Origin of the sequence: Idiomarina solivarensis, from assembly GCF_033052755.1 — a bacterium.
In the GTDB taxonomy this organism is placed as follows: domain Bacteria; phylum Pseudomonadota; class Gammaproteobacteria; order Enterobacterales; family Alteromonadaceae; genus Idiomarina.
The window spans coordinates 228616-286286 of the sequence record NZ_JAVFHZ010000005.1; the positions used below are offsets into that span (position 1 = coordinate 228616).

53 protein-coding genes and 2 tRNA genes (2 of these 55 only partly in view) are annotated in these 57671 nt (G+C 47.0%); 32 read left to right on the forward strand and 23 right to left on the reverse strand.

Going from position 1 to position 57671, the window contains the following annotated elements; translation table 11 throughout:
* A protein-coding gene (trhO, locus tag RBK99_RS10195) for an oxygen-dependent tRNA uridine(34) hydroxylase TrhO (RefSeq protein ID WP_317504500.1) crosses the window boundary here: on the reverse strand, positions 1-585 show its 5' portion. Its footprint begins 339 nt before the window's first position; 585 of the gene's 924 nt are visible here — the first part of the coding sequence; the start codon lies at positions 583-585; its stop codon lies beyond the left edge, outside the window.
* A gap of 128 nt (positions 586-713) precedes the next feature.
* On the opposite strand from trhO, the gene RBK99_RS10200 reads away from it, so the two are divergent.
* The gene (locus RBK99_RS10200; protein WP_317504501.1) at positions 714-1472 is read left to right on the forward strand and encodes a sulfite exporter TauE/SafE family protein; all 759 of its coding nucleotides are present in this window, start codon (positions 714-716) and stop codon (positions 1470-1472) included.
* On the opposite strand, the gene RBK99_RS10205 is transcribed toward RBK99_RS10200, so the two are convergent.
* Entirely contained in the window at positions 1389-2435 is a 1047-nt protein-coding gene (locus RBK99_RS10205) for a CNNM domain-containing protein (protein ID WP_317504502.1), read from the reverse strand. The two genes, RBK99_RS10200 and RBK99_RS10205, sit on opposite strands and share 84 nt — an antisense overlap.
* Before the next feature lie 15 nt (positions 2436-2450).
* Positions 2451-3035 (reverse strand): YqaA family protein, encoded by a 585-nt coding sequence (locus RBK99_RS10210; protein ID WP_317504503.1) that lies wholly within the window; start codon positions 3033-3035, stop codon positions 2451-2453.
* Positions 3036-3170: 135 nt separating this feature from the next.
* Between RBK99_RS10210 and hemH the strand changes: the two genes are divergently transcribed.
* Complete coding sequence (gene hemH, locus RBK99_RS10215) at positions 3171-4265, forward strand: ferrochelatase (RefSeq protein WP_317504504.1); 1095 nt, start codon at positions 3171-3173, stop codon at positions 4263-4265.
* A gap of 11 nt (positions 4266-4276) precedes the next feature.
* A complete protein-coding gene (locus RBK99_RS10220; RefSeq protein ID WP_317504505.1) occupies positions 4277-4780 on the forward strand; it encodes a retropepsin-like aspartic protease family protein in 504 nt (167 codons plus the stop codon).
* Between the two features lie 74 nt (positions 4781-4854).
* On the opposite strand, the gene RBK99_RS10225 is transcribed toward RBK99_RS10220, so the two are convergent.
* Entirely contained in the window at positions 4855-5484 is a 630-nt protein-coding gene (locus RBK99_RS10225; protein WP_317504506.1) for a peroxiredoxin, read from the reverse strand.
* 128 nt (positions 5485-5612) lie between these two features.
* Between RBK99_RS10225 and RBK99_RS10230 the strand changes: the two genes are divergently transcribed.
* From RBK99_RS10230 to RBK99_RS10245, 4 genes are all read left to right on the forward strand, one after another.
* The gene (locus RBK99_RS10230; RefSeq protein WP_317504507.1) at positions 5613-6056 is read left to right on the forward strand and encodes a YaiI/YqxD family protein; all 444 of its coding nucleotides are present in this window, start codon (positions 5613-5615) and stop codon (positions 6054-6056) included.
* Between the two features lie 2 nt (positions 6057-6058).
* Positions 6059-7258 carry a GGDEF domain-containing protein gene (locus RBK99_RS10235; RefSeq protein WP_317504508.1) on the forward strand — a complete coding sequence of 400 codons (1200 nt, stop codon included), beginning with the start codon at positions 6059-6061 and terminating at the stop codon, positions 7256-7258.
* Positions 7259-7317: 59 nt separating this feature from the next.
* Positions 7318-8670 (forward strand): NADP-specific glutamate dehydrogenase, encoded by a 1353-nt coding sequence (gene gdhA / locus RBK99_RS10240; protein WP_317504509.1) that lies wholly within the window; start codon positions 7318-7320, stop codon positions 8668-8670.
* Positions 8671-8795: 125 nt separating this feature from the next.
* On the forward strand, positions 8796-10490 hold the full coding sequence (locus RBK99_RS10245) for a M1 family metallopeptidase (RefSeq protein ID WP_317504510.1): 1695 nt from the start codon (positions 8796-8798) through the stop codon (positions 10488-10490).
* Positions 10491-10549: 59 nt separating this feature from the next.
* Here RBK99_RS10245 and RBK99_RS10250 read toward each other — a convergent pair whose 3' ends face one another.
* Together RBK99_RS10250 and RBK99_RS10255 are read right to left on the reverse strand one after the other, a co-directional pair.
* On the reverse strand, positions 10550-12166 hold the full coding sequence (locus RBK99_RS10250; protein ID WP_317504511.1) for a serine hydrolase domain-containing protein: 1617 nt from the start codon (positions 12164-12166) through the stop codon (positions 10550-10552).
* Between the two features lie 20 nt (positions 12167-12186).
* Positions 12187-15072 carry an insulinase family protein gene (locus RBK99_RS10255; RefSeq protein WP_317504512.1) on the reverse strand — a complete coding sequence of 962 codons (2886 nt, stop codon included), beginning with the start codon at positions 15070-15072 and terminating at the stop codon, positions 12187-12189.
* A 143-nt stretch (positions 15073-15215) separates the two neighbouring features.
* On the opposite strand from RBK99_RS10255, the gene RBK99_RS10260 reads away from it, so the two are divergent.
* Both RBK99_RS10260 and RBK99_RS10265 read left to right on the forward strand, forming a co-directional pair.
* Positions 15216-15890, forward strand: a complete 675-nt coding sequence (locus RBK99_RS10260) for a hypothetical protein (RefSeq protein WP_317504513.1) — start codon at positions 15216-15218, stop codon at positions 15888-15890.
* 23 nt (positions 15891-15913) lie between these two features.
* Positions 15914-16252: a YnfA family protein gene (locus tag RBK99_RS10265; RefSeq protein ID WP_317504514.1), complete on the forward strand. Its 339-nt coding sequence runs from the start codon at positions 15914-15916 to the stop codon at positions 16250-16252.
* Positions 16253-16316: 64 nt separating this feature from the next.
* On the opposite strand, the gene RBK99_RS10270 is transcribed toward RBK99_RS10265, so the two are convergent.
* From RBK99_RS10270 to RBK99_RS10280, 3 genes are all read right to left on the reverse strand, one after another.
* Positions 16317-16955, reverse strand: a complete 639-nt coding sequence (locus RBK99_RS10270; protein WP_317504515.1) for a DUF5666 domain-containing protein — start codon at positions 16953-16955, stop codon at positions 16317-16319.
* Positions 16956-17284: 329 nt separating this feature from the next.
* Entirely contained in the window at positions 17285-18637 is a 1353-nt protein-coding gene (gorA, locus tag RBK99_RS10275) for a glutathione-disulfide reductase (RefSeq protein ID WP_317504516.1), read from the reverse strand.
* Between the two features lie 125 nt (positions 18638-18762).
* The gene (locus RBK99_RS10280; RefSeq protein WP_317504517.1) at positions 18763-21075 is read right to left on the reverse strand and encodes a S9 family peptidase; all 2313 of its coding nucleotides are present in this window, start codon (positions 21073-21075) and stop codon (positions 18763-18765) included.
* A gap of 134 nt (positions 21076-21209) precedes the next feature.
* Between RBK99_RS10280 and prlC the strand changes: the two genes are divergently transcribed.
* Complete coding sequence (prlC, locus tag RBK99_RS10285) at positions 21210-23252, forward strand: oligopeptidase A (RefSeq protein WP_317504518.1); 2043 nt, start codon at positions 21210-21212, stop codon at positions 23250-23252.
* A gap of 56 nt (positions 23253-23308) precedes the next feature.
* On the opposite strand, the gene RBK99_RS10290 is transcribed toward prlC, so the two are convergent.
* Positions 23309-23530 carry a DUF2970 domain-containing protein gene (locus tag RBK99_RS10290; protein ID WP_317504519.1) on the reverse strand — a complete coding sequence of 74 codons (222 nt, stop codon included), beginning with the start codon at positions 23528-23530 and terminating at the stop codon, positions 23309-23311.
* Positions 23530-23832 (reverse strand): hypothetical protein, encoded by a 303-nt coding sequence (locus RBK99_RS10295; RefSeq protein WP_317504520.1) that lies wholly within the window; start codon positions 23830-23832, stop codon positions 23530-23532. Before RBK99_RS10295 ends, RBK99_RS10290 begins: the two co-directional genes overlap by 1 nt.
* A gap of 133 nt (positions 23833-23965) precedes the next feature.
* Here RBK99_RS10295 and rpe point away from each other — a divergent pair, with 133 nt between their 5' ends.
* The 5 genes from rpe to RBK99_RS10320 all read left to right on the forward strand — a co-directional run bounded on the left by rpe (position 23966) and on the right by RBK99_RS10320 (position 29533).
* Complete coding sequence (rpe, locus tag RBK99_RS10300; protein ID WP_317504521.1) at positions 23966-24640, forward strand: ribulose-phosphate 3-epimerase; 675 nt, start codon at positions 23966-23968, stop codon at positions 24638-24640.
* Between the two features lie 10 nt (positions 24641-24650).
* Positions 24651-25658 (forward strand): tryptophan--tRNA ligase, encoded by a 1008-nt coding sequence (gene trpS / locus RBK99_RS10305; protein ID WP_317504522.1) that lies wholly within the window; start codon positions 24651-24653, stop codon positions 25656-25658.
* Positions 25659-25666: 8 nt separating this feature from the next.
* Complete coding sequence (locus RBK99_RS10310) at positions 25667-27715, forward strand: putative bifunctional diguanylate cyclase/phosphodiesterase (RefSeq protein WP_317504523.1); 2049 nt, start codon at positions 25667-25669, stop codon at positions 27713-27715.
* A gap of 1 nt (position 27716) precedes the next feature.
* The gene (locus RBK99_RS10315) at positions 27717-28298 is read left to right on the forward strand and encodes an anthranilate synthase component II (RefSeq protein ID WP_317504524.1); all 582 of its coding nucleotides are present in this window, start codon (positions 27717-27719) and stop codon (positions 28296-28298) included.
* Between the two features lie 68 nt (positions 28299-28366).
* Positions 28367-29533, forward strand: coding sequence for an HDOD domain-containing protein (locus tag RBK99_RS10320; RefSeq protein WP_317504525.1), 1167 nt, complete (start codon positions 28367-28369; stop codon positions 29531-29533).
* Between the two features lie 2 nt (positions 29534-29535).
* Here RBK99_RS10320 and RBK99_RS10325 read toward each other — a convergent pair whose 3' ends face one another.
* Positions 29536-30243, reverse strand: a complete 708-nt coding sequence (locus RBK99_RS10325; protein ID WP_317504526.1) for a flagellar brake domain-containing protein — start codon at positions 30241-30243, stop codon at positions 29536-29538.
* A gap of 329 nt (positions 30244-30572) precedes the next feature.
* On the opposite strand from RBK99_RS10325, the gene RBK99_RS10330 reads away from it, so the two are divergent.
* The 6 genes from RBK99_RS10330 (at position 30573) to RBK99_RS10355 (ending at position 36052) form a co-directional block, all read left to right on the forward strand.
* Positions 30573-31790: an aspartate aminotransferase family protein gene (locus RBK99_RS10330; protein ID WP_317504527.1), complete on the forward strand. Its 1218-nt coding sequence runs from the start codon at positions 30573-30575 to the stop codon at positions 31788-31790.
* A 13-nt stretch (positions 31791-31803) separates the two neighbouring features.
* Positions 31804-32826 carry an arginine N-succinyltransferase gene (gene astA, locus RBK99_RS10335; protein WP_317504528.1) on the forward strand — a complete coding sequence of 341 codons (1023 nt, stop codon included), beginning with the start codon at positions 31804-31806 and terminating at the stop codon, positions 32824-32826.
* A 14-nt stretch (positions 32827-32840) separates the two neighbouring features.
* Positions 32841-34310 carry a succinylglutamate-semialdehyde dehydrogenase gene (gene astD / locus RBK99_RS10340; protein ID WP_317504529.1) on the forward strand — a complete coding sequence of 490 codons (1470 nt, stop codon included), beginning with the start codon at positions 32841-32843 and terminating at the stop codon, positions 34308-34310.
* A 71-nt stretch (positions 34311-34381) separates the two neighbouring features.
* Positions 34382-34732 (forward strand): DUF3802 family protein, encoded by a 351-nt coding sequence (locus tag RBK99_RS10345; RefSeq protein WP_317504530.1) that lies wholly within the window; start codon positions 34382-34384, stop codon positions 34730-34732.
* Between the two features lie 33 nt (positions 34733-34765).
* A complete protein-coding gene (locus tag RBK99_RS10350; protein ID WP_411161977.1) occupies positions 34766-35197 on the forward strand; it encodes an OsmC family protein in 432 nt (143 codons plus the stop codon).
* A gap of 3 nt (positions 35198-35200) precedes the next feature.
* On the forward strand, positions 35201-36052 hold the full coding sequence (locus RBK99_RS10355) for a 23S rRNA (adenine(2030)-N(6))-methyltransferase RlmJ (RefSeq protein ID WP_317504531.1): 852 nt from the start codon (positions 35201-35203) through the stop codon (positions 36050-36052).
* Here RBK99_RS10355 and RBK99_RS10360 read toward each other — a convergent pair whose 3' ends face one another.
* From RBK99_RS10360 to RBK99_RS10370, 3 genes are all read right to left on the reverse strand, one after another.
* Positions 36053-36952 (reverse strand): phosphoribulokinase, encoded by a 900-nt coding sequence (locus RBK99_RS10360; RefSeq protein ID WP_317504532.1) that lies wholly within the window; start codon positions 36950-36952, stop codon positions 36053-36055.
* A 75-nt stretch (positions 36953-37027) separates the two neighbouring features.
* Positions 37028-37252, reverse strand: coding sequence for a SlyX family protein (locus RBK99_RS10365; protein ID WP_317504533.1), 225 nt, complete (start codon positions 37250-37252; stop codon positions 37028-37030).
* Complete coding sequence (locus RBK99_RS10370) at positions 37249-38244, reverse strand: WD40 repeat domain-containing protein (RefSeq protein WP_317504534.1); 996 nt, start codon at positions 38242-38244, stop codon at positions 37249-37251. Before RBK99_RS10370 ends, RBK99_RS10365 begins: the two co-directional genes overlap by 4 nt.
* Before the next feature lie 94 nt (positions 38245-38338).
* Here RBK99_RS10370 and fkpA point away from each other — a divergent pair, with 94 nt between their 5' ends.
* The gene (fkpA, locus tag RBK99_RS10375) at positions 38339-39121 is read left to right on the forward strand and encodes an FKBP-type peptidyl-prolyl cis-trans isomerase (protein WP_317504535.1); all 783 of its coding nucleotides are present in this window, start codon (positions 38339-38341) and stop codon (positions 39119-39121) included.
* Between the two features lie 58 nt (positions 39122-39179).
* On the opposite strand, the gene rsd is transcribed toward fkpA, so the two are convergent.
* Positions 39180-39656 (reverse strand): sigma D regulator, encoded by a 477-nt coding sequence (rsd, locus tag RBK99_RS10380; RefSeq protein ID WP_317504536.1) that lies wholly within the window; start codon positions 39654-39656, stop codon positions 39180-39182.
* 102 nt (positions 39657-39758) lie between these two features.
* On the opposite strand from rsd, the gene nudC reads away from it, so the two are divergent.
* From nudC to RBK99_RS10400, 4 genes are all read left to right on the forward strand, one after another.
* The gene (gene nudC / locus RBK99_RS10385; protein WP_317504537.1) at positions 39759-40556 is read left to right on the forward strand and encodes an NAD(+) diphosphatase; all 798 of its coding nucleotides are present in this window, start codon (positions 39759-39761) and stop codon (positions 40554-40556) included.
* A 78-nt stretch (positions 40557-40634) separates the two neighbouring features.
* Positions 40635-41711 (forward strand): uroporphyrinogen decarboxylase, encoded by a 1077-nt coding sequence (gene hemE, locus RBK99_RS10390; protein WP_317504538.1) that lies wholly within the window; start codon positions 40635-40637, stop codon positions 41709-41711.
* A gap of 107 nt (positions 41712-41818) precedes the next feature.
* On the forward strand, positions 41819-42874 hold the full coding sequence (locus RBK99_RS10395; RefSeq protein WP_317504539.1) for an efflux RND transporter periplasmic adaptor subunit: 1056 nt from the start codon (positions 41819-41821) through the stop codon (positions 42872-42874).
* A 2-nt stretch (positions 42875-42876) separates the two neighbouring features.
* Positions 42877-45975: an efflux RND transporter permease subunit gene (locus tag RBK99_RS10400; protein ID WP_317504540.1), complete on the forward strand. Its 3099-nt coding sequence runs from the start codon at positions 42877-42879 to the stop codon at positions 45973-45975.
* Between the two features lie 12 nt (positions 45976-45987).
* Here the strand turns inward: RBK99_RS10400 and RBK99_RS10405 are convergent, their stop codons facing one another.
* The 3 genes from RBK99_RS10405 to rsgA are packed head-to-tail and all read right to left on the reverse strand — an operon-like array spanning position 45988 to position 48637.
* The gene (locus tag RBK99_RS10405) at positions 45988-46716 is read right to left on the reverse strand and encodes a glycerophosphodiester phosphodiesterase (RefSeq protein WP_317504541.1); all 729 of its coding nucleotides are present in this window, start codon (positions 46714-46716) and stop codon (positions 45988-45990) included.
* Positions 46713-47591, reverse strand: a complete 879-nt coding sequence (asd, locus tag RBK99_RS10410) for an archaetidylserine decarboxylase (protein ID WP_317504542.1) — start codon at positions 47589-47591, stop codon at positions 46713-46715. The genes RBK99_RS10405 and asd overlap by 4 nt, the downstream gene beginning before the upstream one ends.
* Before the next feature lie 2 nt (positions 47592-47593).
* Positions 47594-48637 carry a small ribosomal subunit biogenesis GTPase RsgA gene (gene rsgA / locus RBK99_RS10415; RefSeq protein ID WP_317504543.1) on the reverse strand — a complete coding sequence of 348 codons (1044 nt, stop codon included), beginning with the start codon at positions 48635-48637 and terminating at the stop codon, positions 47594-47596.
* A gap of 69 nt (positions 48638-48706) precedes the next feature.
* Between rsgA and orn the strand changes: the two genes are divergently transcribed.
* From orn to RBK99_RS10430, 3 genes are all read left to right on the forward strand, one after another.
* Positions 48707-49258: an oligoribonuclease gene (gene orn, locus RBK99_RS10420; protein WP_317504544.1), complete on the forward strand. Its 552-nt coding sequence runs from the start codon at positions 48707-48709 to the stop codon at positions 49256-49258.
* Between the two features lie 68 nt (positions 49259-49326).
* A tRNA-Gly gene (locus RBK99_RS10425) sits at positions 49327-49401 on the forward strand.
* A 30-nt stretch (positions 49402-49431) separates the two neighbouring features.
* Positions 49432-49506 (forward strand) — tRNA-Gly (locus RBK99_RS10430).
* Between the two features lie 4 nt (positions 49507-49510).
* Here the strand turns inward: RBK99_RS10430 and RBK99_RS10435 are convergent.
* On the reverse strand, positions 49511-50428 hold the full coding sequence (locus RBK99_RS10435; RefSeq protein WP_317504545.1) for a histone deacetylase family protein: 918 nt from the start codon (positions 50426-50428) through the stop codon (positions 49511-49513).
* 3 nt (positions 50429-50431) lie between these two features.
* A complete protein-coding gene (locus RBK99_RS10440) occupies positions 50432-52291 on the reverse strand; it encodes a GNAT family N-acetyltransferase (protein WP_491015853.1) in 1860 nt (619 codons plus the stop codon).
* 73 nt (positions 52292-52364) lie between these two features.
* Between RBK99_RS10440 and RBK99_RS10445 the strand changes: the two genes are divergently transcribed.
* Together RBK99_RS10445 and RBK99_RS10450 are read left to right on the forward strand one after the other, a co-directional pair.
* On the forward strand, positions 52365-54464 hold the full coding sequence (locus RBK99_RS10445; protein WP_317504547.1) for a tetratricopeptide repeat-containing diguanylate cyclase: 2100 nt from the start codon (positions 52365-52367) through the stop codon (positions 54462-54464).
* A gap of 2 nt (positions 54465-54466) precedes the next feature.
* Positions 54467-55690 carry an Nramp family divalent metal transporter gene (locus RBK99_RS10450; protein WP_317504548.1) on the forward strand — a complete coding sequence of 408 codons (1224 nt, stop codon included), beginning with the start codon at positions 54467-54469 and terminating at the stop codon, positions 55688-55690.
* Between the two features lie 40 nt (positions 55691-55730).
* Here RBK99_RS10450 and RBK99_RS10455 read toward each other — a convergent pair whose 3' ends face one another.
* On the reverse strand, positions 55731-56726 hold the full coding sequence (locus tag RBK99_RS10455) for a DUF4382 domain-containing protein (RefSeq protein ID WP_317504549.1): 996 nt from the start codon (positions 56724-56726) through the stop codon (positions 55731-55733).
* A 209-nt stretch (positions 56727-56935) separates the two neighbouring features.
* Here RBK99_RS10455 and RBK99_RS10460 point away from each other — a divergent pair, with 209 nt between their 5' ends.
* Positions 56936-57301, forward strand: coding sequence for a MaoP family protein (locus RBK99_RS10460; protein ID WP_317504550.1), 366 nt, complete (start codon positions 56936-56938; stop codon positions 57299-57301).
* On the opposite strand, the gene RBK99_RS10465 is transcribed toward RBK99_RS10460, so the two are convergent.
* A protein-coding gene (locus RBK99_RS10465; protein ID WP_317504551.1) for a bifunctional diguanylate cyclase/phosphodiesterase crosses the window boundary here: on the reverse strand, positions 57285-57671 show its 3' end. 1386 nt of this gene lie beyond the right edge of the window; 387 of the gene's 1773 nt are visible here — the last part of the coding sequence; the start codon falls outside the window, past its right edge; the stop codon is at positions 57285-57287. The two genes, RBK99_RS10460 and RBK99_RS10465, sit on opposite strands and share 17 nt — an antisense overlap.

Genomic DNA, 57671 nt, shown 5'->3' on the forward strand with positions numbered 1-57671 from the left:
CTCATCGAAGCCTTGCTCCTTTAAGTAAGCCGTTGATTTTTCACAGCGGATACCGCCAGTACAGAACATAGCGACTTTTTTATGCTTGTCCGGATTCAGGTGCTGTTTTACGTATTCTGGAAATTCACGGAAAGTATCGGTTTTGGGGTTTACCGCACCTTCAAAAGTGCCTACGGCGTATTCGTATTCATTGCGGGTATCAATCACCAAAACCTCAGGGTCGGCAATAAGGTCGTTCCACTTATCCGGATCGACGTAGGTTCCGGCGGAACTTTTCGGGTCAACCCAGTCGACGCCTAACGTAACGATTTCTTTCTTCAGCTTCACCTTGGTACGGTAAAAGGCTTGTTCATCACTAGGGGATTCTTTGTGGTCGATGTCGGCGAAACGCTCATCAGAGCGCAGGTAATCAAGCACGTTATCAATGGCTTCTCGGGTACCGCAGACAGTGCCGTTAATGCCTTCACGAGCTAACAACAAAGTCCCTTTCACGTCGTTTGCAATGAGTGTTTGGTATAATGGCTCACGCAGTTCTTTATAGTCATTGAGCTCAACAAACTTGTACAATGCCGCACAAATATACATATCATGTTACCTTTTTCAGCGGTCCGGAACGTAAATCCGGAGCCTTTATTTAAAATCGTGGGTCAGTAAATCGCGCGGATTATACCGTTTTGATCCCAACAAGCGCAAATCACGGAGCAGTAACAAGCATGGTCAGCGACGCTTTATTTTTCGGTCTGGTACTTTTATCAGCCGCCACGTCTTTATTAACGGCGGTGGCTGGCGCCGGCGGTGGCGCTGTACTGATTGGCATGATGGCACTCGTTTTACCGGGGAGTGCGGTTATTCCTGTACATGGTCTGGTGCAAATGGGCTCTAACATTGGTCGAACCGGACTGTCCTGGAGCCATATTCATTGGCCAACGGTTGCCTGGTTTGTGCCCTTTGGTTTGTTGGGCACCTTTATTGGTAGCTTGTTGCTGGTTCAGCTGCCGACTCACTTCCTGCAAGTGACCATTGCGTTGTTCTTAGTTTGGCTAACCTGGGGACCTAGGTTGCCACCAAGCTTTCGCGGTCGGGCCGGGCTAGTCGGCGGCGGTTTATTAACTGGGTTTATTTCCTTGTTTGTGGGCGCTTCAGGGCCCCTGGTGGCCGCCTTTGTGAAAGCGCGCTTCAGTGAGAGGCTGCAAACTGTGGCGACATTTTCTGCAGTAATGACCATGCAGCATGCACCGAAAGCACTGGTGTTTGGCATGGCCGGGTTTGTATTCCATGACTGGTTACCTTTGGTGCTGGCAATGATTGCAGCCGGCTTCGTCGGTACTTGGATAGGTTTGCGTTGGCTGAAAAAAATTACTAACCAACGCTTTGACCAATTGTTCCGCCTAATTATTACCTTGCTGGCTTTGCGCTTGCTTTGGGTCGCGCTTGAGCCGTTTATCCCAGCGTTGTCGAGCATAACGTCTTAGGCTGGGGATATTATCGGTTTCATCCATAATGGGTGTGCCCAGTATGGTTTCGATAATATCCTCCAGGGTAATGAGACCCAGCCAGCTGCCGTGCTCATCGTAAACCAGAGCCATATGCTGACGCTCTTTTATTAGGTAGCTCATTAAAGCTTCGACGCTGACGGTTTCAGTCACAACTTCAACGGGTCGCACAATGTCTTTCAGTAAGTCCGTTTCACTGGCATCGAGCACGTCGCTGCGAAAAACAATGCCCTGAGGTTCTTCATCGTTATCAATAACCGGATAGCGCGAGAAAGGCATCTTCCTAATTCTCTCGCTAACCTCGGTCATACTTAAATCGGGTCGTATAGATTCGCATACGGTTCGCGGTGTCATTACTTCCCGTACGCGAATTTCATGTAAATCGAGAATATTCAGAATCACCCGACGCTCATCGTCATCTAATGCTTTTTCTTCGTGACCAATGGTCGCCATCGCTTTAATTTCAGAGCGCACATCAATGTCGGCTTCTTCATTACCAATACGTTTAGTGATTTGATCGGAAAGCCAAATAAAGGGCTTAAGCGATAAAATCATAAAGTTCAATATCGGCGGCAGCATAGGAGCTATAGGGCGCCAAAACTTAGCTCCAATGGTTTTAGGGATAATTTCCGAAAGGATCAGAATAAGCAATGTCATGACAGCTGACGCAACCCCCAGGTAACCGTCACCGAAAACAATTCCGACCTGGGCTCCTACGCCGGCTGCACCTGCCGTATGGGCTATGGTGTTGAGTGTGAGTATGGCCGCCAGCGGTTTGTCGATAGAATCTTTTAATCGGCGTAATTGTTGATGAGTTTTAGGGTGTGACTCTTTTAAATGTGCGATGTAGCTGGGTGTTACCGACAAAAGAGCGGCTTCTAAGACGGAGCAAATGAACGAAACACCAATGGCGATAACGGCAAAAACAATAAGCAGGAGCATGAATACCTTAAGGAGCTACAAAAATTGCATTAGTAATAACATACTTCCGGCCAGAATTAGAATTGACCAACCAACTGGGCCTGCGTATTTACCCCATAACCTTTCAGTATAAGGGCCTAACCAGATTACGATGAGTGCTAACACGTAATAGCGCAGAGCCCGGGCGATGCCAGCAGCGAACAGAAACAGAGACAACGGGTAGTCGCCGGCTCCTGCTGCTAACATAGCGACTTGAAACGGAACTGGGGTTACGCCTACTAAGAAAATGGCTGTGAAACCATCTTGTTTTAGCGTTTGCTGAAATTCCTGATAATAGTCCTGAAGCGAAAGGTAATTTATAAACCACTGACCCGCCGTATCAAACAGTGCAGAGCCAATATAATAGCCTGCAACGGAACCCACTAAAAAACCAGCCAATGCAACGGTCGAAATCAGCCATATCCGGTTACGCTCAAGCACCATGTAGGGTATTAAAATTAATTCCAGCGCAATAGGAAGCACGGTGGCCTCTAAAGCGGATAGAAAAAATAAAAGGATCAGTGCATGCGGTGAGCTGGCAAGTTTCTGATACCATTGTTGTGTCTTGGTGTTTTCTTTCATTGGCGCGTCAACACAGTATTTTCGATAGCATTTATCGGCTCAGTGTAGCGTGATTTTTTTGCAAATAGGGATCGAAGCCGTTAAAACTTACGTAAACTTTGCACTTAAACCGTTACTGTTAAAAGGTTATTCAGAATGAAATATAACGGAAGCCCGACGTTTTCACACGGGCAGGCAGAAAAAATTGGCGTGTTGGTTACTAATTTAGGCACCCCGCAAGCGCCGACAAAAAAGGCGCTAAAGCCCTATCTAAAAGAGTTTCTGTCTGACCCCAGAGTGGTTGAAGTACCGAGGTTACTTTGGTTCTTGATATTGAACGGTGTGATTCTTCGGTTTCGTCCAAAGCGTTCGGCTCAGGCCTACGAAACGGTCTGGACGGAGCGCGGCTCTCCTCTTTTATTTCATACTCAGGACCAGGCTTCTGCTATTGAGAAAAAGCTAAAAGAAACCTGGGGCAATAATATTGTGGTTAATTTTGCTATGCGTTACGGCAGCCCCGCGTTGGGTGATACGGTCGAAAAAATGATGCAGCAAGGCGTTCGTAAACTGTTGGTGCTTCCTTTGTATCCGCAGTATTCAGCCTCAACAACCGCTTCTACTTTTGATGCGCTGGCGAAAGATTTTACTCAGCGTCGCTGGTTACCTGAGTTACGCTTTATTACTCATTACCATGACTTCCCTCCCTTTATTGAAGCGGCAGCGAAGCGCATAGAGAGGCATTGGGAACAACAGGGGCGAGCCGATAAGTTGTTGTTTTCTTATCACGGTATTCCGTTACGCTACTTAAAAAATGGTGACCCATATCATTGTGAGTGCTACAAAACCTCTCGTTTATTGGCTGAGCGCCTGGGGCTTGGAAAGGACGAGTATTTGACCACATTCCAGTCACGTTTTGGACGTGAAGAATGGTTGCAGCCATACACCGATATGACTATGAAAGCGTTACCAGGAAAAGGCGTGAAGTCTGTTCAGGTATTCTGTCCAGGTTTTTCTTCTGACTGTTTAGAAACGGTTGAAGAAATTGGCGAAGAAAATCGCGAGTACTTTATGGAAAGTGGTGGTGAACGGTACGAATATATATCTGCACTGAATGCAGAAGAAGAACACATTAGTGCGCTGACGCAACTGATTGAGAATAACTTACAAGGCTGGTCGGTTGAGGACGTATCGGAGCTGCGGCAGCAACGAGCGGATGAGGTTAAAAATCAGAGCTTACCTTATGATCACTGAAGGAGACCGCTTTGGCACGTAGAAACTCTTTTGGTAAGCCCTTCATGTTTATTGCATGGGGGCTTGCTCTTGCTATGCTGGTTTGGTTTTTCGAAGACAAACTACAGCAACAGTTTAATCCGAATGCGCAGGTCCAAAGTCGTATCGATAATGGGCGAGTTACAGTGATGCTTGAGCAAAATCGCATGGGTCACTACGTTGCTCGCGGTCAGGTTAATGGGCAACCGGTTACGTTTCTACTTGATACGGGAGCAACTTTGGTCGCTGTTCCCGAAGATTTGGCTCAAAAGCTGGGGTTGCGTAAAGGCAGGCAGGGTATGTCCCAAACTGCGAATGGCCGCGTCATAACCTATCGGACAGAAATTGACCGGTTAGAGCTGGGTGAAATTGAGCTGAATGACGTTGCTGCTTCTATTACACCGGGGATGGACGGTGAGGTGATACTGTTGGGTATGAGTGCCCTGAAAGAGTTTGAGTTAATCCAAAAAGGGGATACCCTTACTCTGCGTTATTAAGAAAAGCCGAAGCCACTGAGCGAACCGCTTGAATGGGCAGCTCGCCAGCAGGCTTGCGAGAATGACAGGTGACGTTATTTGATATCGGTAAGCCTCAGGTAAGGGCGTAACGTTTTCCAGCCTTGTGGAAACTTCTGTTTGGCATCTTCGTCACTGACGGTGGGGCGAATAATAACCGAGTCACCGGGCATCCAGTCTGCCGGGCAGGCAACTTCTTCACGGTCTGTTGTTTGCAGAGCGTCGATAACACGTAAGATTTCATTAAAGTTACGACCTACTGTCATAGGATAGGTCATGATCAGCCGGATTTTTTGATTCGGATCGATAATAAAGACTGAACGGACGGTCGCTGTAGCACTTTCGTTCGGATGAATCATGTTGTAAAGCTCAGCAACTTTTAGCTCTTTATCGGCAACGATAGGAAACTCCAGCACCGTATTTTGCGTCTCGTTAACATCGTTGATCCAGCCTTTGTGCGCATCAACCGTATCAGTCGACAGGCCCAAAGGTTTTACATTGCGCTTTTCGAACTCTGGTGCAAGTTGTGCCGTTCTGCCCATTTCTGTTGTGCAAACGGGTGTGTAGTCAGCGGGATGGCTGAAAAAGAATACCCATGACCCTTTTGCCCAGTCGTGAAATTTTATCGAACCCTGAGTCGTATCAATGGTAAAGTCTGGTGCAGTATCGCCAATACGTAATGTCATAAAAGTGGCTCCTAAAATAGTGGTTGATAACTGTTGTTTGTCTCATTTAAATAATAGCTTACTGGTGACATTACAAGGCAATAAGATTAGAACCTTTTACTCTAATATAGATTGATGGATTATTAGTAATGACCTTATTTATTGACGCTGATGCCTGCCCGGTGGCGATTCGGGAAATTCTTTTTCGTGCGGCACAGCGAAAGCAACTGCACCTGTACCTAGTGGCAAATCAGCGTATCCAAACCCCAGCGTCAAAGTTTATTCATATGGTGCAGGTGGGTAGTGGTTTTGACGTTGCTGATCATGAAATTGTCCGTCGTTGTGAAGCAAATGATTTAGTGATAACCAGTGATATTCCTTTGGCTTCTGAAGTAATAGATAAGGGCGCTAAGGCGTTGAGTCCCCGTGGCGAATTATTTACTCCTGACAATATCCGTCAACGACTGAATATTAGAGATTTCATGGATACTATGCGCAGTAGCGGCATTCAATCCGGAGGGCCGCCGCCATTATCTAACGTCGACCGAAAAAACTTTGCCGATCATTTAGATCGCTTATTAGCGGGGAGTTGAGTGTGGCCTTTTTTTCAGTACTGCCCGCTCTTCTCTGGATAACACTGATTTGGCTGTTCCCGGAATGGCTAACAGCGATACCCCTACCCGTTCCTGGTGCAGTGTCGGTTGCGTTAGGTATTGTCTTTTTGATTGCTGCTTTTTTCCGCCAATGGCATTGGTTTTACTGGTGTGCCTGGATTGGCGGCATTTACGCAACCATTCAGCTTGGTTTGCAACAGCCGCTGGCTGATAAAGAAGTGACCCGGCTGTATGATGCCCTTCCCGTATGGCTTTCGGTCAGTGCGTTGTTCTTAGCTTTTGTGAAAAAGCCGCTGTTGCTGAGCGGAAAAGGCGTAGTGACCGTTATTGTGATTGCAGGCGTATCGTTAACGTTGCTGATGCCGCCAGTGGCGCAGTTTTTTGCTTTATTAAGTCCGGTCGATGTTTTGACTTTGCCGGGTTGGGATGAGAGGTCATTTGCTATTGGTTTATTGCTCTGGACTGTTGCCATGGGAGGCATCTGGGCAACCTACCTACTTTATAAATCGGCTTCTGCCTATGCCTGGAGCCAGTGGGCTGCCTGGCTTGCATTTATGGTGTTTTTACTCTTAGTAGAGCAACCGCAGGCTTCGACTTGGGCAGCGCTGGCGGCGGCAATGGGATTATTGCTGGCACTGGCTGATCAAATGCTGCAGTTGGCTTATATTGATGAGTTAACTGGGCTTCCGCAGCGAAGAGCGCTTGTGGGTCAACTGCAGCACCTGCGCAAACGCAGTGCTGTTTGTATGCTCGATGTCGACCACTTTAAAAAGTTTAATGACCGTTATGGGCATGAGGTGGGCGATCAGGTGCTTCGATTATTAGGGCGTATTCTGAAAAGCCATGGAGGCTTTAGAGCGTACCGTTATGGTGGCGAAGAGTTTACTCTCGTGTTTTCGCACAATGACGAGGCGAAACTGAAAAGTGCGCTAGAAAGCGTGCGCAGTGAGGTGGCTAATTACCCGTTAAAACTACGTGAGCCCTCACGGCCGGCAAGCCAAAGTAAAGGAAAAGAGAAGCGGGGCAAAAAGGATGAAGGCAAAGCGGTTAAGGTCACGATAAGTTTAGGGGCGACATTAAAAGCGTTTGATGACACAGCGGACAGCATTCTGAAACGAGCGGATGAAAATCTTTACGCGGCAAAGAAAGCGGGGCGTAACCGGCTTGTTCTTAAGCCGTAGCGATCTAAAATAAAAAATCTACGTTAATAATGATGTTGTTTTAAATCATAAGGGCGCTAATGACTTACATTAAAGAAACCATCGAAAAATTAAAACAAACCAGTCCTGCTCAGGTCGAGTTTTATCAAGCGGTAGAAGATGTACTCGAGTCGATAGAGCCATTATTGGAAGAACGACCTAAATACCGGGAGCACGCCATTATTGAGCGATTAGTTGAGCCCGAGCGACAAATTATGTTTCGCGTTCCCTGGATGGACGACGATGGCAATATTCAGGTGAATAAAGGCTACCGGGTAGAGTTCAACTCTGCGCTAGGTCCCTACAAAGGTGGTTTACGTTTTCATCCGAGCGTGAATGCCGGGATTGTTAAGTTTCTCGGTTTTGAACAAATTTTTAAGAACGCCCTGACCGGTTTGCCAATTGGTGGCGGTAAAGGTGGCGCTAACTTTGATCCTAAAGGAAAGTCTGACGCGGAGATCATGCGTTTTTGCCAGTCATTTATGAGTGAATTGTATCGTCACATTGGACCAAATACGGACGTACCGGCTGGCGACATCGGTGTTGGTTCACGAGAAATTGGTTACTTGTTTGGTCAATATAAACGTCTGGCAAACCGTTTTGACGGCGTGCTGACTGGCAAAAGCGTACTTTGGGGCGGCTCACATGCGCGCAAAGAAGCGACGGGGTATGGCGCCGTCTATTTTGCGCAGTGCATGATGGATGATAAAGGCGACTCACTGGAAGGTAAGCGTTGTTTAGTTTCCGGTTCCGGCAATGTCGCTATTTACGCTATGGAGAAGCTGTATGACCTGGGAGCCAAGCCTGTTTGCTGTACTGACTCCAGCGGAACCATTTACCATGAACAGGGAATTGACCTGGATTTGGTTAAGCGCATTAAAGAACAACAGCAAGGCCGCTTGAAGGAATACCTCGAAACCCACAGTAACGCAGAATATACTTCCAGAGATGATTACCCAAAAGATGGTCATACAGTGTGGCGTTACAAAGCCGATTTAGCTTTCCCGTGTGCAACGCAAAATGAATTGACTGAGAAAGACGCACAGTCGCTTTTAGAAAATGGCTGTAAATGCATTGTGGAAGGGGCGAATATGCCGTCAACACAGGCTGCGGTCGATCTTTTCATTGAAAGCGGTGTTGCTTACGGACCAGGCAAAGCAGCTAATGCAGGTGGTGTTGCGACCAGTCAGCTGGAAATGGTGCAAAACGCTAGTATGCTGCGTTGGGACTTTGAAGAAGTGGATGAAAAGCTCAAAGCCATTATGCGCAATATTTACCATGATGCGAAACGTACTGCTGAAGATTTCGGGCATCCTTCGAATTTAGTTCTTGGTGCCAATATTGCCGGCTTCCGAAAAGTGGCTGATGCAATGATAGAGCAGGGCATAGTGTGACGTGTGAGGCCTGACTATTTAGGCCTTTACCTGCAAACGCCTAAAATAGCCCGTTAGTCGCAAAAGTGCTTTAGTGCCGACCATAATCAAGGCATGCTCAGTGATAAATAACTGGGGGATAAAGCATGAGAAAATTATTTCTGACGGGCGTTGCTGTGCCTTTAATTTTGGCAGGTTGCGCCAACGTTGAAACAACGCCAACGCTGGCAGAAACTTTGGAGACTGGTGGTGCGCTAAAACCTGAGCAACAACACCTTAACCTTGAAAAAGCCAATCTGTTTTTTGATATACGTCCTGAAAACCGTGAGGTAAAAGGAAAAACAGAGCTGGTGCTGTCAGTAAGTGAAAAACAGTCAAACTTCCTGCTCAACTTCGACAATAACTATCAAATTTCAGAATTCTCCATAAATAACCATGAAACAACAAATTATACTCACAGAAATGGAGAAATCCGTTTTACGCTTGAGCAACCATTAACTGTTGGTGAAGAACTAAAAGTCGCGATTGAATATAAAGGGCAGCCGCACGTTGCGGTGAACCCACCGTGGGATGGCGGCTATGTATGGGATGAGACCGAAACTGGAAAGCCGTGGATTGCGACTGCGGTTCAGGGGGAAGGTTGTGATTTAATCTGGCCTTGTATTGACCATCCAAAATTTGAAGCCGGGCAAACCGATATTGTCGTCCGGGTGCCTAAAGGGTTGGTTGCCGCCAGTAACGGCCGGTTGGTTGAAAGCAGCGAAGGTGACGACTGGTCACAGTACCACTGGCGCAGTGAGCAGCCACAAAACAATTATGGTATTGCGTTAAATGTTGGTCCGTACGAAGTTCTGAGAGATACCTACCACAGCCGTTATGGTCACGAATACCCTTTGGTTTTTTACTATTTGGAAGGAAAGAAAGACAAAGCGAAAAAGCTATTTGATGAGTTTTCGAAGCAACTCGATTTCTATGAAGACGTCATTGGCCCATACCCTTTTTACAAGGAGAAAATGGGCGTGGTCGAAACACCGCATCTTGGCATGGAGCATCAAACCATCAATGCCTATGGGCAGGAGTATAAAGCAGGGAAGTATAATTTTGACTGGTTACTCCACCACGAACTGGCTCATGAGTGGTTTGGGAACCAGGTTACCAACACCGATTGGGATCATATGTGGCTGCACGAAGGATTCGGCGCTTATATGCAGCCATTGTATGGACAATATCTGCACGGTGATTTTGCCTACCACGGGATGATGTATGAGACTCGCATCGGGTTGCGTAACGAACATCCGGTGGTATCTAATAAGCCAATGTCAGAAGATGACGTTTATAAAGAAGACCGTGGGCCGGGTAGCGACATTTATCAAAAAGGTGCCTGGATACTGCATACTTTGCGGCATCTCATTGGTGATGATGACTTCTTTGCGGCGACCCGAAAGCTGGTGTATCAAACAACGAACCCGAAACCCGGCAACTTTGAACCTCACTTCGCTGACACTCAATATTTTATTGATGCTATCAACGAGCAAACAGGAAAGGACTACACGTGGTTTTTTAAACATTACCTGTACACCGCTGCGTTGCCGGAGCTTGTGGCAGAAAGAGAAGGTAATCAGTTACGTTTGCATTGGAAAACCTTTAATGAGGCGCCGTTTGAATTGCCGGTAGAGGTTAAAGTAGGGGATTCCATTGTAACCGTTGTTGTTGGTAAAACACCGGTACAAGTTGAGTTACCGACAGCCCGAACACACTACATACTCGATCCTTTGCATAAAATTTTAAAGCAAGCAGACTATTTGGATGAGTACGCGAAAGAACAGCGTGAACAGGAATGAAGAAACTCTAAGGCGACTTCTTGTGGAGTAAAAAAAACGGCCAAGGGCTTTAGCGGTACTTAAAAGCTCTTGGCTTTTTTAGTCAACAATTGAATGGCATCGTTGTTAACGTTGGCAGACTGTGCATTTAATACCACCACTGCTTTTGAACCATCCAGGTAAAAACCGACAAAGCTGCTGAAACCTCCCGTTTGACCGTTATGCCACGCATAGGGCTTCCCACTTTCGTCTTTGCTAATAAGCCAGGCTAAGGCCTGTTGGCAACAACCTTCAATGGTTTTTTGGGGCGTAAGTAACTGCTCAACTGTGGGATTATTTTCCGCACTTTTCTGCATTAATAATTTAGCGTAACTGGTCATATCATCCAGAGTAGAAACAATAGCGCCTGCGCCGGCCAGAGACTGAAAATGCCAGTGGGGGACGACGTTCCCTAGTACATCATGTCCTTCTGCTAACGCTTCAGGGCTATGCCTTTTGCTGATAGCGACATAACTGTCGGACATAGAAAATGGCTCAAAGACTTTATCCTTTAGCAGTTCCGGAAAAGGTTTTTCGGCTTGTGTAGCGAGTAGCTCAGCCAGTAAACCGTAGCCAAAATTGGAATATTGATAGTCTTTCGGGCCAGGTTCTGTGTTTGAAACGGCATCTTTTAACTCGGGTTGACCATAATGGGCATAGGGGTCGGTTTGAACTGCGGTATCGAGTAAGTTCTCCGGTAGCCGTGGAAGCCCGCTATGGTGGGTTGCCAAATCACCCAGAGTGAGTGTGCCGGGGGCCTCGGGCCAGAGCTGTCTGACAGAGGTGTCCAGTGTTAATTGCCCTTGTGTAATGGCATTAGCCAGCAGGTAAGCGACCATCGTTTTTGTCACTGAGCCAATTTCGTAGAGCGTATGTTTATTATGTTGACCATAGAAATGCGTTTTAACTCGATCTGGGTAGATGATAGCCACTGACGCGCCATAATCACCCAGCTTAGGATCGACGGGCTTGGCTTGTTTATCGCCTGGACTGGCTTTTTTTAACGTTAGTGAAAACTCCTGTCCCTGAGTAAAAGTACCGCTATAGCCCTGGGCCGTCTTTTTACCCGTAAAGCTCGCCTGAATCATGGGGGATTTAAAGCTCAGAGCACTGTCATCGATGCTCACATCGGTTAGCGGAATGCCGAAACTCTGTTGTGCGGGGCTGTCTAAAGTCGCAATATAGCCATCATGAATCACGGCGACATTAACACGCAACGGAAGACTGGAGTTTGCGCTAACGGGTAAATCCCCTTGATAGGTTGCCTCGTAGGTAAGGCGGTTCTTGTCCTCTTGAGTGAGCTTATGCAAAGTAATGCTGCGCTCTTTACCTTGGGTAAAAGTGCCTTTTAACTGGCCGTTCTCGAGCTGTCCCTGATAGCTGGCATTTAAGTTTTGGTCCGTAAATTTGACTGTTTCGCCAGAAAGAGAAAATGTCGTCGGTTGGTGATTAAACATACCCTGATTAGGGCTGTCTAACGTCAATTGTCCATTATCAATCGTAATGCCCAGAGCGATACTCACGTCATCCTGCAACAGCAACTCGCCGCGCCAGATTCCGTTCAGCTTGTCCTTATATTCTTCTGCCTGTAAGGAGTGGTGGCATAAAGCTGCCACCACTATTGTTGAGTAAATAAACCACTTAATGACGGTTTTCATTTTAGTTCCTCATGGATTAATTACTGCTTTTCCATCTCCTGTTGAAATTCGGCCAGGTCAGAAATGACGGTTTGATTGGGGATGTCAGCGTAAGGTTGCTCTGCAAACTTGGTGCCGCGTAATTGTACCGAAATACGCGCGGCATCAGGGTTTAGCATGGTTTGCTGGTAAAACGCTTTAGCATCCTCTAATGTCAGGCCTTCAACCGCCTCAATCAATTGCTCTTTGCTGTTGAACTCAAAGCGATGAAGCTTTAAATCTGCCAACAAAGGCGAGACTTCTTCGTCAAGATTCTTAGGCTTCTCTTTTAGGGTGATTAACGTACTTTGTTTAATCTGCTCGAATTCTTCCGGGCTCATTTCCTGCAAGTCTTTCCAGTATTCTTGTTTGAACAGAGTAAAACGTTCTTGCATCTCAGCGACACTTTTTACTGGTGTCTGAATGTACAGCCCAAAGCCAGCAAAATGGTCAAGGCTTGGTGCAAAGGCTCCGACCGCATAGGCGAGTTGCTCTTCAGTACGCAGAGTGTCAAATGCTGCCGTACGGAAGTCACTTTGCAGTACAGTTCCCGCGGCTAGGTTCTCAAACCCTGGCTGAGGGTGGAAGTGAGCATCAACCAATGCGACATCAGCTACGTCCAAATCACGGCGAAGTACAATTGACTTGCCTGGTTCAGGTTTCCAGTAATGCGCCCGCTCAAAATCAGTTACTTTACGATTATCCGGCAAGCTGGTTTGTATACGGTTAAGCGACTCTTTTAAATCTTCCTGATTGTAATTACCAAACGCGAACACACGAATATCGTTATGGCTTAGTAACTTATCCATAAATTCGGTTAAATCGCCCGGGCGCAGGGATTGGGCTGTTTGAATGAGATCGCTCTTACCAAAGCCGCCCTCTTTTATTAGCTGACTGTAAGCATCAAAGCCTTGGTAAATTGGGAATTGCTGGCCTTTATTCTGCAGCTCTCTAATGTAGCGGTTAACGGCCTGATTAAAGGCTTGTTCTTCAACTGTGAAGCTTAAGTTGTTAACCGCGCGCTCCAACAATTGTGGCTGTTTATCAGTAAAGCCTGAGACTTGAAGATTAAGCCCCACATTGTCCGTCAAGCTAAGGTTCATACCCGCAATGTTCGCTTCGGTATCTAATGCGCTATTGTTCAGGTTGTACAGGTCGCGCCAGATAGCGGTTAGAACATTCGCTTTTATATCCTCAATGGGTAAAGGATTATTTATCTCAATACTGAAAACACCGCGAGGCTGTTCACTGTATACCTGACTCGGATATTGCCATACTTGAATGCCGTTTTCTTCGAGGACCACCTGTGGCTTATCAAAGGCTTTATTTTGCTTAATAGCGAAGCTTTCAGGCAATAATGTATTAACTTTAGGTAAGTTAATTGCCATTTCAGGTTGGTTGTCCCAACTGGCAATTTCGTCCTGAGGAATATCTACGACTTTGTACTTGCCTTCATAATAGTCAAGTTGACTGTCATGTGGTTCGTCCTGACTAATGTACCAAACCCGGAGTCTTTCTGATGTCAGCTGAGAAAGCACAGAGCGAATCGCTTCAGGATTAAACTCCTGGTATTCGTAAGGAGCACTTATGGCGTACTTAGCAGGGTAATTTTGCATTGCTTCGGCTAAGTTAGAAACGTAGCCAAACTCATCGCCTTTTTCCAGAAAACGAAAACGGTTGTTGAGGCTGGTTTGTATCTCTTTAAAGTATTTCTCATCAACGCCTTTCGCCCGAACTTTATCAGTGTATTGCATAATAAGTGCAACAATGTCATCGCGCTGTTTCATGCCAGCGTTGGTTAATTCAACGTCAACGGTCAGGGCACCGTAATTACCATAGAATGTCGGTTGAGCAGACACATTCAGGTTGGCAATAAGACCCGCCTCTTTCAATTTTTGTGCGGGGGTTCCCGGCATTTCAGAACCCAGCAAATAACTGACATACTGGTTGGGCTTAGCGGCAAACTGATCCTGATTATCGTTAATGATGAATTCTAACTTGAGCTGTTTAACGTCTTCATTTGGCACGTAGTGAATACGCTTACCACCAACGTCTTCAAAGTTAATTTCAGCGGTTACTTCGGGTTTATCAATACCATCGTCTTCAATGGTTGCGAAGTGCTTGCGGGCAAGCTTTTCCATTTCATCCAATGAACGATTGCTGATCATCGCAACTTTCATAATATTCGATGAATAATAGCGATTATAAAAGTCGACCGTTTCTTGATGCAGCTTACTGTTTTCTTTATCGCTCAGGCTTTCCAGGTTGCCGATAAGAAAACGGTTAGAAGGGTGCTTGCCAAGCAGCAAACGGCCTAATTTAAACTGACCAAAAAAGTCCATTTCACGACGCATGGACCACTCGGCGTTAACGGCGTTACGCTCTTTGTCAACGTATTCTGGGTAAAGCTTAGGCGCTTTAAAGAAGTCGGAAAAGCGGTCTAAACCTTCGTTGTAAGCGTCATTATTAACTTTAAACATGTAGTTGGTGATATCCAGCCAGGTGTATGCGTTCTGGCTGCCACCGTTATTGCTCATAAATTCGCTGTAACCGCTCGTGTCCGGGTACTTATCGGTACCCAAAAACAACATATGTTCCAGATAATGCGCCATACCCTGTTGTGTCTCAGGGTCTTGTAATAAGCCAACCCCCACGCTGAGAGAAGCTGCTGATTTATCGGTGTTCGGATCAGAAACCAGCATAATTTCAATGTTGTTATCTAAGGTCAGTACACGGTAGTCGCGCTGGTCGTTGGGGCTTTTGATTACGTCACCGGCTACAGCGGCTTGTTGGGCACTGGTTTCTTGACTGGTTTCAGTAACGGGCTGACTGCAGCCTGCTGTTAATAGTGCTGTACTTATCGCGCTAGCGAGTAATAGCTTTTTCATACATAGATTCCTTTTCACAGTTATAGAACCATCATACCGAGTGCTAGTGGGGTTGTTAAAGTACTTCTGTTAACTATTTGTTGACTAATTTGTAACAGATTGTGAGAGTAGCCTTACTGTTGCAAATACAAGGATGTTAAGCGGTGAAATGGCTTATATCGTTAATGGCATTACTAGTGATAACTGGCTGTACTTCCCCTACGGTGTTTTTAACTACCGAGCGATTAGCGAAAGAGGACCGAGCGGAATTGATAACGGTATTATCACAGAGTGGCTTTCAGGTTGAACCCACTATAGGAGTCAGGATCCCTGAAGCATTTCCCGATGTTGTTGTCGCCACAAATCCGGCTAACGAAAATCCGGACTTTTTTAGTAAACTTGAGCGTATTATTCAGCAGCAAAGTCTTGCTCCCGTCAGCTATCAAAAACTTTATCAGCAAAAGCATTATTATAAGGGGCGTGATGTTGGTCTATACGTCAGGGGTAATGAGCCAGAACTGCGGCTACCGCCGGTGCTTCGCGGAGATGAAGATACCTGTAATGGGCAGCGGATTATTCTTGAGTTTATCAATAAAAATAAACTTAAGATTGACGTTGAGGGCGAGGAAATCATTTCTTATACAGCAGATTACCGTACCGTTCTGCCTAATACGGTCTACGCTAATTTAGAAAGTGTCGACAACACTGTTAAGTTCAAACTTTCTCAAGTGTCCGTAGAGACGTATGCGGGCATGAGAACCGCTGACAAACTGGTGGTGACAAGTAACGGGAACTCAATACTGCCTATAGGCTGTGAATTTATGATTATTCATTACTAACCACGACGCTAAAGGCTCTGAACATGTCTATTTTGCTGATTGTCAAAACCCTGGGGCTCTTTTTTATTACGGCGATTGCTGAAATCGTGGGCTGTTATTTACCTTATCTGTGGTTAAAAAAAGACGGAAGCGTCTGGTTATTGATTCCGGCTGCAATCAGCTTAGCGTTATTTGCCTGGCTGCTTACTCTGCATCCGGCAGAGAGCGGGCGGGTGTATGCCGCTTACGGGGGTGTTTATGTGGTGACCGCACTCTTGTGGCTTAAAGCTGTGGAAGGAGCTTCGTTGTCGATCTATGACGCCGTGGGGGCAGCTTTTACGTTAACAGGCATGGCGATTATAGCCGCAGGCTGGAATCATTAGTGAAGGCAATAAAAAAGGGAGCTTTATGCTCCCTTTTAAAGATTGAATTCAAAGCAAACAGGAATTAATAAATGAACGCTGTTGTAACGCGTTCAGCTTCAATTTCCAGAGACTCAACTAAATTATTACTGAATTCACCGGAAACCGAGACATAATCGCCTTTCTCAATCTGCTGAAAGCCCTTTTTATCCAGTGGGTTGTAATCCATGCCTGAAACATCAATGGTCCACTGCTGGATTCCGTTGTCTATGGTGAATTCTTCTTCGGCGTTGTTGACAGACGAGACTGTGCCATTAAGGTCAACGATATTGGTGGTATCCATTGCAATAACATCGAGTGTTTTATTAGGTTCTCCGCTTTCTTCGTCAGCAGAGTTAGCATAAAAATACGTGCCCAGATCTTCTAAATAAACACTGGAGGCCTCTATTTTGGCATTTTCAGCAAAGTCGTCGTCAACTTCGCCGTAAACCGTAACGTTATCGCCTTCAATTAAGCCGTGACCTTCTTCTTCAAACCACTCCCAGTCATCCATTTCAACGGTAATTTGGCCATCACCGTAATCCAGCATGAAAGACGAAGGGTTGGTTTCAATGGCTGTGCCTGATACCGATATCCAGGTTTGATCGGGCTTGTTTTCGAAGTTTTGAGCGGCCACTGAAATACTCAGGGCTAAAGTAGAAAGTGCTAATGTTGTGCGTAACATAATCTATCTCCTCGCTATTCGATTTGCTTGGAATGTTATGTACTACTTTTTTACGGCTCTAATTCAAAAAAAGATTAAAATGACCTCTTTTCTTTTATCGACCGAGAGAGGCTCAAGGAGTTCCAAAAACGTCTTTGATTTTCCCAGTCGTCTCTTGCTTGCTCAATTTTAGTATAGATCCAGAAGATGGAAACCGACACTGCAGCGAGTAGCCTGTTTTTTCTGAGCAACAGAGCCATACTCGCGCAGAAACAAGAAAGTGAGGAGCTATATGAGGTATGTGGGAGACTTAATGCCCTCTGAACACGCACAGAGGGCTTTCTACACGATCACTTAAGAGTAACAAACTCCTCAGCACTAGTAGGATGCAGCGCAACGGTCGAATCTAAATCAGATTTCGTGGCACCCATTTTCAACGCAACGGCAAAGCCTTGCAGTATTTCGTCCATGCCTTCGCCAATACCGTGAATACCAACAACTTTTTCTTCCTGACCGTGACACACCAGCTTAAAGTAACTGAGCGCACGATGCGGAGTAACGGCATTGTACATTGCCGCGAACGACGATTTGTACACGGTAATATTATCCTCACCGTATTTTAGCTTGGCGTCTTCTTCACTCAAGCCAACGGTACCAATAGTTGGGTGGCTGAACACGACGGTTGGGATGTTTTCGAAATCCATATGCGCGTTGGGCATGTTATTAAACAGGCGCTCAGCCAGCAAACGTCCGGCTTTTATGGCGACAGGGGTCAGTGCGGCAGCACCGGTATTGTCCCCCACAGCGTAAATGCCTTGCACATTCGTATTCTGGAACTTATCAACGTTGATGAAGCCTTCGCTATCCAAGTCTACACCTGTGCATTCCAGATTAATTTTATCAGTCGAGGGTATACGGCCTATCGCCCAGACTAAGCAGTCTACACCGTCCATCGACTGACCGTTTTCAAAGTGCAACGTTAGCGTACCGTCGTCCTGTTTAATAACTTCGTTCACGGTTGTCTCGGTGTGAAGCTCAGGACCATCTTGCTTCATGCGTTCCAGTAAGCCGTCGGTAAGGTCTTTATCGAAGTTACGCAGCGGGCGGTCACGGCGAACCATCAAGTGTGTGTCGGTACCTAACGCGTGGAAAACACCTGCAATTTCAACCGCAATGTATCCGGCTCCAACAACGGCCGCTTTTTTCGGTTGCTCATTAAGAGCGAAAAAACCATCTGAGTCAATACCATGCTCTGCACCAGGAATATCAGGGATCAAAGGGCGTCCGCCCGTCGCGATGGTAATATGGTCGGCAGTAATGTTTTCGCCATTGACCTCAACAGTGCGGTGATCGACAAATTTGGCAAAACCTTCGATAAATTCAACGCCATTACCTTGAAAGCCGCGGTGGTAGCCGCCGTGAATACGCTCAATGTAGGCTTCGCGGTTTTTCACCATGGTGGCCCAGTCAAATCCTTTTTGCTCCACATCGAAGCCATAAGAAGGAGAATACTTTATCGCTTCAGCAATATGAGCGCCGTACCACATGACTTTCTTAGGAACGCAGCCCACGTTGACGCAAGTACCACCCACGGCTTTTGCTTCAATAACAGCGGCTTTTGCGCCGCGTATAGCGGCCCGGTTGGCTGAGGCAATACCGCCACTGCCGGCCCCTATAGCGAGATAGTCATAATGTCTGCTCATACTGCTTAACTCCTGTACTTAATTCAAAACTGCGGATATCTTGAATAAAAACCCCGTATCTTGCAAATAAAGACACGGGGTTGTCATGTTTTTTATACCGATAGCGGTAATCGAAAGATCAGTACCTAGTCTTGTACTGAGTCTCCACCGGCCGGCAAATTCTCTTTAACAAACTCCGTCATCATAGTGCGCAAGTGCAGGGTTGTGCCTTCACCTTCGTAAATGCCATGAGAGCGGTTTGGATAAGCAAAAAACTCAAATTGCTTACCGTGTTTGATGAGTTCGTTGACCAGACGCTCGCTGCCCTGGAAGTGCACGTTATCGTCACCGGTGCCATGAATCAGTAGCAAGTCGCCTTCTAGGTTTTCTGCATGGGTAATGGCTGAAGTTTCTTCATAACGCTCTGCCGACTCAGGCAGCAAACCCGAATAGCGCTCCTGATAAATTGTGTCGTACAGCGTTAAGTCCGGTACCGGTGCTAGCGCCATGCCCATATCGTAGCTGTCCGGATAACGGAACAGCGCATTCAGGGTTTGCGAACCACCACCGCTATGCCCCCAAATTCCTACGCGGTCTTCGTCAATGAACTCCCAGCGCTCCAGCATTTGCTGAAGAGCATCGTATTGGTCGCGGACAGTAACAACACCCAGGTTTTTATAGATAGACCGGCGCCACTCGAAACCACGTGGTGATTTGGTTCCGCGGTTATCAATAGACGCTACAATATAGCCTTGCTGGGTTAACATGGTGTGCCATAAGTACAGTGAACCGCCCCAGCGATTCGCAACGGTCTGACCCCAGGGTTCGCCATAGACATAAAACAAAATGGGGTATTCTTTATTAGGGTCAAAATTGGTTGGCTTCATGATGTAGCCGTCCAGCTTTAAACCATCGCGAGCTTCAACACGGAAAAACTCCACCGGCTGTTTTTCTACTTGCTCGACAGCTTGTTGTACCTCAGCGTTATCTATAACGGTCCGAATTGTTTTGTGATCCGGAAGCGAAATCATGGTAGTGACAGGAACCTGATCAACAGAACTGAAAGAGTGCTCCGCGTATTGGGCATCCTCAGAAATGCTGTAACTATGGGTGCCAGCTACATCCGGTGTCAGACGCTCCAGGCGGCCGCTGCCATCAAGGCTTGCACGGAACAAGTAACGTTCCAACGGTGTTTTAGGTGACGCAATAAAATAAACCCAGCCTCCTTCTTCATTAACACGCAGTACTTCCACTACATCCCAGTTGCCCCGGGTAATAGCGGTTACTCTGCCGGTATCACGGTGAACTTTGTAGATATGACGGTAGCCACTGCGCTCACTTAACCAGGTAAATTCGCGTCCGTTATTTAAGAAGTGAACGTCGTCGACATATTCTGCCCAGGAGTCCGTCGTTTCTCGAAGCAATTCCTGGCTGCGCCCGGTCTCAATGTTACTGATAAAGACGCGGTTAATATGTTGCTTGCGGGTCAGCTGTTGAATGAGAAGTTGCTCGCTATTACCAGCCCAGTCCATGCGAACCAGATAATGTTGGCGTGGATCGCCGGGAATATCCATCCATTGCGTTTCGCCACCGCTGACCGGCACAACACCTATACGCATTGCTGCGTTGGTTTCACCCACTTTAGGGTAAGGAAACTGCTTTAACGTTGGGTACAGTTCTTCGGTGTTATTGATCATAGTGAATACTGGTGTACCTTCGGTATCCAGTTGCCAATAGGCAATTCGCTTACCGTTGGGGCTCCAGCGGAAGCCATCACGCAGCGAAAACTCTTCTTCGTTTACCCAGTCGAAAGTTCCGTTAACAATGGTATCGTTTCCATCGCTGGTCAGGGCAGTAATAGTAAAGGTACTCAGGTCCTGCACATAAATATTATTTTGCATGACAAAAGCGACTTTGGTGCCTTGCGGATTAAACTTGGCAAACTGCAAAGTTGACGCTGGCGCATCTCCGCCCAACTGGCGCAATTGATCCGTTTTACGGTTCAATACCCAGTAATCTCCCAGTGTATGGGTACGCCAGGAGCGCTTGGTGTTGGTAAAAATTAAGACCTTGCTGTCGTCGTCTGACCATACGTAGTCAGCTATGTGGAGGGCTTTGTCTTTTCCTTCGGGTGTCAGCTGCTCAGCACTTACGAGAACCGTGCGCTCATTGGTTTCTGGATGATAGCGGACAATATCGCGACCATCGGTTGAGTCAGACGGTTCTAATGTAGTGTAACCGGAGCCATCTTCTAACCAACGAGTGGGGGCCGGGCGATTAATGTTAAATGCATCACTGGCAAAAATTTTCTCGGGTGTTAACTGGCTGCTGCCTGTCATTTGAGGTTCTTCAGCATCACCGGCTGTTTGTGTTCCAGTTAGGCTGCTGCAGGCGCTTAGTGTGATGAGGGCAGTGAAACCTGCCAACAGGCGCAAAGAACGAAAAGTGGTGTCATGCATGACATTTACCTTTATTCTGATTTATTGACCACCCGATAATACCGTAAAAAACTCAGGAAACCACATAAGCCTGGTTGAAGATGAGACGAAAGTCCCAATATCTGCTGTAAGCGTTTCGAAAAATTGAGGTAAAAATGAGCCGTAACCCGCTATTAGAACAAGGGCAATTGCCAGATTTTGAACAGATTAAACCTGAACATATCCAACCCGCTGTTGAAGCAAGCATAAAGCAAGCACGCCAAACCATTGATGAGGTGCTGATGCGTGGTGATTTCAGCTGGGACGGACTGATTGAACCCTTAACCGACGCGGATGAAAAGCTTGAACATGTTTGGGCACCGGTTTCACATTTGAACTCTGTCGTGAGCTCGGCAGAACTGCGCGAAGCTCACGACAGCTGCCTGCCGCTACTGTCTGACTACGCCACTTATGTGGGTCAGCACAAAGGCTTATTTGATGCCTATCAAGCACTGCGCAGCAGCGATGAGTTTGACGGGCTGACTGAAGCCCAGCAGAAATTAATTAACGACACCCTGCGAGATTTCCGCTTGTCGGGTGTGGATTTACCTGAAGAGAAAAAGAAGCGCTATGCGGAGATTTCCTCGCGACTCTCTGATTTGTCGTCAACCTTTAGCAATAATTTGCTGGATGCGACTCATGCCTGGACATGCCACCTTACTGACGAAAGCCGCTTAGCCGGCCTGCCGGACAGTATTAAGGAAGCAGCTAAAGAGACCGCAGCGGATCAGGATAAGGACGGTTGGCTATTTACTTTAGACATTCCCAGCTATCTCCCGGTGATGCTTTACGCGGAAGACCGAGAGCTGCGAAAGGAAATGTATCAGGCTTTTGTCACGAGAGCCTCTGAGACCGGCCCCAATGGGGGCGAGTTCGATAACTCTGAGGTGATGGATGAGACTCTGGCATTGCGCCATGAAATGGCTCGGCTGCTTGGTTTTAACAATTTTTCTGAAATGTCGCTGGCAACAAAAATGGCGGAGTCACCGGAGCAGGTATTAGATTTCGTGCAGGATTTGGCGGATAAGTCGAAGTCACAGGCTAAAGCTGAGTACGCTGAAATTGAAACCTTTGCTGCAGAGCAAGGCGTTAAGGAAATGGAAGCTTGGGATGTACCGTACTTTAGTGAGCAATTGAAGCAGCAACGCTACTCAATTTCCGATGAATTACTGCGTCCTTACTTCCCTGAACAGCAAGTATTGAATGGTTTGTTTGAAGTGGTTAAGCGTTTGTTCGGTATGACTGTGAGCGAACAAAAAGACGTAAACACCTGGCATGATCATGTGCGTTTTTTCCGTATTCACGACGCTGATGGTCACTTGCGTGGCAGCTTCTATTTAGATTTGTACGCCCGGTCGGGGAAACGGGGCGGCGCCTGGATGGCTGATTTTGTTGGTCGCCGGGTTCATGCCAACGGTACCCTGCAAAATCCGGTGGCATTCTTGACCTGTAATTTCAGTAAACCGGTGGGTGGTAAGCCTGCTCTCTTTACTCACGACGAAGTGCTGACTTTGTTCCATGAGTTTGGTCATGGTTTGCACCATATGTTGACCCAAGTGGACACGGCCGGTCTTTCCGGCATTAACGGAGTAGAGTGGGATGCCGTAGAACTGCCTAGCCAATTTCTGGAAAACTGGTGTTGGGAGCCAGAGGCTTTAGCGCTCATATCGGGGCACTATGAAACGGGCGACCCGTTACCTCAGGAGTTGCTGGATAAAATGCTGGCCGCTCGTAACTTCCAGTCGGCTATGCAAATGATGCGACAGCTCGAGTTCTCGCTTTTTGATATGCGTATACATCATGAGTTCGATGAAAATAAAGGGGCACGCATTGGTGAAATACTGAGTGAGGTTCGTAAACAGACTTCCGTGCGGATCCCTCCGCAATACAACCGTTTCCAGCACAGCTTCGGTCATATTTTTGCCGGTGGCTATGCGGCAGGTTACTACAGCTACAAATGGGCTGAAGTGCTGTCATCCGATGCATTCGCGCGCTTTGAAGAAGAAGGTATATTTAGTGCCGCGACCGGACGAGACTTTTTGCACGTTATTCTGGAACGTGGTGGTAGTCGGAAAGCTGCGGATTTGTTTCGTGAATTCCGTGGACGTGAGCCAAGCGTGGAACCCTTGTTAAGACATAGCGGTATAGCTGTAGCCTGACGTTTACGTCAGGTTAGCTATCGCACCTGACATGAATGTCAGGCTACGGTGGGGCGTCAGGCCGCGTTCGCCATGACCAGATTCACAAGACCAACTAAGCCAAGTACAAACAAAATCGTAAGAATGACGCCAATGATGATGTAAGCTTTGGGGCTTCCATGCTGAAAGTCACGTTGGCGATTTTTCTCTGTCTGCACACCTAAAAAAGCAGCCAGAACACTCACCACCATAGTAATAATTCCCGGCTTAGGGGTTTTATTCTCGGAAGACTCGGACATTACTCTGTGTATTCGTTTTGGTAACGATTTTTGCTGCTCTCGCCTGAACTTGAAATGAGTTCAACCAAGTCAAAAAAGTGGAATTGTACAGAACGGCTATCGCCTTTAAGCCAGCTAAACCAAGTGACTTGTCCAGCGGCTAGCTGACATTGAGCAGCGTTATTGCTTTGTTCCGCCTCGGTCAGTAATTGCTGGCAGCGTTGAGTGGCATTCTGTTGAGAAATAAGGGACGACGGGCTCACTAGTGCAAATGCGATAAACGCAGTGAGTGCTACTGATGTTATTATAGTGAGTGCTCGCATGATGTCTCCCCAAACGCTAGATTGACTAATTTATCAGCGATTTTGTAAAAATTCTAGTCATTAAAGTGAATTTTTTTGTCGGGGGTTAACTGCTACAATAACCGTTCTTTGAGACAGGTCGGGAAAACGAACGATGAAACCATTAATTGCGCCCTCTATATTGTCGGCAGACTTTGCTCGCTTAGGCGAAGAAGTGGACGCTGTATTAAGTGCCGGAGCTGACGTTGTGCACTTCGATGTTATGGACAATCATTATGTTCCTAATTTGACGATTGGGCCTATGGTTTGTAAAGCGTTGAGAGATTACGGCATAACAGCCCCAATTGATGTGCACTTAATGGTGAAACCAGTCGATCGTATTATTCCCGACTTTGCAGAAGCGGGCGCTTCTATTATCACTTTTCATCCCGAAGCGTCTGAACACGTCGATCGTACCTTACAGATTATTCACGAGCACGGCTGCCAGGCAGGGTTGGTCTTAAATCCGGCAACACCGTTGCATTGCCTCGATTACGTTATGGATAAGGTTGATGTCATTCTACTAATGTCAGTTAACCCCGGTTTTGGGGGGCAGTCATTTATTCCATCGACTCTGGATAAGCTGAGAGCTGTGCGGAAACTTATAAAAGACAGTGGCCGCGATATCAGGCTGGAAGTGGATGGTGGTGTGAAAGTTTCAAATATTGGTGAGATTGCGGAAGCCGGTGCGGACATGTTCGTCGCTGGTTCAGCGATTTTTAATACGGATGATTACGCCAGTGTCATCCAGACAATGCGCGATGAAATCGCTGCGGTAACAGGTTCGTAGAGGAAAAAGAATGTCAAAACCAATCGTATTAAGTGGTTGTCAGCCGTCGGGACAGTTGTCTATTGGTAATTATATTGGTGCGTTACGTCAGTGGGTCAATATGCAGGATACCCATGACTGCAAGTTTATGTTGGTGGATCAACATGCAATCACCGTTCGCCAGGAACCTGAAAAATTGCAGCAGGCGACATTAGATGGTCTGGCTTTGTATTTGGCGTGTGGCCTGGACCCACAAAAGAGCACCGTTTTTATTCAGTCCCATGTGCCAGAGCATACTCAGCTGGCCTGGGTTCTCAATTGCTACACGCAGATGGGTGAACTGAATCGGATGACTCAGTTTAAAGACAAATCTCAGCGTCATGCCAATAATATTAATGCGGGTTTGTTTACTTACCCTGCACTGATGGCTGCGGATATTCTGTTGTATCAGGCAAACGAAGTGCCAGTAGGCGATGACCAAAAACAACATTTGGAAATGACACGTAATGTCGCTGAGCGCTTTAACAATCTGTATGGTGATATTTTCACAATTCCAGAGCCTATGATTCCAAAAGTGGGTGCTCGGGTCATGTCGCTGCAAGAGCCAACTAAAAAAATGTCAAAATCTGACGACAACCCAAATAATTTTGTGGGCCTATTGGAAGAGCCGAAGAAAGTTATAAAGAAAATCAAAAAAGCCGTTACCGACTCCGATGAACAGGCACGTATTTATTTTAATCCGGAAGAAAAACCCGGCGTTTCAAATTTGCTCAGTATTATGTCCGCTGCTACCGGCAAGGCGATAGATGAACTTGTGCCGGGCTATGAAGATAAAATGTACGGGCATTTAAAAGGCGATGTGGCGGAATCTGTGGTTGCGATGCTGGAACCCATTCAGCAGCGGTATCACGAAATGCGCAATGATCAGGCCTTCTTGCAACAAGTTATGAAGCAGGGAGCTGATAAAGCCCGTGAAGCGTCAGCAAAAACCTTGTCAGATGTCTATCGTGCGGTGGGTTTTGTCCCTTACCCGGAGTAGAAATAACGATGGTGAATGAGTCTCAAAAAAAGTGCGAAAAGGAGTTGCTAACCAGTGTTGAAACCATGGCGAACATTGGTAGCTTTTGGTACGAACCTGCTTCTGAGCACTTATACTGGAGCCGCCAGTTAAGAGAGATTCATGGCTTGGCTGATGATGAGCCCATTACCTATGAAAAGGCTATGGCGTTTCATCTGCCGGAGTATCGGGAAAACATAAAGCAGCTTGTTGCACAAAGTCTGGAGTCCAATAGAAGTTGGTCCGCGGAGAGCTGCCTGGAAGACACCGAGGGTCATATTCACTGGGTTACCATTACGGGGGTAACTAAGCAGTTAGAGAGTGGCGAAACGGTTCTCTTTGGTGCCATTCAGGATGTGACTGCAAAAAAGCATCGATTACAGCTGCTGCAAGAACAAAAAAATACGCTTCGCAGCACGTTAGATAATTTAATTGATGCTGTTATTACAATTGACAGTAAGGGTCTCATCACTCACTTTAGTGCACCTGCAGAGCGAATGTTTGGGTACAGTGAAGCCGAGATCAAAGGTCATAATGTCAGTCTTCTCATGCCGGAACCCTACGCCAGGGAGCACGATCATTATCTTGAAGCCTACCAGGAAACTGGGCGGGCACGCATTATTGGTATTGGCCGCGAAGTTCAGGCCAAACGCAAAAGCGGTGAGGTCTTCCCCATTGATTTAGCGGTTACAGAAGTGAGCCGTTCGGGAGAAGCCCAATACATAGGGGTGATACGAGATATTACCGAGCAAAAAGAGAATGCACGGAAGCTCGAATATTTAGCAAACTTCGATAAACAAACCGGCTTACCTAATCGACACCGCTTTTTGGATTTAGTTGAAAAACGTCTAGGGAGTCAGTTGCCCCTTGTCGTTGCCTCCATCAATATGGATTATTTTAATCGTGTTAACACGCTTCATGGCCATGAAGAGGGAGACCGTGTCATTCAACTAATCGCTCAGAGGTTACGGCAAGCTATTGGGGATTCTGGATGGATAGCCCGAGATCTCGGAGACAGATTTTGGGTTGGCGTTACTCAAGACTCCAAAGAGGCGGGTTTAGAGGTGATTAAACGGTTGCATGAGGCACTACGAAAACCATTTAAAACAACGTTACAGACACATTATTTAACGGCGAGTATTGGTGTTGGTCTGAGTGGCGGCGATGATAATGCGTCCGGACTACTGTCACTGGCTGATACAGCGACCTCAAATGCTCGTCACAAGGGCCGTGATCAGATTGCCGTTTATCGAGCTGAAATATCCGAGTCAGTTGTTGCTGACGCTAAGACAGAAGTCTCCTTAAGAGCGGCCTTAGGTAAAGGGCAATTCGAGTGTTGGCTGCAATCTAAGGTGAATGCTGAGGGTGGGACTTGTGGAGCAGAAGCGTTGATGCGCTGGCGTGACGACACAGGGCAAATTATTGCGCCCGATAAATTTATTCCAGTGGCGGAGCGTTACAAGCTAATTATTCCAATGGCTAGAGAGTTGCTTGTTCAGGTCGCCTGGGTGGTTAGCCAACTCGAAGAACGAGGGCTGGATGACAGAATTGCTGTGAATGTCAGTCCAGTTGAGTTTTTACAAGATGATTATGTTGAAACTGTGCAACGAGTCTTTGCTGAGTATGACGCGCCGTTGAATAAATTAACAATGGAAATCACCGAAAACTTACTATTGGCAGATGCCGAGAAAGTTCAGAAAACCATGTCGCGGCTTGCAGAGTTGGGCGTTGAGTTTTCTATTGATGATTTCGGAACTGGCTACTCGAACTTGATGCGAATTCAGCAATTACCCGTCGGTGAATTAAAAATAGACAGAGAGTTTGTGCAGCTTGCTGAAGTCAATGAAAAACATATGGGCTTACTATTGGCCATGTTGAATATGGCGGAGTCATTATCGGTTTCCTCCGTGGCTGAGGGAGTGGAAACCGCCGAGCAGGTGAAGTTGCTTAAAGAAAATGGTGTGGATTTATTGCAAGGGTTTTATTTTGCGCGGCCTGTGCATTTTAAGGATTGGTTGAGCGAGCGTTTGTCTCAGTAGCATGATTGTTCTAATTGATAACTTCGACTCGTTTACGCATAACCTGGCCCGATATTTTTGTGAATTGGGGCAAGAGGTTCAGGTTTTCCGTAATAATGAGGTAGAGGTTACTGACATAGAGACGATGGCTCCTGATGCCTTAGTTATATCGCCCGGCCCTTGCACGCCCGATGAATCGGGCATCTCCCTGGCTGCTATCGAACACTTTCAGGACAAACTGCCCATATTAGGCGTTTGCCTTGGTCACCAGGCTTTAGCCCAGGTGTTTGGTGCGGATGTTGTCAGAGCCGAAAAAGTGATGCACGGAAAAATTTCAGCTATTCAGCATACCGGAGAAGGGCTCTTTCGGCAGTTAAATAACCCCTTAGAAGTCACCCGTTACCACTCACTGGTGGTGTCTCCCGACACTTTATCAACAGATTTCATCATTGATGCCGATACAAAGACAACACAGGGTAACCGGGAAGTTATGGCAATACGGCATCGGCAACGGCCATTATTCGGTGTGCAATTTCATCCTGAGTCAGTGATGACAAACCAGGGACATCAGTTGTTAGCGAATTTTTTACGCTATATACGATAATTAGCAAATAGCATTTATGTCGTGATTTCAACATAATGCCGGCGCAGTTCAGTCAATATAGAGGTAGCATGTTCCACTTTTTTGCGGGTACGACAGAGGGCGGTAGTAATGATCCGGCCCTGCGTTTAGAAAAACGCTTTATCAATTATTTGATAAGCTTTCCATTCGCGCGCAAGGCCCGTTCCAAAGCTGATGGTACCGAGGAAGAAGAAAAGGAGCAACTGCGTCAGCTGTTAGATGTTGAGCGTTTGAATTACGAAGAGCGGGATCGTAAAGCTCAGGCCCGACAACGCTACGCCGATCGTGTTTCTGATGAGTTACACGAAGAAATTTATCACCGGGCGCTTAAAACGATAGACGACGGTGACTATATCCGCGAACGATTGATCCCATTACCTGAGAATTTACCTGAACTGCTCGATACCTTAAGTTTGAAAGCCGCATCTATGCGCCGTATAGAATCCGTAGTTCAGGGTATGGACTGGTTCCACACCGGGTTAATCCGTACGGTCAATCAACCCCCCTTTATTGACAGAAACAAACAAGTCAAAATTGATAACTTGCGGGTGGCGATGAGTTTCGTTGGTACAGAGAATCTACGATTACTTGCACCAGCTTACATTATGCAAAACTGGCTTCCTCCGGCCACACAGCCTTTTACCCTGTTTCGGCGTAAAGTCTGGGAGCACTCTCTGGGTACCGCTATTGCGTCACACAACATCGCGGTAGAGCGTAAGCTGCGTGACCCTGTTCTGGCCTATACCATCGGCATGTTTCATGAATTAGGGAAAATTGCTCTGACGAAGTTGTATTTGCGCCTGTTTGATGATGTACAGCGTGAATTTGCTATGCAGAGTGTTAACGACAAGTCACCTGAGCGTCACAACACCATTGTGAAGCTTGCGCCTGATGAACGCTTTTTACGCAACTTGATGCTGGAAAAAGATAAAGAGGTGAGCTATCTCGTGGCCGAAGGCTGGGGGCTGAAGCGAGTTCCGGTGAGTCAACATTTGTTGGCTTTTACGCAAAGCAAAAGTAATGAATATGAGTCGGAATACGCTGAAGCATTGGCGCAGGCAAATGCCTACTGTGAATTCAGGATGCTACGGGAAGTGGATCTGGCGAGCCTGGAAGAAGGTAAACACTTACTTAACAAGTATTCACTGACGGCAGACACGCTTGCACGACTGAACAATGTGAGCTTAAAACGGCCTCCTATCGTGGTACCCGATTAGCGTCAGCACTCAAATTCAGTATCGATTAATAAGTGATCGAAAACCTCGTTAATGTGTGCTTCTTCATCGGTAAAGCGCACTCCTACGCTGATCATCCCACGTTCCTTCCGCTGGTTCATGATTTGACCTGATAGCACCAGTAAATCTTTTTGCGAGCCCGACCCTATACCTACCTTGATATTCATGTGAGTAACGTTGCCAGCCTCGTTTGGTGCTGCTTTGAAAAGGATTCGGCACCCGGCAGAGGAAATATCGACAATAACACCGCTGGCTAACTTCTTTTTACTGTCTGTTTGACTGTTATCCGCAGTAACATCGACGGGAATGTGAGTACGAACTCGTTTTTTTGCCCGCAAAGCTCGGTTTTCCACTTGCTCAGGGTAGTCTAAATAAAGTAAGCGGAATGGAAAGTTCGTGACGGCACGAATTTTTGTTTTAAAGGCTATGCATTCGCCAGTCTCACCTTCTAAAACCAACCTGACAATAACCGGGTTGCCTTCAAAAAGTACATCAGCGTAACTGCCTTCGGTACGCGGATTGGGTTGCTTTAACACCAGATAGCGACCGGTATCAAAGCCGACTAGCTGAAGCTTTGTTCTTACTTTTGTTGCGGCAGCAAACTCCACGTCAATCATGTCGCCCGGACGCAAGTAGGAAAGTTTTAACTGCGGTTGAGAGGGAGATTCCAAAGTGGGGGTTTGTTTTTCCATAAAATACTCTATAGCCGAACGTTTATTCAGTTAACTCAGGCTAAGGCAACAGCCGGAATAGTGCAATGTAATTTTGCATAATTAAATGTTATTTGAGATGTAACAAATTGTTTCTTGTAAAAATTAATGACTAAAGATTCATGGTTTTCCTACGCATTGGCATAACTATTCGTATCTTATGCAAGAAAAGCGCGAGCCCCTGTTTTAAGCGATTTATAACGGAATTATCACAGACAAACTGAACAAAATTTGACATAATAGCTGGCTACTTAAAGAGACGAATTTGTTGACACCTTTGTTAACTCGCTACGGCGATAAGGACGAGAGTAATGACAGACAATAAGACAGTTAACCGTGAAATGTTTAATGATGTAATGGTGCCGAACTATAACCCTGCATCGATGATCCCGGTAAAGGGAGAAGGTGCCCGTGTTTGGGATCAGGACGGTCGTGAGTACGTCGATTTTGCTGGCGGTATCGCTGTGAATTGTCTTGGTCATTGCCATCCGGCGATGGTGTCAGCCCTGCAGGAACAAAGCCAGAAGCTGTGGCATTTAAGTAACGTATTTACTAACGAACCAGCTATTCGTCTGGCTAAAAAGTTAACAGAAGCTACGTTTGCCGATCGCGTTTACTACGCAAACTCAGGTGCCGAAGCGAACGAAGCGGCACTAAAGCTAGCGCGTCGTTGGGCTATTGAAAAGCACGGCGAACACAAGCAAAAAATCATTGCTTTCACTAAAGGGTTCCACGGTCGTACCTTCTTCACGGTCACTGTGGGCGGCCAACCAGCTTATTCCGACGGTTTTGGGCCAAAACCCGGCGGTATTGAACATGTAGACTACAACAACCTTGATGCTTTGAAAGCACTGATCTCGGACGAAACCTGCGCCGTGATGATGGAGCCGCTGCAAGGTGAAGGCGGCGTTGTAAGCCCTGACGTTGAGTTTGTTAAAGCGGTTCGCGAGTTGTGTAATGAAAACAACGCGTTACTGATTTTTGATGAAGTACAAACCGGCTTTGGTCGTACTGGTAGCCTTTACGCGTACGAACAACTGGGCGTAACGCCAGACATTCTGACTTCCGCAAAAGCATTAGGTGGCGGTTTTCCAATTGGCGCTATGCTGACCACAACGGAAATCGCGGAGCATCTTAAGCCAGGTACTCATGGCAGTACTTATGGCGGGAACCCGCTGGCTTGTGCCGTGTCAGAAGCGGTGTTTGACGTAGTCAATACGAAAGAAACTCTCGATGGTGTGAAACAACGTGAGCAGTGGTTTAAAGATGAGCTGGCGCGTATTAACGACAAATATAACGTGTTTAGCGAAATTCGGGGACAGGGTTTGTTGCTGGGTGCCGCGTTAAACGAGCAGTACGAAGGACGCGCACGTGACTTTTTACTGGCGGGTCAAGAGCACGGTGTCATGGTGCTGATAGCAGGGGCTAATGTTGTACGTTTTACCCCGTCACTAATTATTTCCGAAGAAGACGTGAAAGAAGGCCTGCAGCGCTTTGAAAAAGCTGTTGCTCAGGTCGTCGGTCAATAACTGAGGCTGTTTTATGTTGCTAATCAGACCCATTAAGCCGTCAGATTACGAAGCGTTATATCAGTGTGCGATTGAATCTGGTCATGGTTTTACCTCGTTACCGGTTGATCAATCGTTACTGGAGCGCCGCATTAACGGGGCGCAAAAAGCGTTTGCGAAAGACACTGTTGAAACACCGGGTGATGAAAGCTATCTGTTTGTGATGGAAGATACCGAGACCGGTACTATCGCGGGTGTCAGTGGTATTGAAGCTGCGGTGGGTTTGAATGAAGCCTTCTGGCATTACCGTTTGGGTAAAGTCGTGCATCATTCAGAGAAACTTAATATCTATAACGCACTGGAAACGCTCACCTTGTGTAATGATTACACCGGCGTTTCCGAGCTATGCACGTTGTTTTTGCGTGAACCTTATCGACACAACATGAACGGACGCACTTTATCACGCTTCCGTATGTTGTTTTTAGCGCAATTTAAGCAGCGCTTTAGCGATTGGGTTATCGCCGAAATGCGCGGGGTTTCAGATGAAAACGGGGACTCACCATTCTGGAACTGGTTAGAGGAAAACTTTTTCTCTATGGACTTTCCTAAAGCTGATTACTTGAGCGGCATAGGTGACAAAGTCTTTATTTCTGAGCTGATGCCGCGGTTCCCTATTTACACCAACCTCCTAAGTAAAGAAGCACAGGCGGTTGTGGGTAAAGTTCACGACAATACCCGTCCGGCACTTAAGTTGTTGGAGTCGGAAGGTTTCCGCTTTAGAGGTTTTGTGGATATTTTTGACGCTGGGCCTACTGTTGAAGCCGAAGTTTGCAACCTCAATAGTGTCCGTAATAGTCGTTTGGTCACCGTCACGGTACGTGATTCAGCGGGAGAGGAAGAAGGCGTTCCGCACATTGTCTGCAATACGCAGCTGAAGAACTTCCGGGCAACGAAGTTGACACTGCCGGCCGGGGCGGACGAACTCATATTGACGACAGAACAAGCACAAGCAATGCATTTAGAAAACGGCGATGAAGCCCGCATTGTTGCACTCTAAGCAGGAGTAATTGTATGACGAACAATATTCAATTTATAGGTGGTAGTTGGGAAGCTGGTGAAGGTCAGCTGTTCAAATCGATTGACCCGGCTCGTAACGAAGTTATCTGGAGCGGCGAAGCAGCCAGTGAAACTCAGGTAGAAAAGGCCGTAGCAGCAGCTCGCGCAGCTTTCCCTGAGTGGTCTGCCCGTAGCGTTGAAGAGCGTTTAATTATTTGTAAGAAGTTTTCTGAGTTGCTGGAAAAGAACAAAGAACATTTAGCGCAGACCATGGCGAAAGAAACTGGTAAGCCGGTATGGGAAACTCGTACCGAAGTTGGCGCTATGATGGGTAAAGTGGCCATTTCAGAACGGGCCTACCATGAGCGCACGGGTACAGTAGAAAACGAGATGCCTGGCGCAAAGGCTTTTATTCGTCATAAGCCACACGGTGTTGTGGCGGTTTATGGTCCGTATAACTTTCCAGGGCATTTGCCTAATGGACATATCGTGCCGGCACTTATCGCCGGCAACACCGTCGTGTTTAAACCCAGTGAGTTGACGCCTATGGTGGCTCAGGAAACCATTAAATTATGGGAGCAAGCGGGTATACCGGCGGGTGTTCTGAACTTGGTTCAGGGCGAAGTTGACACCGGTAAAGCACTGTCAGCACATCCGCAAATTGATGGTTTGTATTTTACTGGTTCGTCTAACACGGGTCACTTGTTGCATAAACAGTTTGGCGGTCGTCCGGATAAGATTTTGGCGTTGGAAATGGGCGGTAACAACCCCTTGTTGGTCACCAATGTAGCGGATGTCGATGCCGCGGTTCACAACATTGTACAGTCAGCCTTTATTACCTCTGGTCAGCGTTGTACTTGTGCGCGTCGTTTGTTCATCGAAGATTCTGAGCAAGGCCGTGCTGTATTGGAGCGGTTAATCGAAGTGACCGAAAATATACTGGTCGACGATTACGAAGCCGAACCGCAGCCATTTATGGGCGCTATGATTTCTGCTAAAGCTGCGTCCGAAATGGTCGATGCACAGAACGATTTGCTGCAAAAAGGTGCTAAGTCGTTAGTACGTATGAAACAGGCGGATTCGAAGAAAGGTTTTGTGACGCCGGGTATTGTTGATGTTACTGGCGTAGAAGACTTACCGGACGAAGAACATTTTGGACCACTGCTAAAAGTGTATCGTTTTAAAGATATCGATGCAGCTATTAAAGAAGCAAACAACACGCGCTATGGTCTATCAGCCGGTGTTTTGTGTGACGATGAGGAAACCTATCGTTACTTTTTCAAACACATTCGCGCAGGTATTGTGAACTGGAATAAACCTATCACAGGAGCTAGCAGTGCGGCGCCATTTGGTGGTATCGGAGCAAGCGGTAATCACCGCGCAAGTGCTTATTATGCTGCCGATTACTGCGCATACCCAGTGGCCTCGGTAGAAGCTGACAATATGAGCTTGCCTGAGAGTTTAGCTCCGGGACTTAAATTTTAATCACAATCTGTGCTAGTTTAGCGGCTGGGCAACGTTAACGGTTGTCTGGCCGCGTAAACAAAGAGAAGCAGATGATAGTTGAAACAGACGGATACATTGAGCTAATCCAGTACCTGACAGGTCAGTTACCGGTATTCACTGAACACGGGAATCGTGCAAAAACAGCCGATTATACCTTACGTGATTTAATGGAAGAACGCTTATCAGAAAGTATGATGGCTGTATTTGAGCAGAATGAGCTCGATCAGGAAATGCGTCTGGACATTGTCCGTGAAACGGACGCTATCGTCTATGACTTAGAAGAAGTGCTATCCAAAGTGTTGGACACACACCCGACCCCAGAGCAGGAAGCTTTCATTGACGAGTTTGTCGGTTTAGTAAAGAACCTGTTCGACGAGCGGCTGCGTAATTACCGCCAGTAGCCTCTCATTGATTTTTCCAGCAAGGATCCAAAAATGTCAGCAAATAATATGAAGGCAAAGGTCGCATGGGTTGATGGCATGACTTTTATCGCCACGTCAGGCAGTGGTCATCAGGTGGTGATGGATGGAAATAGCGAAGGCAAAGCGCCAAGTCCGATGGAAATGGTGTTGATGTCTGCTGGAAGCTGTGCGTCAGTTGACGTGGTCAGCATACTGCAAAAAGCAAAGCAAAACCTTCAACGCTGCTATTGTGAGCTGTCTGGTACTCGCGCGGAATCGGTGCCAAAAGTGTTTACCGATATCCATCTGGAGTTTGTCGTGGTGGGCAATGATATTAACGAAAAGCACGTAGAGCGAGCGGTAAAGTTGTCTGCCGACAAGTACTGCTCAGTGGCTAAAATGCTGGAAGCTTCTGTGAACATTACGCACGGATACCGGATTGAATCCCCTCAACAAGACGGCTGACCTTTGAATTATCGACACAGTTTTCACGCAGGCAATTTTGCCGATGTTTTTAAACATCTGCTGTTGTCACGTGCACTTGAATATTTTCAGCAAAAAAATAAACCTTATTTTGTGCTGGATACCCACGGCGGGATAGGTTACTACGATTTACAAGGTGACGAAGCGGTAAGAACCGCTGAAGCTGAACAAGGTATCGTGCGGTTTGCTGAGCAGGCTGTCGATGAGCCATTGGCTCTTCAGTATTTAAGTATCGTGACTGAGCTTAATAAGGGAAAGGATAATCTTCGCTATTATCCAGGCTCTCCGGTCATCACTGCTGGCTTTTTACGTGAGAATGATCGACTGGTGGTCTGCGAACTTCATAAAGACGATGCAGAAACCCTTAAAAGCACCGCCTTAGGTCGTCACAAGCAAGTACAAATTCTTGCGCCCATGGACGGTTATCAGGCCGTGCGGGCGCAATTGCCGCCGGCTGAAAAGCGCGGGTTAGTCTTGATTGACCCACCGTTTGAAAATACGACTGAATTTGATGACGTCATCGATGCGCTTGAACAGGGGCTAAAGCGCTGGCAAAGCGGAAGCTTTGCGGTTTGGTATCCAATTAAAGATGAATTAAAGACAGCGGCGTTTCATCGTGATGTTGCGGCTTTGCCGGGTATTGGGAAAACTCTGGTTATGGAATTGAATGTGCGTGCTAATGATGAGCGCAAAGGGCTTCACGGCTGTGGTTTTGTCTGGGTTAACCCACCTTACGGGGTGGTGCAGGACAGTGAGCAGTTACTGCCGATTTTGTGCAAGGTTCTGGCGCAGGACAAAGGTGCTAATGTTCACAGTCGTTGGCTGGTTGGTGAGTAGTCACTTACTGGATATCCAGTCAACCTGACGGCGGACCTGGTTTTTCCGATCCATAATTTGTTCAATTAGCGGTGTTAAAATAAGCTCCATAGCCAATGCCATTTTCCCACCCGGGACCACCAGAGTATTGGTCCGAGACATAAAAGAACCTTCAATCATCTGCAAATAATAAGGAAAGTCGACGTTTTTAATCCCGCGGAAACGAATGACAACAAAGCTTTCATCCAGCGACGGGATGTCTTTGGCGCTAAACGGATTGGACGTATCAACAGTGGGTACGCGCTGAAAGTTAATATGAGTACGTGAAAATTGCGGCACGATATGGTGAATGTAGTCTTCCATTCCGCGTACGATACTGGTGGTTACCGCTTCACGTGAGTGTCCGCGTTCTGAAGTGTCACGAATCAATTTTTGGATCCACTCCAGGTTAACGATAGGTACCATGCCTATTAACAGGTCAACGTATTGCGCAACGTCGTAACCGTCACCGCAGACCCCGCCATGCAAGCCTTCGTAGAACAAAGCATCGGTATTTTCAGAAAGCTCTTCCCACGGGGTAAAGGTTCCGGGCATCTGGTTGTACGGCACGGCATCATCAAAGCTGTGTAAGTATCGGCGAACCTTTCCGTTACCCGTTTGCGAATAAGAACGAAATAAAGATTCGAGGCGATCAAAGTCGTTGGCTTCGGCGCCAAAGTAACTGATATGGCGACCTTGCTCTTGTGCTTTGCGAATGGCGAGATCCATTTCCGGGCGAGAATAGCGATGAAAACTGTCACCTTCCACAAAGGCAGCGCTGACATCTAACGAACGAAAGATGTGGCGTACGGCTTGGCCTGTGGTGGTTGTTCCTGCTCCTGATGAGCCGGTGACGGCAATTATCGGGTGCTTTGATGACATAACATTCTCGCAAACTAAATAAGAACAGTTGTTATACTGACCTGCTTTGCTCAGGTCAAGGTAAACCCGACCATTTTAATAGTGAGGCGGGGGTGGCTCAGCCCCGGGGTCGGAGTCAGCGGACTGATTCTCCTGCATTTGTTTCATGCGTTTGCCTAACCAGCGAATTTGTTTTTTCATTTCAGTCATTTGTTGAGTTTGTTCTGTGACTAAATTATTCAAGGAGTTGATCGTATCTTCCTGGAAGGTCAGTTGCATTTCCAAATTGGCGAGTTGTTCCTCAATTTTCTTTGCTGTCATTCGTTACTACCTGTTAAATCAATGCTCCACCATTCAGCAAGCCCTGCTGAACTCTCACTAATTGCTAATTGCTCTTTTTCATCGAAAAAGACCGCCAGCACGGCCGCGTTATTTGGGTGTCTCTCGTCTCGTAAACTGACGTTCCAATGCGTAAGTGACTCCCCGGTTTGGATGTCCCAAATAGCGATTCGGCGTGACGGCGAGCCGGTAATAAGATACTCACCACTCAAACTAAAGCGCGCCGCACTAAAAATACGCTGACGATCTAAGAACTGTAAGTTGGATACGGTTTTGCCGTCGGGTAAGGAATAGATAGCCGCACCATCCATTGCATCGGCAGTAAAAGCGTACTTTCCGTCCGGATGCAGAGCAACCTGAGTGGCTCTCGCTGTCAATGGCCATTTGTGAACAATTTGACCGCTGCGGGTGTCCCACAAAATAGCGCTATGATCATTGGAACCACTGAGCACATAAAACCCATTGGGCGAAATATCCAGCGCGTTAATTGTCTCGTTATGTCCATAGAACTCGATTCTTCGGCCCGATTCAGGGTTAAATGCAACCTGTGTCCCGTCGCGTTTACCGAACACGACGGTATTGCCTTCTTTACTGACTACGATTTCCTGAATGCTCCCACTACCTACCTTCCAGAATCCTAAGTTTTCGCCTGTTTCGATACTCCACATAGAAAACTCTTTGCGTGAAGCGGCAACGGCAACTTTGGTGTCGGCGCTAATATCAACATCAATAATTTGCGATACTTCGCCTTCGTTATGCTGCCATTGATATTTTGCGTTAGTCGCATAACGAGGCCACAACAGCAAGCCGGTCTCGTCGGTAGAGACTAGACTGACAGAGCCATCGTTTGCGATATCAGCTGCGTAGGCCCCGCTTTCTGCGTGGACTTTTTTGTTCAGCTTTTCAGGGGATGGCTGACAACTAGCCAAAGCAACCAGCAACAGGAATGCAGTGCAGAGCTTTAGAAAAGGCATAGGCAATTTCCCTATGGTTGTGTAGTATGGGTCTGTTAGATAACACTATTATGGCATAGTCCGAAAGGATGCAAGACGATAATTGGAGAAAACCATGAGACAATTTATAAAGCCGTTGGCTGTTTCAGCTGCCGTGCTGGCACTAACTGCTTGTTCACAGGAAAAATTTCCGGCAAATGAGACAAAGCTTGTTGATAAAAAAGATAAGCAGGCTTACGCCTTAGGTTCTTCGGTTGGTGGTTTCATCGCCCGTAACCTTGATCGCCAGGAAGAAGCCGATTACGTACTAGAACGCGATGTGGTGATTGCCGGTTTTGTTGATGCTATCAAAGGTGACCCGCAGCTTAGCGATAAAGAAGCTGAAGAAATTCTGAATGCGATGCGCCAGGAAGTGATGGAACAGCGCCAGAATGTCCTGGGTAAAAAATCAGCAGAAGAAGGCAAAGCGTATTTAGCTGAGAATAAGAAGAAAGAAGGCGTAAAAGTCACCGACTCGGGGCTTCAGTACGAAGTTCTTAAAGAAGGCGATGGTATCAGTCCGTCAGCGACCGATATGGTAGAAGTGCATTACGAGGGAACTCTGGTTAACGGTGAAGTTTTTGACAGTTCTTATGAGCGTGGTGAACCAACATCATTCCCGTTAAACCGCGTCATTCCGGGCTGGACTGAAGGTCTTCAGCTGATGAAAGAAGGCGGCAAATACCGTTTTGTTATTCCAGCAGACCTGGCTTACGGGGAACGTGAAGTGGGCGGTGGTCAGATTCCACCAAACTCAACCCTTATTTTCACTGTTGAGTTGCTTGACGTTCAAAAAGACGCAACGAACACTGAGCAGATGAAGCCGCAGGAAAATCAAAAAGAAGATAATCAGAAATAATAAGCGGTGAGTAAAAAGGGCGCTGGCTTAAATTGCCAGCGCTTTTTTTATATAAAATTTAAGCGGGTATTAAATTGTGCTCATCCAAATGGTTGAGTAGTTTATCCTCGAATTCCATTCTCAGCTCCAGGGCTTCACCCAGAGCGGACAAATCTCTGTCAAAGGTTTCACAGTGATCAGTGGAGCTGATGTCCCCATATTTATCATTAAAATCCAGTGCGATTTCAGTCGTATCAGAAATCAACGGAAATAACTCATCAGCTAAGCCATCAACCGAGTTTCCTTGTGATGCCGCTTCTCGAACAATTTGATCGTAAATCTCAAAGTGGCCACTTGAGACATAATCGACCAACTCTCCACAAAAATTTCGTATATCAACGACATCGGGTAAACCCTGACGGACGCTTTCATAGGGAGGGAGCGCGGCAAGTTTAAAATAGTTAATTAATAAGTCCTGGCGCTCAGAAAGCCAAAGGTCGATACTTTTATGAGCGCCACCCCAGCGCTTTTTTGCCTGCTCATTACGGCTTAACATGATACTCTCCGTCTATAGTTTCAGTATCTAATGTAAATTTAGATGCATTAGAACTCAACTGATTTTACAGAAAATAAAGCGGATTCGATACGCGGAATTATTATGGCGACTTTGTATTCAAAACCAGCAACTGATGAACCGGCCTGGTGGTTTGTTGTTAGCTCTGATCATCTGTTTTTAGATGAAACGGGGGCAGTGCCCTTTGGTACTCTCCAGCAGCTCAGCTTTCCGGACTTAACTGAGTATCAGGTTGTTGAGATGGGTGAAATGCGTGAGCGAAGTTGCTATTTAATTATGGCGGACTATATGGACGAGCAATTTACAGGGGGGGCTTTTGCGCCCTTACGACAATTGCTTACCGTTGACGACATGGAAAAATTTGAAATGGCGGGCCGGGCTCGTCAATTCAGTGATTTTTTAAATACCCATCGTTTTTGCGGTCGCTGCGGAACGCGAATGCAGTCAGTTGATTGGGAGCTGGCGATGCATTGTCATCAGTGTCAGCACCGCTGTTACCCCAGAGTATCTCCTTGCATTATTGTTGCCATTCGTAAAGGCGACAAAATTTTGTTGGCACAGGGGAAGCGGCATAAAGAAGGGCTACACTCTATTCTTGCCGGCTTTGTTGAAGCTGGTGAAAGTCTTGAGCAAGCACTTGAGCGCGAGGTTTATGAAGAGGCTGGAATTCGAGTTAAGAACATTCGGTATCACTTAAGCCAGCCCTGGTCTTTCCCTCATTCATTAATGATGGGCTTTACCGCCGAATGGGCAGACGGGGAGCTGCACATTGATCCGCACGAATTGGTGACTGGCGACTGGTTTGGATTTGATGATTTACCACCTATTCCACCGGAAGGGACGATAGCAAGAACCCTGATTGATCTCTCTCAAAAGGGGTAAGCACAAGTTTTCATGGAGCCATGGGCTGCAGACTGATAAAATACCCGCCATTGATGTTGATAAATATTTGGATTTTCTATGACCGCTTCGGCGCTTAAAAATGATCGTTACCTCCGGGCACTGGCAAAGCAACCGGTTGATCGTACACCCGTCTGGATGATGCGTCAGGCTGGACGCTACTTACCTGAATATAAGAAAGTGCGCGCGCAGGCTGGTGACTTTATGTCGTTGTGCCGAAACACGGAACTGGCCTGTGAAGTGACTATGCAGCCTTTGCGTCGGTTTGACTTAGATGCCGCAATTCTTTTCAGCGATATTTTGACCATCCCCGATGCGATGGGTCTGGGCTTATACTTTGAAGCCGGAGAAGGTCCCAAATTTAAAGATCCGGTACGAAGCCTCGTGGCGATTAAAAACTTGGCTGTGCCGGATATGGAAGATGAGCTGGGCTACGTAATGAATGCCGTACGTACCATTCGCCGTGAGCTTGATGGCAGTGTGCCTCTTATTGGCTTCTCCGGCAGTCCATGGACACTGGCAACTTATATGGTGGAAGGGGGGAGTACGAAAAACTTCTCTCAAGTAAAAAAACTGATGTTTGCAGAGCCAGAGGCTATGCATGCCTTGCTGAATGTGTTGGCTGAGTCCGTGACTCAGTATTTGAATGCACAAATTGCTGCAGGTGCTCAGTCGGTGATGATATTTGATACCTGGGGCGGCGTTTTATCTCCCAGAGACTACAAAGCATTCTCTCTTGCCTATATGGAAAAGATAGTGGCGGGACTGACGCGAGAAGCGGATGGACGTAAAGTGCCGGTGACTTTGTTCACTAAAAATGGTGGGCAATGGCTGGAAGCTATGGCGGCGAGTGGTGCAGATGCACTGGGTGTCGACTGGACCACCGATTTATCCGACGCCCGGGCACGCGTGGGTGGACAGGTTGCCTTGCAAGGCAATATGGATCCGAGTGTGCTCTATGCTAAGCCTGAACGAATTGAACAAGAAGTACAAACCATACTGCAAAGCTATGGTTCAGGCACTGGTCATGTGTTCAATCTTGGCCATGGGATCCATCCTGAAGTGGATCCGGATCATGCGGCCGAATTTATTAATGCTATTCACAAACACAGCCCGGCATTTCACTCACAAGGCTGAATTTGCGATTAAATTGCGATTATCCTCGTTAAGCGCACCGCCTTTTGGCGGTGTTTTGCGTACAATGGTCCTTGAAAAATCGGTGTACAAAAAATTTAGAGGTAAACATGGCAAGACGTTCCTGGGTAAACCCTATTACCATTGTTGTTGTCGTTCTTATTGCGGCAGCTATTTATTTGTTCGGGTTTCCGCCTGAAGAAAAAATGGATGAGGGGAAGGAACAAACGGTTCCGGTAGCAATTCAGACCGCCCAAATTAGCGAATTCAGAGATACGATTGAAGCACTCGGCACAGCCATGGCCGACGAAACTGTTCGTATTACTGCGCAAACTCAGGACGTTGTCGAAAAAATTTACTTTGAAAGTGGTGATTTAGTAGAGGAAGGGCAGCTTTTAGCGGAGTTAAATGCCCGTAAGGAAGTGGCTCGCGTTCAGCAAATTAAGTTTAGCCTTGAAGAAGCAAAGCGTCAGTTGGAGCGCCTTGAGAAACTGCGCCGCGGCAATGCCGCCTCTCAACAACAATTTGATGAACAGCAAGTTAGGGTTAACGGGCTTCAGGCCGACTTAGAAGTGGCAGAAGCGACATTACGAGAAATGAAGATTTATGCCCCGTTCACGGGTCGTGTGGGTATTCGCCAAATTAGTGCCGGCGCGTTAGTCAGCCCTGGAGATGTCTTTACGACACTGGACGACATTAAGCCAATTAAAGTCGATTTTAGTGTCCCTGAACGCTATTTCGCTAGCATCGCTGTTGATCAGGAAGTGATTACACGCAGCCGTGCTTATCCGGGGGAACTGTTCGTTGGCCGTATTTCCAGTATCGATTCACGCATCGATCCAGTGACTCGTTCGGTACAAGTACGCGCTAAAATTGACAATAATGACGAGCGTTTGCGCCCGGGAATGTTACTGCAAATTACGTTGCTGCGCAGTATTGACGACGCACTCTTGTTGCCTGAGAAAGCGTTAATCCCTATTCAAAACAGACAGTATGTCTATGTCTTAACTCCGGATAACCGGGCTCGTCAGAAGGAAGTGACAATAGGTCGCCGTAAACCTGGGATTGTAGAAATTACGGACGGCATTAAACCGGGAGAGAAAGTCATTATAGAAGGCATTGTCCGCCTTCGTGACGGTGTTCCTGTCTCCGTGCAGGGGGATTAATTATGCTGCTGTCCGATCTGTCTGTTAAACGCCCGGTTTTTGCCACGGTACTGAATATTCTTCTGCTGGTGTTCGGTATTGTCGCCTTTAGCATGTTGCCGCTGCGCGAATACCCGGATATCGATCGTCCCATCGTCTCCATTGATACTGACTACCCGGGCGCCTCTGCCGAAGTGGTTGAAAGCCAGGTGACTCAACTGGTTGAGGACCGTATTAGCGGCATTGAGGGTATCAAAAACATTAGCTCCAGCAGCAGTAGCGGTCGCTCTAGCATCAGCATTGAGTTTGACTTATCTCGCGATATTGACGCCGCCTCTAACGATGTAAGAGAACGGGTTTCCCGGGTGCTCGATAACCTGCCCGAAGAGGCGGATCCTCCTGAGGTATCGAAGGCCTCCAGTGGCGAAAGTACCGTTGTTTGGTACAACTTACGCAGTGAAAGTATGTCCATTCTGGAGCTGACCGATTATGCCGAACGCTACATTGTCGATCGCCTGTCGGTGGTTGATGGCGTTGCCCGCGTTGTGATTGGTGGTGATCGGCGCTATGCCATGCGAGTTTGGCTGGACAGAGATGCAATGGCAGCACGACAGGTGACAGTAACCGATATTGTCAGCCGGCTGCGTGAAGAAAATGTCGAGTTGCCGGCAGGGGAAGTTGAGTCAACTGATCGTGAGTTTTCGGTCCGGATGGCCAGAGCCTATTTAACCCCGGAAGACTTTAAAAACCTGGTGATTAGACAAGGTGAAGAAGGTTACCTGGTGCGTCTTGGAGAAGTTGCACGGGTGGAACTTGGCGCAGAGGATGATAAAACCGATTTCCGGGGCAACGGTGTCAATATGGTTGGCATCGGCATTATTAAGCAATCAAAAGGGAACACGCTTGGGGTTGTGAATAATGTGCATGAGGAGATGGATAATATCCAGGAAACTCTGCCCGAAACTATGTATCTGGCACCAAGTTATGACTCATCGATATTCATTCAGGGCTCAGTCGATGAAGTCTACAATACGCTTGCCGTTGCGATGGCCTTAGTGGTGGTGGTGATCTATCTGTTCCTCGGAAATGTCAGGGCGACTATTGTTCCCGCATTAACCGTCCCGGTGGCTATTATTGCCTCTTACATTGTGCTTTTTGCGCTTGGCTTTTCCATCAACTTATTGACGTTATTAGCTCTTGTGCTGGCTATCGGGCTGGTTGTGGATGATTCAATCGTTGTTCTGGAAAACATCTATCGTCGAATAGAAGAAGGCGAACCCCCTCTGCTTGCGTCTTATCGTGGCGCTCGCGAAGTGGGTTTTGCGGTAATAGCAACGACCCTGGTATTGATTTCGGTATTTGTGCCGCTGGCTTTCTTAGAAGGAAACATTGGTAAGCTATTTACCGAGTTTGCTTTGGCTATTGCCGCTGCTGTCGCATTTTCTAGTATTGCCGCATTAACTTTGACGCCAATGCTGAGCTCTAAATTGCTGAGTAAAAAGGAGCGTAACAGTAAATTTGGACGCGCTTTTGATGCCACCTTTAACTGGTTAGAAAAAGGCTATGGCAGCGTACTGGAGAAAAGCGTTAAACGTCCTTTTATGGCGGTGTTGTTGGTTGTGATGTCGGGTGTGGTGGCGTTCGGTCTGTTTAACTTTATACCACAAGAGTTTGCTCCTCCGGAGGATAGAGGCACATTCTATATCCAGGTTAAGAGTGCCGAAGGAGCGAGTTTTGAAGCAAGCTCACGGCATATGGACGAGATTGAACAGATTCTACTGCCGTATATTGATGCAGGAAAAATTGACCGTTTGATTGTTCGGGCTCCGGGTTGGGGCGGCAGTGCCGGCATTGCCATTGTTGGCGCGGTTCCTTTTGATGAAAGGGAATGGTCGAGTTTTGATCTGATGGAAGAAATGCGGACGCAATTGAATTCCGTGGTGGGTGTTCAGGCTTTTGCTTTTATGCGCAGTGGCATTAGCGGTGGCGGCGGGCGACCGGTACAGTTTGTATTGCAAGGAAACACCTACGAACGCTTAGCTGAATTTCGCGATATTGTTATAGAAGAAGCATCGACGAACCCAGGGTTACAAAACCTCGACAGTGACTATAAAGAAACCTTACCTCAGCTCTTAATTCAGGTTGATGAAGCCCGTGCTGCGGATTTAGGAGTGTCAGTACAGGACATTGGTATTACGTTACAGTCGGTTTTAGGACAACGCCGGGTGACAACTTATATTGACCGGGGGGAAGAATATGATGTCATGCTGGAAGGAGAAAAGGCAGACTACCGCAGCCCCGGTGCGATTGATAATATCTACGTACGTTCCCGTAAAAGTGAGGAACTAATTCCGTTATCGAATCTGGTCACTATCACCGAACAGGCAACGTCTGCCCGCCTGAATCGATATAACCGGATGCGTAGTGTCACCATTGAAGCCAATTTAGCCGAAGGGTATTCGTTAGGCGAAGCTCTGAGTTATTTAGAAGGCGTTGTGCAAGAAAAATTACCGGAAGATGTCTCCATCGATTACAAAGGCGAATCGCAGCTTTATAAAGAAAGCGGGAGTTCAATCGTTTTTGTTTTTGGGCTGGCATTAGTTATTACGTTCTTAGTGCTGGCTGCCCAGTTTGAAAGCTTTATACATCCGTTAATTATAATGCTTGCGGTACCTATGGCGATTGTTGGAGCCTTGTTTGCTTTGTACCTGACTGGTATGAGTATCAATATTTACAGCCAGATAGGGATTGTCATGTTGATAGGGCTGGCGGCTAAAAACGGTATTCTTATTGTCGAATTTGCTAACCAGCTACGAGACTCAGGTGTTGAGTTTAAAGAAGCGGTTCTGCGCGCGTCGAAGCAAAGGCTAAGGCCCATTGTGATGACGGCTTTTACTACGTTGATGAGTGCTTTACCTTTGATATTCGGTTCGGGTCCCGGGGCTGAAAGCCGTACCGTTATTGGTACGGTCATCTTTGCCGGGGTTGCAGTCTCAGCTTTCCTGACGCTGTTTGTTATTCCTGCCTTGTATATTGCGCTGGCGCAGAAAACCAGTTCACCTATGGCTATTACGCGTAAACTGGAGTCTATGCAGGAAGAGTATCCAGACCATCATAGTTGATGGTCTGCCGTGCTAATAGTGCAAAATAGGTTCATTGCCGGCGGTGGTTAGGCCGGCAATGACATTCTGAGCGTAGGTGGGGTGGTTCGTGAAAATACCGTCGACCCCCATGGCATGCAGCTCTTCTATGTCATGAAGCTCGTCCACCGTATACACATACACTTGTAAGCCTCTGCTGTGACCATCAGCAATCAGTTCGGGGGTCACACAGTCGACGGCAAAATGAGCTGAAAAGGCTTCGAGTTCCTCAGCAAAATAGCAATAACTGAGCGGGCAACTTGCACTTAAAGCACCAATTTTAATTCCGGGCCGACGTTTTTTCAGGCGTTGTAACCAATGGTGATTAAACGAGGAAACCAGGAGCTGCTCAGCAGTGAAGTTCGAGTGTTTCAACGCGTAGTCGACATCCAGCAGTAATTCTTTGGTCGGAACATCGCCTTTAAGTTCTATGTTCACATGACAATGTCCGTTGATATGAGCCAAAGCTTCGCGCAAAGTCGGTATGGACTGTTGCCCAAAGACTTTGAGCTGTCTGATTTGTTCTGCGGTTAGATCCTTTAGTCGACCCGGGGTAGCGGTCAGACGCTCCAGGTATCGGTCGTGGAACACAAAACGCTCGCCATCAATGGCATAAACATCTAACTCTATACCGTGCACACCGCTGTCCATCGCGCGGGAAAATGCGGCGAGCGTATTTTCCGGGGCCTCATAGCTGGCCCCTCGGTGAGCCCATAAAATCAATCGTCGTTCTCTTTTATCTCAGCCATAGCCTGGCCCATACGAGTAACCGATAATGGCTTAAGGTCATCATCGAATTCAACCGCGTCTTCAGCGAAGGTCAACACTACGGTTGAACCGAGTTTAAAGTGACCCATCTCTTCACCTTTTTTGAGATGTATGGCGGTGTGGCCCGACGTTGGATAAGACCAGCTTTGGATGCGTCCGCCGGTGGGTGGTGTGACGGTACCGGACCAAACAGTACCAATACTGGCGACGATAGTTGCACCAACCAGCACCATAGACATAGGGCCGACTTCAGTCTCAAAAATAGCGACTACACGCTCGTTACGGGCAAACAGGTTGGGTACATTCGCTGCTGTTAATGGGTTAACGGAATACAAGTCACCCGGTACGTAAATCATTTTCTTCAAAACCCCGTCGCAGGGCATATGGATACGGTGGTAATCTTTCGGCGCCAGATAGATAGTCGCGAATTTACCATTCACAAAAGGTTTGGCGTCTTCTTCGTTGCCACCCAGTAATTCTTCGAGTGAATAATCATGACCCTTAGCCTGAAAAATACGGCCGCCTTCAATATCGCCTAACTGGCTGACGGCGCCGTCAACCGGATGCGCTAGCTCATCGTCTTTGGCTTCTAAAGGTCTTAGCTCCGGTTTCAAATAACGAGTAAAAAACGCATTAAAGGTTTTATAGGCTTTTGGTGACTCTTCAATAGCTTCACTCATATCAACCTTGTACTGGCGGATAAACCAACGAATAAAGAGTTGAGTGAACCATCCGGCACGTGCCGCCGCAAACTTTCCCATTAGCCGGGAAATCAAATGCTTAGGCATTACATGTTGGAAGAAGATTTTGACTTTATCGGTCTTAGCCACAGTTATTTACCTCGAATTGCCCGACTGGGCTTTTGTGTTTTCATCGTTTCAATAATGCGATGATAATTAGAAAGACGCCAATCATGCAATTGATTGTTGCTGACAGCCTCCTGTAACGCACAGCCGGGATCATCCGCGTGCTTACAGTCACGGAACTTACAGCCACCTAAATAGTCACGAAAATCGATGTAACAGCGAGCAATGCGCTCTGGTTCCAGGTGCCACAATGAAAACTCCCGAATTCCGGGAGAGTCAATCAGCGCCCCACCTTGCTCCAGATCGTACCAGGTTGCTACGGTGGTCGTGTGCTGTCCGAGCCCGGAGTTATCGGACACCAGATTGGTTTCGGCGTTCACATTGGGCAACAGCTGGTTCACTAAGGATGACTTCCCGACACCTGACTGACCAACCACAATAGAAATACGGTCCTTGAGCATGCTCTGTAATGCATCGAGCCCATTTTGAGTGGCACTACTAACGTGAAGCACTTTGTAACCGATGCTTGCGTAGTCCTTTAGCCGTTGCTCAATATGTAGGCGTTCATCCTCATCAATGTCTGGCAGCAAATCGGCTTTATTCAGAACGATAACCGGCTCTATACCAATGTCTTCGCAGGCGACTAAGTAGCGGTCGATAATGGGAGAGGAAAAGCTTGGTAATACACTAGAAATAATAAAAATTTGGTCAATGTTGGCGGCCACCGGTTTTAAGCCATCGTAGTAGTCAGGCCGGGAGAGCAAACTTTCCCGTTCCTGCACGGCAACCACGACGCCTTGCATTCCCTGTTGCTCAGCTGTTGCTCTTGACCAAAGGACGCTGTCGCCACACACCAGGCTGTCGACAACTCGGCGAATATGGCAGCGGTAGGTATTACCATTATCGTCACGAATATCGGCATGCTGGCCAAAACGACTAATAACACGACCGGCTTCAGGTGCATTCAGCTGGCTGTCAGTCCAGTCGATATCCGTGTTTTTCAATCGCTTTTTTTGATTGACGGATACTTGTCGTTGTTGGCCTTTGTTAAGACGTCTGCGTTTTACCAATCCGGTTAACCTGTTGTCGTGCAATAAATGACGCTATCATACAACAAATTGTATTAAGAGAGCAGGGTAATGACCGAGGACGATAAGAAACAACGCTTAATTTGGATTGACCTTGAAATGACCGGTTTGGTGCCGGAAGAGCACCACATTATTGAAGTGGCAACCATAGTGACCGATGCGCAGTTAAATACTCTGGCGGAAGGTCCGGTTATTGCGGTTCATCAACCGCAAGAGTATCTGGACAGAATGGATGACTGGAATGTGAAAACGCATACCGGTTCCGGTTTAGTAGAACGAATAAAGAAAAGCCAGTACGACGAAAAGAAAGCGGCGGCAGAAACCATTGAGTTTTTAAAACAGCACATTGATGCGGGTGTATCACCCATGTGCGGTAACAGCATTTGCCAGGATCGCCGCTTTTTGGCAATACACATGCCTGAGCTGGAAGCGTTTTTCCATTACCGGAATTTAGATGTGAGCACATTAAAAGAGCTAGCCAAACGTTGGCATCCGGAAGTGGCTAACAGCTTTAAGAAGTCGGGTGCGCACGAAGCACTTGCGGATATTCGTGAGTCTATTGCCGAACTTCAGCATTATCGAGAGCATTTTTTCAGCAAATAGGGCAATTGCGGCGCAAAAACTATTGACCTTGTCGGTGGTATCAGTAGAATACACGCCGCACTGACGAAGCGGGAATAGCTCAGTGGTAGAGCACAACCTTGCCAAGGTTGGGGTCGCGAGTTCGAATCTCGTTTCCCGCTCCAGCGTCAGTTTTTCACCAGAAGTACCAATATGCGGGAATAGCTCAGTGGTAGAGCACAACCTTGCCAAGGTTGGGGTCGCGAGTTCGAATCTCGTTTCCCGCTCCAATTTCTATAAAATCCCTTTTAGGTGTGCGACCACACTTCGACCGAGCGCGCTGAGATTATAGCCGCCTTCAAGGCAAGATACGATGCGGCCATCGCAATGTTTATCGGCTATTTCTTTTAGTTGGAGACTTATCCAGTGATAGTCCTCTTCTTTGAGCAGGAACTGTGACATATCGTCTTCGGCGTGACCGTCAAACCCGGCTGAAATCAGTATCAGCTGAGGGGCAAATTCATCTAATGCACTAAACCAGTGTTCGCTTACTGCTTCCTGCCATTGAGGGCCTTTGCACCCTGACGGTAGCGGCACATTACGGACATTACTGGCGCTAATGTCTTCACCGGTAAAAGGATAAAACGCCTGCTGAAAAGAAGAGCAGAATAAGATGCGTTCGTCTCCCTGAACAATATCTTCGGTTCCGTTACCATGATGAACGTCAAAATCGACAATAGCAACGCGTTCGAGCTCATGTATCTCTAACGCGTGGTAAGCCGCAATTGCAACGTTGTTAAACAAACAAAAACCCATCGCTTTGTCGCGCGTGGCATGATGCCCCGGGGGCCGTACGGCACAGAAAGCCTGCTTGTTGAGGGTTGTCATTACGTCATCCACGGCATTGATGGCGGCTCCTGCCGCTTTAAGCGCGGCGGCTTTGCTGCCCGGCGTGACTAAGGTATCGGGATCAATCCATTCATGGTCGTATTCCGGTATCTGCGCAAAAATAGCCTCCACATGTGCGCTAGTATGGGCTTTGTAAAGAGCCTCGAGGGGAGCTTCCGTGGCCTCTTTTTTGACAAGAACAAAATCCATTCCGGAGCGAATAAGCTGATCGTTAATCGCTGTTATGCGGGCGGGACATTCCGGGTGTTGCTCATTGGGAATGTGATCCAGGCAATCAGGGTGACTAAAAACAACGATAGACATGAGTTATTCTGTACCTTCTTTAAGCTCAAGTTTGAGCAGGACTTCACCGGGTTCTTCGCTGGGCAGGCGCTTAAAGCCCCCACGCTCGAACACACTGAGCATCGGTTTATTGGCGGCCAGAACATAAGCTTGCATGCTATCCAGCCCGCGCTCTTTTGCAATACGGATCATTTCATCCAACAACATGCGAGCCATGCCATGGCCCTGATATTTCTCGCGGGTAACAAAAGCCACTTCGCAGCTGTTCTGGGACTCTATAAAGTAATAACGGCCCACGGCTTGAATCTGGACGGCTGAGCCTTTTTGATGAACGATACACAGAGCTAAGTCTCTGGACTGATCGACGCTGACCAGGTTGCAGGATTTTTCCCGGGTCATGGTGGTGGGAACTGCGTTGTACCGTAGTTGCAGTGTCTCTTTAGTGTGGGAATAAAAGAATTCCTGCAATCGGCGCTCGTCAGAAGGATAAAGCGGCCTTAAATCAAAAGATTCATTTTTGATCTTTAGCTTTTTAAAGCCGATATCGCCAAGCTCCGGTACATCTACCGGAGTCTGCTGTTGGTAATGAGGAACCCAGTAATGCTTGCGAACTTCCTGTAATAAATGATTACGGAATTTAGGATGAGCAACACGGATTAACTCCATGGCCCGTTCGCGGATGCTTTTTCCGCGCAATGACGCGACCCCAAATTCGGTGACAACGTAATGTACATGGCCCCGGGTAGTGACAACGCCAGCGCCTTCGCGAATAAAAGGAACAATGCGAGAAACTTTACCGTCCTGCGTTGTTGAGGGCAGTGCAATAACAGGCTTGCCGCCCTTACTTAAGGAAGCACCGCGACTGAAGTCGACTTGTCCGCCAATACCGCTGTAAAACTGGTGTCCGATGGAATCGGATACAATCTGCCCAGTTAAATCCACCTCAATAGCGCTGTTAATTGCCACTAGCTTGTCGTTGCGAGCGACATTCGCCGGCGAGTTAACGTACTCGCTGGGATAAAAACCAACATGAGGGTTATGATCAACAAAGTCATATAAAGCTTTGGAACCCATACAAAAACTGGTGACAATTTTGTTTGGGTGGAACGTTTTTTTGCGATTATTAATGACACCTTTCAGCATTAAGTGCATCACATCGTCCGTGATGAGCTCACTATGGATACCGAGATCCTTGTGGTTGCTTAAGTAACGCAGCGCAGCAGCGCAAATGGTACCCACGCCAATTTGCAAGGTAGAACCGTTCTCTACGAGCAGTGCAATGTACTGACCAATCCGCTCAATAATTTTACTGTTCTCCAGACTGGGTGGTGTGAGCTCTGGTAGCGGAGCTGAGTGCTCCCAAAAATGATGAATCTGATTGGTATGCAAAAAAGACTGGCCATAGGTCACCGGCATATTGGGGTTTACCTGAGCAACCACGGTATTGGCTGATTTTGCAGCCGCAGCAACCACGTCCACGGAAACGCCCATTGAATGGTAGCCGTATTTGTCAGCCGGACTGACCATAATTAATGCTGCATCCAGCGGCAGAATTCCATTGCTGAATAAGTTGGGAATATCGGAAATAAAGGTCGGGGTATAATCCGCACGGCCCTCATTGACGGCTGTTCGAACCGTATCGCCGCCAATAAAAAAGGTATTTACTTTAAATAATTGCTGGTACTGGGGACCCGCCCATTTGTTATCGGACAGCGTCATTAACTGCACAATTTCAATATCATGCAGGTTCTTTGCATTTTCTATTAAATCATCGATAAGCGCTGTGGGCACGGCTGCGTGGGAGCCAATAAAAATTCGTTGCCCAGATTTGAGTATCTTTGACCAGTCTAGTTTTGATGTTTTCATACGCTTGTTGTACCTCAGTGATTGGCTTTGTGCAATCGTTCAAATTGAGATAAACTCGGTGGTTAATTAATCATCGAACGGACTCGTTCCCATGAAAAATAAAAACAATAAGTGGGTCAAATACTATCTAACCGTATCGGTTTTGATTTTATGTTTTAGTTTTGGTTCTGATGTAGCCTGGGCCGCTAAGACAATTAATGGCGTCCAGGTAGATGCAGAACTGGAAGAACGACTAGATGACTACCTTAATACGTTAGGTAATGAAAACGAAGATCCAAAAGCCGTCTTGTTTGGTGTATTGGATAACCTCTCATCGCAAACACCACTTGCCACCCGGGTTCGAGCTAAAAGTTATGAGGTTTTCTGGTATTACTATGAAGGTGAAACGGACATCGCTTTCAAGAAGCTTGATGAACTATTAAAGCTTGCTGAAAACAGCGAGTTAGCAGACGCAAAGGCAGAAGCTCAGGCAACTCAGGTTGAACTGCTGCAGGCAGAAGGAAAAACCGGTGAAGCGTTTTTACTGATCAATGATATTGAGATTCCCCTCGGACAAGCTCGAATACCCCGCGTTCGTTATTATGCACACAATCTAATTTCAAGGCTGTACGCTGACTGGAATCGCTACGATGACGCATTACGCCATTTGCTGGCGGCGCAAGAAGCCGTAAGCGAAACCAATAACGAGAGAACCCCCGTTCGTAAGCAATATTTAGATTATTCGATTGCAATTATCCAGTCGGAACTGAAGAATTGGAAAGGTTCATTAAAAACCATTAACGAAGCGATAAATAATGCTAAAGAGAATGGGCTGAAGTACGAGCTGCCGGATTTTTATCTTCATAAATCTTTTGTTGAAGCGGGGATGGGGAACCGGGAAGCCTCGCTTAATTCCTTAAGAGATGCCTACAAAGTGGCAATTAAAGATGATCGCAAATATTTGCTACCGGTTATTCTCAATAACTATGGCGACCATTACATGTATGAGAAGGAATGGGATGAGGCCCGTAGTCATTTGCAAGAAGCTTTGGTACTTGCGGAAGAAGTTGATGATAAATGGATGATTCAGACCATTCATTTCAATTTGGGTTTCATTGATGTTCGTGAGGGAAACACGGAAGCCGGTCTTAAAGAAATGCGTGATGCCATAACGTTTTACCGTGAAGAGGGAATTAAAACGGAAGTCGAGGGGATGCTGGGTGAACTGGCTCAGGCGTACGAATTTGCAGGCCAGTATAAGAAACAGGCAGAAACGCTCAAAGAGCAAATGGCGCTGAAACAGGAGCTTTATCAAAATGAACAACAACAAAACCTGGCGAACTTGCAGCACCTATACGAAAGCAAAGACAAAGAGCAGCAAATTCAGTTGCTTGAACGTCAGAATAAACTGAAGCAACAATTGCTGGAAATTAATGAGCAAAGAAACCTAATTTGGTTGCTGTTGGGCATTGTGGCGCTATTTGCCACTGTATTTATTCTATTGATGTACAGAAAAGCACGACAAGCTAACTTAAGATTGAAAGCAGCAAATAGTTTGCTTGCTGACCAGTCACGTAAAGACCCGCTGACAGGACTTTGGAATCGTCGTGCTCTGCAGGAAGAAATGGAAGCACGCAAAAGACATGGCGAACGTCGCGCACAATCATCTCATTCTGATGGGTTAATTTTGCTTGATATCGACTTTTTTAAACGCATTAATGATAAGTATGGTCATGCCGCCGGCGATAAGGTCCTGGCAGAAATTAGTCAGCGTTTACAAAAGGAATGCCGTGCAAGTGACAAACTGATTCGCTGGGGAGGAGAAGAGTTTCTATTCCTGGTGCGTAATGTGGACGACACCGATCTTGAAGAAATGAGTGAACGTATTTTAAAGGAAATCGCAAAAGAGTCGGTTATTTACGAAGGAAAAGAGATTTCGGTGACAACCACTATCGGTTTCATCCGTTTACCGTTTGCAGGGGTGCCGGAACAGAAAATGGACTGGGAAAAAGTTCTTCAGGTTGCTGATATGGCGCTTTATACCGGGAAAGCCCATGGTCGCAATCGGGCTTGTGGTGTGACCGGGTTGCATGTTGATTATGAAACAGCGAAAACGGTATTAGAATCCGACTTATCCGAAGCGTTGAATAAACAATGGATTTCGATGGTAACGATTGAAGGTCCGCAAATTTCTACTAATAAGCCGGTTTAATTGTGTTTAAGCTCTCACAGTTTGGCCCGGGGGCATTGGTTGCTGCGGCTTTCATCGGCCCGGGTACTGTTGTAACGGCTTCTTTAGCTGGGGCAAACTTCGGCTATGCGCTGCTTTGGGCGTTGCTTTTTTCTATTGTCGCCTGCGTTGTTCTGCAGGAAATGTCCGCCCGAATTGGCTTAGTCACTCAAGCCGGTCTCGGCGAGAATCTGCGTAATAACTTAACTTCGGGTTGGCTTCGGTGGTTGGCACTTTTACTCGTCTTTAGTGCCATTGCGATTGGAAACAGTGTTTATCAGGGCGGAAACCTTTCCGGCGCCAGCCTCGGTGCAAGCGAGCTGCTGGGACCAATACCTCTGCTGGATGATTGGCTGAGTAACCCATGGGCGATCATTATCGGTATTATTGCTCTATTGATACTGTGGTCTGGCAATGCCCGAGTAATAGAAAAGGTACTCATTGGCATGGTGTTGCTGATGAGCGTTGCTTTTGTTGGAACGTTTCTATTAACAAACCCGGATTGGGGCGCCGTATTCGGCGGAGCCTTCGGTTTTTCGTTACCCACTGGGGCGACCTTGACGGTTGTGGCTTTAATCGGAACAACTGTTGTTCCCTATAATATCTTCCTACATGCTTCCAGTGTGTCTAAAAAGTGGCCGTCGGCTGAAGAGCTCCCCGCTGCCCGCAGGGATCTTTTCCTCTCGATACCTTTTGGTGGCCTTATTTCTATGGCAATTGTCGCGACAGCCGCCTCAGCGTTTTTCGGCCAACAGGTAACCATTGAAAGTGCGGGTGACTTGGCACAGTCCTTACAGCCTTTATTCGGAGATGCCGCAACTTACCTTATGGCCATTGGATTATTTGCCGCAGGTATCTCGTCGGCAACAACGGCTCCTTTAGCGAGTGCGTATGCGTTGTGTGGCATTATGGGCTGGTCGGTTAACCTACGAAGCAGAGCTTTCCGAACCGTTTGGTTGTCGATATTGGTGATAGGCATCATTATTTCTAGTGTCGGGATAAAGCCTGTAACGGTTATCTGGTTTGCTCAGGTGGCAAATGGGATTTTGTTGCCGGTTATTGTCGGGTTCCTTTGGTGGCTTTGCCAGAGTGCGGTGTTGGGAAAGTATCGTAATTCCTTGTTGCAGAATGTCTTAGCTGCTGCGGTTTTTATTACTTCAGTACTACTCAGCGGAAGAAGTTTAGGGGCTGCATTTGGTTTCTGGTAAAAGAAAGGCGACTTCCGTGTCGCCTTATGCAAAACCGTTGTTATTGGCTTGCGGCACCAACAAACTCCAATTCTTGTGGTTCGCTGGACGCTTCAATAGTTAGGTTTTCGGTTAAGAAAAAGCTGAGGTCGTCATCGGCCTCGGGATCATCCATTCCATTACAAGTGAGCGCTACGGTATAGTCACCAGCGGCAATAAAACCTAGTGAGAAGTCGTACGTATCAACACCATCAAAATAAACCGCCGTGCTGGCATAAGGCGCGTTTTCTTCAGTACCCCCATTATCTGCCAGAGTCGATGCTGCAAGGTCACTGCCTTCATACAGGTAAACATAGGCAACCGGTTCTTCAATATTTTCCGGCGCAACAGTACAGGCATCGTTAAAGAGCAATGCTCCCTCAGCCACGGTGCCTTTCAAGTGACCCACAGCCGAGTTATCAACCAACCGGACACCCCGGGGCTTAAGTATGTAGTGATCCTGGCCCACCGGGTTGGTCATGGAGTGGCGCAAGTCGAACTCGACCGTAAAGTTTAAATTGCCTCCGGCATCGGCAACGAAACCATCAAGTTTCAATTCATTAGAAGGCACTTCAACGTCTACTTTTTCTGCTTGTCCGTCGCCATTCGTATCGGTCATGACGTAAGAGCCTTCTGCCATGACTAGTCTTAACTGCCCATATTGACCTGCTTCAATTTCAGTATTCTCCAAAAAGGCCATGGATTCACTGCCTGTGAACTCAAGTAAATCGATACCAATGGTATTATCGATGGGCTGCCCTTCTGCATTTACGCAAAGGTCGTTTTCTGCTGGCGCTTCAATGTCTTCACCAACGGTAAAAGTGACTGGCCCATCACCATTTCCAATGAGCTCAACCGCATTAAAACACGCCACAACGGATTCAGCGTTATCGACGGGTGCATCGCTAATAGCTAAAGAGAATTGAGCGACACCGCTAGTATCATTACTGTCTGAGCCCCCGCAGGCAACGAGGCCTAACGTAGCCGCAGCCAATGTGGTTAACATTAATTTATTCATAGTGTACTTCCCTCTTACTTGCGAAACATTTTGAAATAAAATGACATAATTTATTACATGCGTCTAATTTATAGGGGCCCACGTTTTATATTCATAGCCATTTTACAAAAATTTTCATTGACAAAAATTTGAGATAGCTCTATATCGTCTTTGTCGCTTAGAGTGACAGACTTTTTGTTCGGTTTTAGTCTTTAAGGAAGGGCTTGCTCATGACCAAGATAACTCGTGAATTATTGTTAAGAAAACCGTTTAACGATTTTCGCAATTACCCCTATGGCTTTTCGCGATCCGGCGACTTTTCTATCCGCGAGAGTGATGCCCTCACTCATTACGGTTGCTTAATTTCAGCAATGTTGTCTGGCGAGTTTAAGCCGGTTTTAAAGGAAGATATTGAATTACTGGCTGCGAGCAGAGGTGAACAGGCACCGGTAACATTGGTTGAAAAAGTATGGGCAAAATATCAGGCGCGTATACATCGACCAAAGGTTGCCAGCATGTACGGGCGAGGGAAGTTTGCGGATGATTCTTTCAGTTCGGCGTCCGATACTGAAGATGACCTTATTGTTGAAGATTGATCTGGCGTAAACGTCTTGGTTTTTGACGGTGGCACATGTAGCAATGGCTGCCGTCGAACTCTTTGGCTTCTTTTTTGGCTTCGCTGGCTAATAACGCAACATCATGATGTGAGGAGCATTTTGACGGATCGGGTTGAACAACGCCAATGGCCAGGCCCAATAACGGATAGAAAACCGGTTTACCATCACGGGACAATGCTTTTATGCCGCCCATATCAATATGTTCCTGATGATAGAAGCGTTTAATTTCCTGCTCGAAGTCATTGATAATGTTGTCACAAAGTTGCTTAGTATGATGTCCGTCTTTAAAAACAGCGACAAAGTCATCCCCTCCAATATGCCCAACGAAATGCCCGTGTCTGAATAAGTG

Coding starts and splice junctions, on each gene's coding strand:
- RBK99_RS10205 (WP_317504502.1), bottom strand. CDS start 2,435: ATGCTCCTGCTTATTGTTTTTGCCGTTATCGCCATTGGTGTTTCGTTC.
- hemE (WP_317504538.1), top strand. CDS start 40,635: ATGACCGCTTCGGCGCTTAAAAATGATCGTTACCTCCGGGCACTGGCA.
- RBK99_RS10200 (WP_317504501.1), top strand. CDS start 714: ATGGTCAGCGACGCTTTATTTTTCGGTCTGGTACTTTTATCAGCCGCC.
- RBK99_RS10445 (WP_317504547.1), top strand. CDS start 52,365: ATGAAAAATAAAAACAATAAGTGGGTCAAATACTATCTAACCGTATCG.
- rsd (WP_317504536.1), bottom strand. CDS start 39,656: ATGTTAAGCCGTAATGAGCAGGCAAAAAAGCGCTGGGGTGGCGCTCAT.
- RBK99_RS10290 (WP_317504519.1), bottom strand. CDS start 23,530: ATGTCCGAGTCTTCCGAGAATAAAACCCCTAAGCCGGGAATTATTACT.
- RBK99_RS10395 (WP_317504539.1), top strand. CDS start 41,819: ATGGCAAGACGTTCCTGGGTAAACCCTATTACCATTGTTGTTGTCGTT.
- nudC (WP_317504537.1), top strand. CDS start 39,759: ATGGCGACTTTGTATTCAAAACCAGCAACTGATGAACCGGCCTGGTGG.
- RBK99_RS10400 (WP_317504540.1), top strand. CDS start 42,877: ATGCTGCTGTCCGATCTGTCTGTTAAACGCCCGGTTTTTGCCACGGTA.
- RBK99_RS10255 (WP_317504512.1), bottom strand. CDS start 15,072: ATGAAAAAGCTATTACTCGCTAGCGCGATAAGTACAGCACTATTAACA.
- fkpA (WP_317504535.1), top strand. CDS start 38,339: ATGAGACAATTTATAAAGCCGTTGGCTGTTTCAGCTGCCGTGCTGGCA.
- RBK99_RS10270 (WP_317504515.1), bottom strand. CDS start 16,955: ATGTTACGCACAACATTAGCACTTTCTACTTTAGCCCTGAGTATTTCA.
- RBK99_RS10250 (WP_317504511.1), bottom strand. CDS start 12,166: ATGAAAACCGTCATTAAGTGGTTTATTTACTCAACAATAGTGGTGGCA.
- gorA (WP_317504516.1), bottom strand. CDS start 18,637: ATGAGCAGACATTATGACTATCTCGCTATAGGGGCCGGCAGTGGCGGT.
- RBK99_RS10455 (WP_317504549.1), bottom strand. CDS start 56,726: ATGAATAAATTAATGTTAACCACATTGGCTGCGGCTACGTTAGGCCTC.
- trpS (WP_317504522.1), top strand. CDS start 24,651: ATGTCAAAACCAATCGTATTAAGTGGTTGTCAGCCGTCGGGACAGTTG.
- astD (WP_317504529.1), top strand. CDS start 32,841: ATGACGAACAATATTCAATTTATAGGTGGTAGTTGGGAAGCTGGTGAA.
- orn (WP_317504544.1), top strand. CDS start 48,707: ATGACCGAGGACGATAAGAAACAACGCTTAATTTGGATTGACCTTGAA.
- RBK99_RS10345 (WP_317504530.1), top strand. CDS start 34,382: ATGATAGTTGAAACAGACGGATACATTGAGCTAATCCAGTACCTGACA.
- RBK99_RS10360 (WP_317504532.1), bottom strand. CDS start 36,952: ATGTCATCAAAGCACCCGATAATTGCCGTCACCGGCTCATCAGGAGCA.
- RBK99_RS10225 (WP_317504506.1), bottom strand. CDS start 5,484: ATGACATTACGTATTGGCGATACTGCACCAGACTTTACCATTGATACG.
- RBK99_RS10350 (WP_411161977.1), top strand. CDS start 34,766: ATGTCAGCAAATAATATGAAGGCAAAGGTCGCATGGGTTGATGGCATG.
- hemH (WP_317504504.1), top strand. CDS start 3,171: ATGAAATATAACGGAAGCCCGACGTTTTCACACGGGCAGGCAGAAAAA.
- RBK99_RS10460 (WP_317504550.1), top strand. CDS start 56,936: ATGACCAAGATAACTCGTGAATTATTGTTAAGAAAACCGTTTAACGAT.
- RBK99_RS10330 (WP_317504527.1), top strand. CDS start 30,573: ATGACAGACAATAAGACAGTTAACCGTGAAATGTTTAATGATGTAATG.
- RBK99_RS10320 (WP_317504525.1), top strand. CDS start 28,367: ATGTTCCACTTTTTTGCGGGTACGACAGAGGGCGGTAGTAATGATCCG.
- astA (WP_317504528.1), top strand. CDS start 31,804: ATGTTGCTAATCAGACCCATTAAGCCGTCAGATTACGAAGCGTTATAT.
- RBK99_RS10245 (WP_317504510.1), top strand. CDS start 8,796: ATGAGAAAATTATTTCTGACGGGCGTTGCTGTGCCTTTAATTTTGGCA.
- RBK99_RS10310 (WP_317504523.1), top strand. CDS start 25,667: ATGGTGAATGAGTCTCAAAAAAAGTGCGAAAAGGAGTTGCTAACCAGT.
- RBK99_RS10295 (WP_317504520.1), bottom strand. CDS start 23,832: ATGCGAGCACTCACTATAATAACATCAGTAGCACTCACTGCGTTTATC.
- gdhA (WP_317504509.1), top strand. CDS start 7,318: ATGACTTACATTAAAGAAACCATCGAAAAATTAAAACAAACCAGTCCT.
- prlC (WP_317504518.1), top strand. CDS start 21,210: ATGAGCCGTAACCCGCTATTAGAACAAGGGCAATTGCCAGATTTTGAA.
- RBK99_RS10365 (WP_317504533.1), bottom strand. CDS start 37,252: ATGACAGCAAAGAAAATTGAGGAACAACTCGCCAATTTGGAAATGCAA.
- RBK99_RS10210 (WP_317504503.1), bottom strand. CDS start 3,035: ATGAAAGAAAACACCAAGACACAACAATGGTATCAGAAACTTGCCAGC.
- RBK99_RS10230 (WP_317504507.1), top strand. CDS start 5,613: ATGACCTTATTTATTGACGCTGATGCCTGCCCGGTGGCGATTCGGGAA.
- RBK99_RS10315 (WP_317504524.1), top strand. CDS start 27,717: ATGATTGTTCTAATTGATAACTTCGACTCGTTTACGCATAACCTGGCC.
- RBK99_RS10370 (WP_317504534.1), bottom strand. CDS start 38,244: ATGCCTTTTCTAAAGCTCTGCACTGCATTCCTGTTGCTGGTTGCTTTG.
- RBK99_RS10325 (WP_317504526.1), bottom strand. CDS start 30,243: ATGGAAAAACAAACCCCCACTTTGGAATCTCCCTCTCAACCGCAGTTA.
- rpe (WP_317504521.1), top strand. CDS start 23,966: ATGAAACCATTAATTGCGCCCTCTATATTGTCGGCAGACTTTGCTCGC.
- RBK99_RS10265 (WP_317504514.1), top strand. CDS start 15,914: ATGTCTATTTTGCTGATTGTCAAAACCCTGGGGCTCTTTTTTATTACG.
- RBK99_RS10280 (WP_317504517.1), bottom strand. CDS start 21,075: ATGCATGACACCACTTTTCGTTCTTTGCGCCTGTTGGCAGGTTTCACT.
- RBK99_RS10435 (WP_317504545.1), bottom strand. CDS start 50,428: ATGTCTATCGTTGTTTTTAGTCACCCTGATTGCCTGGATCACATTCCC.